At 57.8% G+C, this 49,189-nt stretch carries 50 protein-coding genes, 1 tRNA gene and 1 rRNA gene; 14 read left to right on the top strand and 38 right to left on the bottom strand.

Features of this window, described 5'->3' with window-relative positions:
• On the top strand, nucleotides 1-224 hold a 224-nt coding region (locus tag BMZ79_RS34910; RefSeq protein ID WP_218154857.1), incomplete at its 5' end, for a hypothetical protein.
• A gap of 330 nt (nucleotides 225-554) precedes the next feature.
• Here the strand turns inward: BMZ79_RS34910 and BMZ79_RS32600 are convergent.
• The 5 genes from BMZ79_RS32600 to BMZ79_RS32620 all read right to left on the bottom strand — a co-directional run bounded on the left by BMZ79_RS32600 (nucleotide 555) and on the right by BMZ79_RS32620 (nucleotide 4,206).
• Nucleotides 555-1,391: a CPBP family intramembrane glutamic endopeptidase gene (locus BMZ79_RS32600; protein WP_218154858.1), complete on the bottom strand. Its 837-nt coding sequence runs from the start codon at nucleotides 1,389-1,391 to the stop codon at nucleotides 555-557.
• A 94-nt stretch (nucleotides 1,392-1,485) separates the two neighbouring features.
• Nucleotides 1,486-1,758: a WYL domain-containing protein gene (locus tag BMZ79_RS32605; protein WP_090649189.1), complete on the bottom strand. Its 273-nt coding sequence runs from the start codon at nucleotides 1,756-1,758 to the stop codon at nucleotides 1,486-1,488.
• Between the two features lie 229 nt (nucleotides 1,759-1,987).
• On the bottom strand, nucleotides 1,988-2,467 hold the full coding sequence (rlmH, locus tag BMZ79_RS32610; RefSeq protein ID WP_090649192.1) for a 23S rRNA (pseudouridine(1915)-N(3))-methyltransferase RlmH: 480 nt from the start codon (nucleotides 2,465-2,467) through the stop codon (nucleotides 1,988-1,990).
• Nucleotides 2,468-2,470: 3 nt separating this feature from the next.
• Nucleotides 2,471-2,644 carry a CxxH/CxxC protein gene (locus BMZ79_RS32615; RefSeq protein WP_090649194.1) on the bottom strand — a complete coding sequence of 58 codons (174 nt, stop codon included), beginning with the start codon at nucleotides 2,642-2,644 and terminating at the stop codon, nucleotides 2,471-2,473.
• Nucleotides 2,645-2,778: 134 nt separating this feature from the next.
• Entirely contained in the window at nucleotides 2,779-4,206 is a 1,428-nt protein-coding gene (locus tag BMZ79_RS32620) for a S1C family serine protease (RefSeq protein ID WP_090649197.1), read from the bottom strand.
• A gap of 143 nt (nucleotides 4,207-4,349) precedes the next feature.
• Here BMZ79_RS32620 and BMZ79_RS32625 point away from each other — a divergent pair, with 143 nt between their 5' ends.
• A complete protein-coding gene (locus tag BMZ79_RS32625; RefSeq protein WP_090649200.1) occupies nucleotides 4,350-4,571 on the top strand; it encodes a hypothetical protein in 222 nt (73 codons plus the stop codon).
• Here the strand turns inward: BMZ79_RS32625 and BMZ79_RS32630 are convergent.
• The 14 genes from BMZ79_RS32630 to BMZ79_RS32695 all read right to left on the bottom strand — a co-directional run bounded on the left by BMZ79_RS32630 (nucleotide 4,540) and on the right by BMZ79_RS32695 (nucleotide 21,208).
• A complete protein-coding gene (locus tag BMZ79_RS32630; protein ID WP_090649203.1) occupies nucleotides 4,540-5,346 on the bottom strand; it encodes an MBL fold metallo-hydrolase in 807 nt (268 codons plus the stop codon). The two genes, BMZ79_RS32625 and BMZ79_RS32630, sit on opposite strands and share 32 nt — an antisense overlap.
• A 117-nt stretch (nucleotides 5,347-5,463) precedes the next feature.
• Nucleotides 5,464-6,180 (bottom strand): two-component system regulatory protein YycI, encoded by a 717-nt coding sequence (yycI, locus tag BMZ79_RS32635; RefSeq protein WP_090649206.1) that lies wholly within the window; start codon nucleotides 6,178-6,180, stop codon nucleotides 5,464-5,466.
• A gap of 99 nt (nucleotides 6,181-6,279) precedes the next feature.
• On the bottom strand, nucleotides 6,280-7,743 hold the full coding sequence (locus BMZ79_RS32640) for a YycH family regulatory protein (RefSeq protein WP_090649209.1): 1,464 nt from the start codon (nucleotides 7,741-7,743) through the stop codon (nucleotides 6,280-6,282).
• Complete coding sequence (gene walK / locus BMZ79_RS32645; protein WP_090649212.1) at nucleotides 7,740-9,578, bottom strand: cell wall metabolism sensor histidine kinase WalK; 1,839 nt, start codon at nucleotides 9,576-9,578, stop codon at nucleotides 7,740-7,742. Before walK ends, BMZ79_RS32640 begins: the two co-directional genes overlap by 4 nt.
• On the bottom strand, nucleotides 9,575-10,336 hold the full coding sequence (gene yycF / locus BMZ79_RS32650) for a response regulator YycF (RefSeq protein WP_090649215.1): 762 nt from the start codon (nucleotides 10,334-10,336) through the stop codon (nucleotides 9,575-9,577). The genes walK and yycF overlap by 4 nt, the downstream gene beginning before the upstream one ends.
• Before the next feature lie 203 nt (nucleotides 10,337-10,539).
• On the bottom strand, nucleotides 10,540-11,934 hold the full coding sequence (locus BMZ79_RS32655) for a peptidoglycan DD-metalloendopeptidase family protein (protein WP_256253306.1): 1,395 nt from the start codon (nucleotides 11,932-11,934) through the stop codon (nucleotides 10,540-10,542).
• Nucleotides 11,935-12,193: 259 nt separating this feature from the next.
• Complete coding sequence (locus BMZ79_RS32660; protein ID WP_090649221.1) at nucleotides 12,194-12,973, bottom strand: hypothetical protein; 780 nt, start codon at nucleotides 12,971-12,973, stop codon at nucleotides 12,194-12,196.
• A 162-nt stretch (nucleotides 12,974-13,135) separates the two neighbouring features.
• A complete protein-coding gene (locus BMZ79_RS32665) occupies nucleotides 13,136-14,422 on the bottom strand; it encodes an adenylosuccinate synthase (RefSeq protein ID WP_090649225.1) in 1,287 nt (428 codons plus the stop codon).
• A 220-nt stretch (nucleotides 14,423-14,642) separates the two neighbouring features.
• Nucleotides 14,643-16,001, bottom strand: a complete 1,359-nt coding sequence (gene dnaB / locus BMZ79_RS32670; RefSeq protein ID WP_090649228.1) for a replicative DNA helicase — start codon at nucleotides 15,999-16,001, stop codon at nucleotides 14,643-14,645.
• A gap of 22 nt (nucleotides 16,002-16,023) precedes the next feature.
• Nucleotides 16,024-16,467 carry a 50S ribosomal protein L9 gene (gene rplI, locus BMZ79_RS32675; protein WP_090649231.1) on the bottom strand — a complete coding sequence of 148 codons (444 nt, stop codon included), beginning with the start codon at nucleotides 16,465-16,467 and terminating at the stop codon, nucleotides 16,024-16,026.
• Nucleotides 16,464-18,425, bottom strand: a complete 1,962-nt coding sequence (locus tag BMZ79_RS32680) for a DHH family phosphoesterase (protein ID WP_090649233.1) — start codon at nucleotides 18,423-18,425, stop codon at nucleotides 16,464-16,466. Before BMZ79_RS32680 ends, rplI begins: the two co-directional genes overlap by 4 nt.
• Nucleotides 18,426-18,444: 19 nt before the next feature.
• On the bottom strand, nucleotides 18,445-19,347 hold the full coding sequence (locus tag BMZ79_RS32685) for a DUF2232 domain-containing protein (protein ID WP_090649236.1): 903 nt from the start codon (nucleotides 19,345-19,347) through the stop codon (nucleotides 18,445-18,447).
• Nucleotides 19,348-19,607: 260 nt separating this feature from the next.
• Complete coding sequence (locus BMZ79_RS32690; RefSeq protein ID WP_090649239.1) at nucleotides 19,608-20,045, bottom strand: CBS domain-containing protein; 438 nt, start codon at nucleotides 20,043-20,045, stop codon at nucleotides 19,608-19,610.
• Nucleotides 20,046-20,116: 71 nt separating this feature from the next.
• Entirely contained in the window at nucleotides 20,117-21,208 is a 1,092-nt protein-coding gene (locus tag BMZ79_RS32695; protein WP_090649241.1) for an LCP family protein, read from the bottom strand.
• Nucleotides 21,209-21,411: 203 nt separating this feature from the next.
• Between BMZ79_RS32695 and BMZ79_RS32700 the strand changes: the two genes are divergently transcribed.
• Nucleotides 21,412-21,765 (top strand): DUF4870 domain-containing protein, encoded by a 354-nt coding sequence (locus tag BMZ79_RS32700; RefSeq protein ID WP_090649244.1) that lies wholly within the window; start codon nucleotides 21,412-21,414, stop codon nucleotides 21,763-21,765.
• A gap of 220 nt (nucleotides 21,766-21,985) precedes the next feature.
• On the opposite strand, the gene rpsR is transcribed toward BMZ79_RS32700, so the two are convergent.
• The 3 genes from rpsR to rpsF are packed head-to-tail and all read right to left on the bottom strand — an operon-like array spanning nucleotide 21,986 to nucleotide 23,171.
• Nucleotides 21,986-22,264: a 30S ribosomal protein S18 gene (gene rpsR / locus BMZ79_RS32705; RefSeq protein WP_090649321.1), complete on the bottom strand. Its 279-nt coding sequence runs from the start codon at nucleotides 22,262-22,264 to the stop codon at nucleotides 21,986-21,988.
• An 18-nt stretch (nucleotides 22,265-22,282) separates the two neighbouring features.
• Nucleotides 22,283-22,843 (bottom strand): single-stranded DNA-binding protein, encoded by a 561-nt coding sequence (locus tag BMZ79_RS32710; protein ID WP_090649247.1) that lies wholly within the window; start codon nucleotides 22,841-22,843, stop codon nucleotides 22,283-22,285.
• Nucleotides 22,844-22,886: 43 nt separating this feature from the next.
• The gene (gene rpsF, locus BMZ79_RS32715; protein WP_090649250.1) at nucleotides 22,887-23,171 is read right to left on the bottom strand and encodes a 30S ribosomal protein S6; all 285 of its coding nucleotides are present in this window, start codon (nucleotides 23,169-23,171) and stop codon (nucleotides 22,887-22,889) included.
• A gap of 235 nt (nucleotides 23,172-23,406) precedes the next feature.
• On the opposite strand from rpsF, the gene BMZ79_RS32720 reads away from it, so the two are divergent.
• Nucleotides 23,407-23,592 (top strand): YjzC family protein, encoded by a 186-nt coding sequence (locus BMZ79_RS32720; RefSeq protein ID WP_090649253.1) that lies wholly within the window; start codon nucleotides 23,407-23,409, stop codon nucleotides 23,590-23,592.
• A gap of 928 nt (nucleotides 23,593-24,520) precedes the next feature.
• Here BMZ79_RS32720 and BMZ79_RS32725 read toward each other — a convergent pair.
• The 3 genes from BMZ79_RS32725 to BMZ79_RS32735 all read right to left on the bottom strand — a co-directional run bounded on the left by BMZ79_RS32725 (nucleotide 24,521) and on the right by BMZ79_RS32735 (nucleotide 25,200).
• Nucleotides 24,521-24,611 (bottom strand) — tRNA-Ser (locus BMZ79_RS32725).
• 63 nt (nucleotides 24,612-24,674) lie between these two features.
• Complete coding sequence (locus BMZ79_RS32730) at nucleotides 24,675-24,911, bottom strand: DUF951 domain-containing protein (protein ID WP_090649256.1); 237 nt, start codon at nucleotides 24,909-24,911, stop codon at nucleotides 24,675-24,677.
• Nucleotides 24,912-24,960: 49 nt separating this feature from the next.
• Nucleotides 24,961-25,200, bottom strand: a complete 240-nt coding sequence (locus tag BMZ79_RS32735; protein WP_090649258.1) for a putative Se/S carrier protein — start codon at nucleotides 25,198-25,200, stop codon at nucleotides 24,961-24,963.
• Between the two features lie 175 nt (nucleotides 25,201-25,375).
• Here BMZ79_RS32735 and yyaC point away from each other — a divergent pair, with 175 nt between their 5' ends.
• A complete protein-coding gene (gene yyaC, locus BMZ79_RS32740; RefSeq protein ID WP_090649260.1) occupies nucleotides 25,376-25,969 on the top strand; it encodes a spore protease YyaC in 594 nt (197 codons plus the stop codon).
• Here yyaC and BMZ79_RS32745 read toward each other — a convergent pair.
• The 12 genes from BMZ79_RS32745 to rpmH all read right to left on the bottom strand — a co-directional run bounded on the left by BMZ79_RS32745 (nucleotide 25,941) and on the right by rpmH (nucleotide 36,810).
• A complete protein-coding gene (locus BMZ79_RS32745) occupies nucleotides 25,941-26,447 on the bottom strand; it encodes a DUF4446 family protein (RefSeq protein WP_090649263.1) in 507 nt (168 codons plus the stop codon). The genes yyaC and BMZ79_RS32745 overlap by 29 nt on opposite strands.
• Before the next feature lie 29 nt (nucleotides 26,448-26,476).
• Nucleotides 26,477-27,631 (bottom strand): aminotransferase class V-fold PLP-dependent enzyme, encoded by a 1,155-nt coding sequence (locus tag BMZ79_RS32750; protein WP_090649323.1) that lies wholly within the window; start codon nucleotides 27,629-27,631, stop codon nucleotides 26,477-26,479.
• A 124-nt stretch (nucleotides 27,632-27,755) separates the two neighbouring features.
• Nucleotides 27,756-28,610 carry a ParB/RepB/Spo0J family partition protein gene (locus tag BMZ79_RS32755; protein ID WP_090649266.1) on the bottom strand — a complete coding sequence of 285 codons (855 nt, stop codon included), beginning with the start codon at nucleotides 28,608-28,610 and terminating at the stop codon, nucleotides 27,756-27,758.
• On the bottom strand, nucleotides 28,591-29,364 hold the full coding sequence (locus tag BMZ79_RS32760; protein ID WP_090649270.1) for a ParA family protein: 774 nt from the start codon (nucleotides 29,362-29,364) through the stop codon (nucleotides 28,591-28,593). Before BMZ79_RS32760 ends, BMZ79_RS32755 begins: the two co-directional genes overlap by 20 nt.
• Nucleotides 29,365-29,512: 148 nt before the next feature.
• Entirely contained in the window at nucleotides 29,513-30,340 is an 828-nt protein-coding gene (gene noc, locus BMZ79_RS32765) for a nucleoid occlusion protein (RefSeq protein ID WP_090649272.1), read from the bottom strand.
• A gap of 150 nt (nucleotides 30,341-30,490) precedes the next feature.
• On the bottom strand, nucleotides 30,491-31,213 hold the full coding sequence (gene rsmG, locus BMZ79_RS32770) for a 16S rRNA (guanine(527)-N(7))-methyltransferase RsmG (protein WP_090649274.1): 723 nt from the start codon (nucleotides 31,211-31,213) through the stop codon (nucleotides 30,491-30,493).
• A 2-nt stretch (nucleotides 31,214-31,215) separates the two neighbouring features.
• Complete coding sequence (mnmG, locus tag BMZ79_RS32775) at nucleotides 31,216-33,105, bottom strand: tRNA uridine-5-carboxymethylaminomethyl(34) synthesis enzyme MnmG (protein WP_090649277.1); 1,890 nt, start codon at nucleotides 33,103-33,105, stop codon at nucleotides 31,216-31,218.
• A 36-nt stretch (nucleotides 33,106-33,141) separates the two neighbouring features.
• Nucleotides 33,142-34,521, bottom strand: a complete 1,380-nt coding sequence (gene mnmE, locus BMZ79_RS32780; RefSeq protein ID WP_090649280.1) for a tRNA uridine-5-carboxymethylaminomethyl(34) synthesis GTPase MnmE — start codon at nucleotides 34,519-34,521, stop codon at nucleotides 33,142-33,144.
• A 92-nt stretch (nucleotides 34,522-34,613) separates the two neighbouring features.
• On the bottom strand, nucleotides 34,614-35,339 hold the full coding sequence (gene jag / locus BMZ79_RS32785; RefSeq protein ID WP_090649283.1) for an RNA-binding cell elongation regulator Jag/EloR: 726 nt from the start codon (nucleotides 35,337-35,339) through the stop codon (nucleotides 34,614-34,616).
• Nucleotides 35,336-36,112 (bottom strand): YidC/Oxa1 family membrane protein insertase, encoded by a 777-nt coding sequence (locus BMZ79_RS32790; protein ID WP_090649286.1) that lies wholly within the window; start codon nucleotides 36,110-36,112, stop codon nucleotides 35,336-35,338. Before BMZ79_RS32790 ends, jag begins: the two co-directional genes overlap by 4 nt.
• A gap of 136 nt (nucleotides 36,113-36,248) precedes the next feature.
• The gene (gene rnpA / locus BMZ79_RS32795) at nucleotides 36,249-36,596 is read right to left on the bottom strand and encodes a ribonuclease P protein component (RefSeq protein WP_090649289.1); all 348 of its coding nucleotides are present in this window, start codon (nucleotides 36,594-36,596) and stop codon (nucleotides 36,249-36,251) included.
• A gap of 79 nt (nucleotides 36,597-36,675) precedes the next feature.
• Nucleotides 36,676-36,810: a 50S ribosomal protein L34 gene (gene rpmH, locus BMZ79_RS32800; protein WP_090649292.1), complete on the bottom strand. Its 135-nt coding sequence runs from the start codon at nucleotides 36,808-36,810 to the stop codon at nucleotides 36,676-36,678.
• A 669-nt stretch (nucleotides 36,811-37,479) separates the two neighbouring features.
• Here rpmH and dnaA point away from each other — a divergent pair.
• The 6 genes from dnaA to gyrB all read left to right on the top strand — a co-directional run bounded on the left by dnaA (nucleotide 37,480) and on the right by gyrB (nucleotide 43,890).
• Complete coding sequence (gene dnaA / locus BMZ79_RS32805) at nucleotides 37,480-38,811, top strand: chromosomal replication initiator protein DnaA (RefSeq protein WP_177222463.1); 1,332 nt, start codon at nucleotides 37,480-37,482, stop codon at nucleotides 38,809-38,811.
• A gap of 253 nt (nucleotides 38,812-39,064) precedes the next feature.
• On the top strand, nucleotides 39,065-40,207 hold the full coding sequence (gene dnaN / locus BMZ79_RS32810) for a DNA polymerase III subunit beta (protein ID WP_090649298.1): 1,143 nt from the start codon (nucleotides 39,065-39,067) through the stop codon (nucleotides 40,205-40,207).
• Between the two features lie 16 nt (nucleotides 40,208-40,223).
• Nucleotides 40,224-40,439 carry a S4 domain-containing protein YaaA gene (gene yaaA / locus BMZ79_RS32815; RefSeq protein ID WP_090649301.1) on the top strand — a complete coding sequence of 72 codons (216 nt, stop codon included), beginning with the start codon at nucleotides 40,224-40,226 and terminating at the stop codon, nucleotides 40,437-40,439.
• 46 nt (nucleotides 40,440-40,485) lie between these two features.
• On the top strand, nucleotides 40,486-41,595 hold the full coding sequence (gene recF / locus BMZ79_RS32820; RefSeq protein WP_090649303.1) for a DNA replication/repair protein RecF: 1,110 nt from the start codon (nucleotides 40,486-40,488) through the stop codon (nucleotides 41,593-41,595).
• A 31-nt stretch (nucleotides 41,596-41,626) separates the two neighbouring features.
• Nucleotides 41,627-41,875: an extracellular matrix regulator RemB gene (gene remB, locus BMZ79_RS32825; RefSeq protein WP_090649306.1), complete on the top strand. Its 249-nt coding sequence runs from the start codon at nucleotides 41,627-41,629 to the stop codon at nucleotides 41,873-41,875.
• Between the two features lie 104 nt (nucleotides 41,876-41,979).
• Nucleotides 41,980-43,890, top strand: coding sequence for a DNA topoisomerase (ATP-hydrolyzing) subunit B (gene gyrB, locus BMZ79_RS32830; protein WP_090649309.1), 1,911 nt, complete (start codon nucleotides 41,980-41,982; stop codon nucleotides 43,888-43,890).
• A gap of 53 nt (nucleotides 43,891-43,943) precedes the next feature.
• Here gyrB and BMZ79_RS32835 read toward each other — a convergent pair whose 3' ends face one another.
• A complete protein-coding gene (locus BMZ79_RS32835; RefSeq protein ID WP_090649312.1) occupies nucleotides 43,944-44,696 on the bottom strand; it encodes a YheC/YheD family protein in 753 nt (250 codons plus the stop codon).
• Nucleotides 44,697-45,080: 384 nt separating this feature from the next.
• Here BMZ79_RS32835 and gyrA point away from each other — a divergent pair, with 384 nt between their 5' ends.
• From gyrA to BMZ79_RS32850, 3 genes are all read left to right on the top strand, one after another.
• The gene (gene gyrA / locus BMZ79_RS32840; RefSeq protein ID WP_090649315.1) at nucleotides 45,081-47,567 is read left to right on the top strand and encodes a DNA gyrase subunit A; all 2,487 of its coding nucleotides are present in this window, start codon (nucleotides 45,081-45,083) and stop codon (nucleotides 47,565-47,567) included.
• A 44-nt stretch (nucleotides 47,568-47,611) separates the two neighbouring features.
• Nucleotides 47,612-48,697 (top strand): HD-GYP domain-containing protein, encoded by a 1,086-nt coding sequence (locus BMZ79_RS32845; RefSeq protein WP_090649318.1) that lies wholly within the window; start codon nucleotides 47,612-47,614, stop codon nucleotides 48,695-48,697.
• A gap of 284 nt (nucleotides 48,698-48,981) precedes the next feature.
• Nucleotides 48,982-49,189: ribosomal RNA gene (locus BMZ79_RS32850) — 16S ribosomal RNA — on the top strand; the annotation flags it as partial.

The following is a 49,189-nucleotide window of genomic DNA, read 5'->3' on the forward strand; positions in this document are numbered from 1 at the left end:
CCTTCGTCAAGCTCACAAGCTATTGGAGAGCAATAAGACGATTGGTAAGGTTGTTCTTGAAGGTTTTGTTTAAATATCCGCTCGCATTGGAAAATACAAGAAGCCGACTGCTAATTACAGTCGGCTTCGGACATTTCCATCTCTCCTCTGGCGATATTCTTCTTCATTCAACTTATTGGGGATTATTCTTCCAATATCTTCTCATGCCTGCCGCACATTCATAACACCCCAAGAACCGGCAACTTGTCTTGTAACATAAACGCCTTGTCAGTTAAAGTTTGCGGTTCTTCGGACGCGATGCCCACGAGACGATCGTCAGGGCTGCAAAACCAATGGTGGTGAGCATATGGTAGCATACGCCCCACAGTCCTCCGCGAATGCATGCGATGCGGTAGCGCCAGTCATTTCAAAGAAAATACCGGCGTATGCCCATTCTTTAATCACGGTCAGAAAGTACGACGAATACCCCAATATCTCCTCCGTCTCGAGCGTCCCCTACCCGATTCCTCCGCTCCCTGCCACAAAGGTCTTAGTTACCCTCAGTTGATTCATGGTTATCTCGCCGATTTAGTCTGTAGATGGACGGCGCTGGTCCCGGCCCGCTTCCCGCGTCTGATCGCCATAACGATGACGGCGGCGATCGCGCATGCCGTGGCCAATGTACCCATCGCCAAGCGGCTACCGTCCTCCTCGTTGAACCAGAGGAGCAACCCTAGGTTAAACAGGGCATGGCACGAAGTGGCCAGCAAGAGCCTCCCACCTCTAGCATCGCTTAACAGTTCGCCGAGTATGACAGAGAGGGCGACGGCGAATAGAATGAAGAGCGATGCATAAACCCAACCTTCGGCGAAAACGCCGATATGCCAGACGCCCCACACAATGCCAACGACGATGGAGGCCGGGAAGGTGCCGATTCGGCTCTGTAGCGTCGGTTGCAGGAAGCAGCGCCAACCCACCTCTTCGCCCGCCGCTCCTATGAATTGGGCGACCACAATGATCCAGAACGGATGCGATAAGGAAGCAGGAGAGGTATAGGCGACCGAATGGCCGGTGACTGCGTACCAAAGCCAAGCAGCGGCAAACGTGCCTGCGATTAGCACGGCCAATGAGATTAGCTTCCGCGGCTTAAGCGGCCAGTACCGAAAGTCGAGGTTAATCATCTGTTGCCTCTCCCTCGGCCAGAGGAGCAGAATGGATAGCACTCCCAGCGCGGGACCAAATTGAGTCAATTGAATGACAACCTCGGGTACGCCAAGCGCGGGCTGAACAAAGCCCAACAGCAGCGCTCCGATTGAGGTAACGAGGTAATAGACGAGAATAATGAGCCCCAAACTCGTTTTGCGGTTCTTGATAGATCTCATGCGGTCAAATCCTTCCTTGTTAACAATCATAAGGAAAGGATATACCAGGGAATGCCAAACCGGAATGACCTGAAGACCAGGCCTCGAACCCGGCTGCAGTCTAGTATCCTACCGGGAGTTCTTTTCATTGGTCGAAGCCGAATTCATCGCATACCCGGGTTTTCATCTCCGGTTGAAATCTTAATACCGCTTGCACCTTCTTAAAATCGGCTTGTTCATGAATTGTCGTTCGACATCTTGCAGCGAAAAATCCCGCCTCACAAAAGATCTTCAATTCTCCTATCCGGGACACGCGGAATACGCGGAAATCCTTCAGGGTAAGACAGTAGCCGTATGCATACCAGACATATCCTTTGAGGAAAAGACCCATCGATTCCAGTTTACGTTCGGTTTCCATACCTTTATGATATGAAAGCTTCTAATTGCCTGGTGCAATGCGCTCATATGCGCTTTGTCGTTTGGTGCCGGCTTGAAATCAAGATTCACGTAATTCTGATCACTAGCTGTGTTCGGCTCCGGCATTAACACGCCAATCCGTTCATTTAAAATAGATCTCTTCTAAAATTTCCACTAATTGCCTACCAATGAACTGTATCTCCACTCTTGTTTTATGATAAATTTCGCCGTCACTTATGGTACGGCTCCCCCCGGTTAATCTTCACCGCTCGGTACACCTGCTCCAGCAGCACCAGCCGCATGAGCTGGTGCGGCAAGGTCATGCGCCCGAAGCTCAGCTTCTGCCGGGCGCGCTTCAAGACGGCGGGCGCGAGCCCGGTGCTCCCGCCAATGACAAAAGCCACGTGGCTCCGCCCGTACGTGGCTAACGAATCGAGCTGGCCGGCGAGGTCCTCGCTCGACCAGAGCTCCCCGTCCAGCGCCAGCGCGATCACATGGGCGTCCGGCTTCAGCTGCGCGAGCAGCCGCTCGCCCTCGCGCTCGCGGACCTGCGCTTCCTCGGCGGCGCTCATCGTCTCGGGCGCCCGCTCGTCCGGCACCTCCGTGAGCGTCAGCTTCGCGTAGGGGCCAAGCCGCTTCGCATACTCGGCGATGCCGAGCGCGAGGTACTTCTCCTTCAACTTGCCGACGGCGGCGATTTGAATATGCATCCGTTACACCACCAAGTATTCCGCGATATGTTCGCACCGCGGCATCTCGCACGTCGCCGGCGCTTCCCATTCCGCGAACTTCGTCTTCACGAGGTCCACGATGTCCGGCGCGTCCTCATACTCGTCCACGAATTTGTCGATCGCCAGCTCCACGTGCTCTTTGCATACACAATACATACAGGCTTGTCCTCCAACTCTCATCTAGTCCGTTACATCCATTGTACGCAATCGGCGCAAAAAAATCAGCCCGTGAGGCCAGGTCCCGCTTCCGGGCGCTGCCACGAACTGATTCGCCTTTGCGATGGTATCGCTTAGTCTTCCGTTTTTTCCTCGAGCTTAAACGTCGCCGCCGCCTTCTGGCCGTCGCGGTAGTAGGTGACCGCGATGTCGTCGCCGATCTTCTTCTTCCCGTACAGGTACTTCCGCAGCTGCAGCGTGCTGGCGATCGGCTGGTTATCCAGCTTCACGATGATGTCGTTGAGCTGAAGGCCTGCCTCCTGCGCCGGCCCGACCGCTTGCAGGACGACGACGCCGTCCTTCACGCCGTCCGGCAGCTTGAGCTCGCTGCGCGGCACCGTGATCGTGCCGTCGTCGCCGCCCGCGCCCGGCGGCGCGCCTTCCTCGCCGCCCGTGCCCGGCTCGAGGCCGCCCGCCGAACCGCCGTCGTCGTCGCCGCCGCCGCTCTTGCCGTCGCCCGGGCTGCTGCCCACGCTATCGTCCGCGGCCGCCGATTGCGCCAAATACTGCGCGAGGTCCATCGTGTACACGCCCAGATACGGCCGCTTCACCTTGCCGTACTTCAGCAGGCTGTCCACGATCGGCTGCGCCTGGTGCGACGGGATCGCGAAGCCGACGCCTTCGACGCCGTAATCGGCGATCTTCATGCTGTTGATGCCGACGACGTTGCCGTCGAGGTCGATCAGCGGGCCGCCGCTGTTGCCCTGGTTGATCGACGCGTCGATCTGGATGACTTCCTGCTCCCAGTCGTAGTTGCCGTCTTGGCTGAGCGAGACGGGTATGATCCGCTTCGTCTTGCTCACGATGCCCATGGAGAGCGAATCGCTTAAGCCCAGCGGATTGCCGATCGCCATCACCCACTGACCGGCGCGCAGGTCGTCCGACTCCCCGAACTTCGCCACCGCGTCGATGCCGCTCGCGTCCATCTCCAGCACGGCGAGGTCCGTGATGTCGTCCTTGCCGATGATCTTCGCTTCGCGCGTGTCGCCATTGCTCAGCACGGCCTTCACGGCCGCGGCGTCGGCGATGACGTGGTTGTTCGTCAGGATATGTGCCTTGCCTTTCACGATTTCGAAAATAAACCCGGACCCGAGCGCCGCCTGCTGCAGCCCGGCATCGTCGCCCCCGGCACCGGAGCCGCCCGAGCCGCCGCCCGCCGCGCCGGCCGGCACCGCCTGCTCGTTAATGATGCTCACGACCGCCGGCCGGACCTTCGCCGCGGCCGTGATCGTCTTCTCGAGCGGATCCCCGCTCTCGTTCATGCCGACTTTCGTGACCCCGGCGACGGCGCTCACCACATGATCCCCGCGGTCGAAGCCGGCGAAGAGCCCGAACAAGAGCACGGCCGCGGCCGCGCCGGCGACCGACGAGGCGACGACGAGCTTCGCGGGCGTCCACCGAAGGCGGCGGCGCCTGAACGGCGCCTCCTTCCTGGCCAGAAACGACGCCCGCGCTCTCCGCGAGACGCGCGTCGAATAGAAATCATCATCGAATAAGCTCATGTCTAATCGCTCCTCCCGACGCCCGGGGACATCAAGATCATTATTTTGCGAATCTAGGAATGTTATCGGTAGATTGGACTACACTAGTAGTAGAAGAAGACGCATCGCTATACAATCTCTCGCCCCCGAAGGAGGAACCGCCCATGCCGCGCAAAGCATCCGACGCGCTCGAGCAGCTCAACCTCGCCGCCAAGCTGGCCGATCTCAAGGAAGACCATTACCGCGCCCTGCTCACGATCGGCGCCCTGACGGAGCTGCTGGTCGACAAAGGCATTCTCGCCCCGGACGAGCTGGAGCTCAAGATGCGCTCGCTCGACGCCGAGCTGGACGAGCTTATTTCCGCCTCACTTCATCCCATGCCGTAGGCCGGTCATGATACGTCTCGCGCAGCGGATGCTCGTCCTTCTTGAAGAAATGCCCGTTGTTCTCTAACACTTCATTCACCGTCATCCGGGCCAAATCAATCAAATTGTGGTCGAGGCTCAGATGCGCCAGGTACACCCGCTTCGTCCGGTCCGTCATCAGCTGGCACAGCGCTTCCCCCGCCGCTTCGTTGGACAGATGCCCGACGTCGCTCAGGATCCGCCGCTTGATGTTCCACGGATACCGCCCCATCCGCAGCATGTTCACGTCATGGTTCGACTCCAGCACGAGCACGTCGGAATCCTCGATCATCCGGCTTACCTTGTCGCTGACGTAGCCCAGATCGGTGGCGAGGCTCAGCTTGAGCCCGTCCTCCTCGAACACGTAGCCGACCGGCTCCGCCGCGTCGTGCGAGATCGCGTAGGAGGTCGCCCGCAGCGCGCCGAAATTGACGCATTCGCCCGTCTCGACGACGACGCGCTGCTCGTTTCCGATCTGCCCGACATGCCGCTCCAGCGCGCCCCAGGTCGCCTCGTTGGCGTAGATCGGCACGTTGAACTTGCGCGCGAACGCGCCGAGCCCTTTTATATGGTCGGAATGCTCGTGCGTCACCACGACCGCGTCGATCTCATGGCCGGCCACGCCCTGCTCCCGCATCAATTCCTCGAGCCGCTTCAGGCTCAGCCCGGCGTCGACCAGCACGGTGGCGTCCTGCCCCCGCACGATCGTCGCGTTTCCCGTCGAACCGCTTCCCAATACCGTAAATCGTAGTCCCATAGGTTCCCCAAACCTGTCCTTTCCCCGCTCCGGCCCGCCGGTCCCATGTCCGGCCGAGCTGCATGCCCTCTGTCATTCCTCTTGCTGATCGAAGCCGCTCCCCGAGCCGTTCGTCCGTTATTCCGTCACGACCTCGCCGCTGATGGCGTTCATGTAGAACTGGCCGCCGTCCTCCAGCAGCACCCGCCACGTCGGCGCCGACACCTGCACGTCCGAGTTGAAAATCTGCCCGTGGTAGCCCAGCTTGATCTCCTTGATGACCGCGCCGTCGTGCAGCTGCTTCTCGATGAGCGTCGCCAGCGCCTTGGTCGCCGGCAGCACCGCCTGCGCCGTCGATTTCTCGGACGGCAGCACCTCGATGACGTCCTGCTTGTACGCGGTGATTTTCAAGTTGCTGTAGAACAGCTCCAGCTTCACGTCGAACATCGGCCGGCCCTCGACCGTCCGGTAGAACACGAACTCGCTGTCCAGGTTCTCGCCGAACGCGTATTTATTCAAATCCGGGATGACGCCGCCCAGGCTCGCGAGCAGCTCCTTCTCGTTGAACACCGCCTTGCTGTCCACGGGCGTCTGCAGCTCGCGGCGCTCGCCGCCGCCGAGCTTCGTCTTCGCGCGGAAGGTCAGATCCTTCAGCTCGGGCGTCTCCGACGGGATGCTCGTGTCGAGCTTGATGCCCTTCTCCTTCATGAGCGCTTGCGTCTCCGGGCGCAAATCGTTCACGTCCGTGCTGGCGTCCCGGCCCTCCCGGATGTTGGACCAGAGCTGGTATCCAAGCACGAGATTGAGCAGCAAAAACGCGACGATCAGCACACTCTTCGCCCTGCCCCAGTCCATACCGACATCCCCTTCGATTGACCGTTTCTCTATGTGAAAAGCTGGCCGCCCATGCCATATGCATCGCTGCCTGCGCGCTTGCCGGCCCGCGGCGCCCGCCTACCGCGCCGCCGTCAGACGCTGCGGCAGCCCGCCCATGGCGATGCCGACGCTGCCATGGGCGCTGCTGCCATGGGCGCCGCTATCGCTCGAGCTCGTATTCGTGCCGCCGCCCGCGCCCGGCTGTCCGAGCGGCGCGCCGCCCGGCTCGCCCGGCAGCGGCTTGTAGCCGCCCGGGATCGCTTCGAGCAGCACCTCCTGCGTATCGTCGCCCAGGCGCACCGCCCAAACCGGATCGAGCGTAAGCGTCTTGTCGTCCGTCGGATGGGCGAGCAGCGCCGGGTAGAGCGCGACGACGTCCGCCTTGCGGGCGTAGCCCGTGAGCGCGCTCGCGAGCATGTCCCCGCCCGGCAGCCAGCGCACGCTGCGCTTGTCCGGCTTCCTCTTGAGCGTGAGCATCGACCGCTCGTATTCCGAGACGACGCCCTCCTGCAGGCGCAGCTTCATGCTGCCGAACAGGAACGGCTCCATCGGAATGACCGGGAACGAACCGTAATACTGCTGGAAGCGCAGCACATGGCCGCCCCCGAGGTCGCCGGCGTGCACGAAGCGGTGCATCCCGTCCCACCCGCCGTGCTGGTTGACGAACTGCACGGCGGAGTAGACATTCTGGCTCTCGTTGTCGCCTTGCCCCTGCACCGCGACCGGGTCGGTATAGCTGAGCCAGCGGCCGTTCTGCTCGATCTGCAGCCCGCGCTTGCCGTCCGTGTAGATTTGCGAGCCGTTGCGGTCGCTGATGGTCCGCGTCACGCCGGGGTCGATGAACAGGTAGCTCTGCATCTGCTCGGGCGTATAGCTGTCGTAGCCGACCACGGAGACGCTCGCCTCCACCGGCCCTTCCGGCAGGTACAGGTCCTGGCCGATCCGCTTGTAATTCACCTGATACTCTCCGTACCCGACGTACATCTGCACGTCCTGCGCGGTCAAGTCGGCCTTCACCGACTCGTAGACGGTCATATTGTCGGCGCTGAAGAAGTACGTCCGCACCTCCTCGCCGTCGCTGCCGGCGTAGATCCAGATCCGGTCGACGACGTCGTTCATGAACGGCGCGTCGCCTTCGAGCTTGAGCACCTTGCTCAGCAGCTCCATCGGCACGCCGCGCCCGAAGCGCAGCTCGATCCCCTGGTCGCCGTCCCGAACCTCGTTCCAATCGACGGTGGAGACGGCGGCGCGCTGGAAGCCCTTGAATTCGCGGCTCTTGATTTTCTCAAAGATCAAATTATAGAAATTCGACGCCGGATACAGCACCGTGTGCTTGGCCTTGCCCAGGTGCAGCACCATGTCTTCGGGGAAGATCACGTTCTCCACTTGTTCCTCTTTGCCCATCGCCTCCGCGGGCACGTACCCCTGCTGCGGCGACGCCGTGACGCCGAGCCCCGGCATGCTGTACGCGAGCAGGTAGCTCTGGATGAGGCTAACGACGACGAGCACGGTCAGAATCGCGGTCTTCGCGCGGTCGATCATGCCGTCTCACCTCCGCTCATCAAGGGCAGCACGACCGTCACGGTCGTCCCCTCGTTCAGCTCGGAGTCGAGCGAGATGGAGCCGCCGTGCGCCTTGACGATTTCCCGGGCAATGGACAGCCCGAGCCCGGTGCCGCCCATGCTCCGCGAGCGGGCCTTGTCGACGCGGTAGAACCGGTCGAAGATGCGCCCGAGATCCCGCTTCGGAATGCCGATGCCCGTGTCCTTCACGCTGATCGCGATCGCCGATGTCTCCTGCTTCCGGGCCGAAATCTCGATGCGCCCGCCGTCCAGGGTGTACTTGATCGCGTTGGACACGAGATTGTCGAGCACCTGGTCGATCTGATCGCGGTCGAGCCAAACCGTCTTGATGCCGTCCTCGACCCGGACGTTCGCGCGGATCGCCTTCTTCCGCATCTGGAACGAGAAGCGGTCCGCCACTTCCTCGAGCATCTCGGGCACGTTCGTCTGCTGCCTGCGCAGCGGCGCCTGGTTGGAGTCGAGCCGCGACAGGTGCAGCAGGTCGGTGACGAGCCGGATCATCCGCTCGGTCTCGTTGCGGATGACGCCGACGAAGCGCTGTCCGAGCTCCCGCTCCTCCATCGCGCCTTCGTCGAGCGCCTCCGCGTAGCTCTTGATCGTCGTGAGCGGCGTGCGCAGCTCGTGGGACACGTTCGCCACGAACTCCCGCCGCGACTGCTCGAGCCGCTCCTGCTCCGTAATGTCCTGCAGCACCGCGATGGTGCCGGAGATCCCGTGCTCCCGGCGGTGGATCGGCGTCAGCGTCACGCGCAGCAGCTCGTCCTCTTCTTCGCCCTCGGCCTGCATATGATAGATGACCTGCGGCTGGTCGCTCCCGTCCGGCAGCGCCTTGAGCTGCGATTCCTCGAGCCCGAACAGCTCGTTCAGGCGCACGCCCTCGCAGTTCTCCCGGCGCAGCATCTCCTGCGCCCGGCGGTTGCTGATGATCACGTAGCCGCGCTCGTCCGCCGCCACGACGCCGTCGCTCATGTTCGCGAGGATCGAAGCGAGCTTCTCCTTCTCCTCCTCGTTCGCCGAGAGCGCGTCCCGCAGCCGCATCGTCATGTTGTTGAACACTTCCGATAGCCGGCCGATCTCGTCGTCCCCGAGCACCGGTACCTGCTGGTCGAACCTCCCTTCGGCGACGCCCGCCGCCTGCCGCGTGAGCGCCTTGATCGGATTCGTGATGGTCGTCGCGAGCAGGATGCCGAGCACGCCCGTCAATCCGAGCGCGAACAGCATGCCGGACATGAAGATCCGGTTGATCCGGTCGACCGTCCGGTACAGGTCCTTCATCGACGCGACCAGGTAGACCGCGCCGACGATTTTATCGCTATAGACGACGGGCTTCGCAATGACCTTCTTGCGCAGCCCGTCTTCGTCGATGATTTCCTCTTCGTTGTCGCGGATGCCCTGCAGCGCGCGGCTGACGGCAAGCGACGTGTTTTTCTTCCCGATGTACGACTGATGGGATTGCGACGACGTCGCGAGCACCTTCCCGCTCGCGTCCATCACCTGAATCTCCGCCTCGTTGATGCTGAACAGGTTGCTGACCAGCACCGCCAGGTACTCCTCGCGCGTCTGGTCGTCGGAGCTGCCCGGCTTCTCCGGCTGATTGGACAGCGTCTGCGCCGCGATCTCGGAGAGCAGGTTCGCCTGCTCGTTCATGTTGTTCGTGAACGTCGACGTCAGCGACGTCTTCATCGTGCTGATGAAGTAGACGCCGATCAGCTGCATCGCGATCAGAATGAGCAGCACGTAGATGATGATCAGCTTGACCTGAATGGTGCGGAAGAACCGTATGCCCCCGCTCATCCGAAGCCGTACCCTCCGGATTTCGGATTGCGCATGAGATACCCCAGTCCGCGCCGCGTCAAAATATATTCCGGCCGGCTCGGATCGTCCTCGATCTTCTCGCGGAGCCGTCGGATCGTCACGTCCACGGTGCGCACGTCGCCGAAGTATTCGAAGCCCCAGACCGCCTGCAGCAGATGCTCGCGCGTCATGACCTTGCCGCTGTTGCGGGCCAGGTAATACACGAGCTCGTACTCGCGGTGGGTCAGATCGAGCGGCTCGTTGTCCTTATACACGACGTACATGTCGGTATCGATGAACAGGTTGAAAATCGCCAGCCCTTGCTTGTCCGACCGCGCGGATCCCTCCGCCCCCGAGACGCTGCTTGCCGCAGCGGGCGCCGCTGCCGGCTCGCTCTTGGTCCGGCGCAGATGCGCCTTCACGCGGGCCAGCAGCTCGCGCGTGCCGAACGGCTTCGTCACGTAATCGTCCGCCCCGAGCTCGAGCCCGAGCACCTTGTCGAGCTCCGTGTCCTTGGCCGTCAGCATGATGATCGGCGTCTGCAGCCGGGTGCGCACCTCGCGGCAGACGTCCATGCCGTCCTTCACGGGCAGCATCAGATCAAGCAAAATCAGGTCCGGCAGCTCTTCGAACGCCAGCCGGACCGCCTCGCCCCCGTCGAAGGCGCAGATGACTTGATAGCCTTCCTTCTCCAGGTTGAATTTTATAATATCCGCAATCGGTTGTTCGTCGTCGACCACTAAGATTTTACCGTGCATCGCTACACCGCCATTCGATAAGCAATCTCCCTTTATTCTACCATAGCGGCATGTCCGTTCCCAATGAAAGTTCGCTCATATCAGGGGAGATTTGGGCGAAAAACGGCGAATACGCTTAATTTCGGCCAAACGAGCGAGTCCTAAGCGCAAAACACCGCCTCGGCCGATGGGCCGGGCGGTGTTTCAAGCTTCCAAATTTCGGATTATAGATATTTGAGCGGGTTTTGCAGCTCGCCGTTCTTGTGCACCTCGAAATGCAGATGCGTGCCGAAGGAGTGTCCGGTATTGCCCATGACGCCGATGCTCGAGCCTTGGTTGACCGTCTGACCCTTCTTCACGAGGATTTTGCTCAGGTGGCCGTACCAGGTCTCGTAGCCGTTCTTATGGTCGATGATGATGCAGTTGCCAAGACCCGGACGCGTGCCGACGAAAGTTACGACGCCGTTGTCCGCCGCCATGATGTTGTGGTTGCCGACCATGTCGACGCCGCGATGCAGCGCGCCCCAGCGCATGCCGAAATAGCTCGTCAGGCGGTGGCCGGTGACCGGCCAAGCGAACTGCCCGGTGCCTTCGCCCACGTCCTTGGTGCCCTTCATGATGATCGCCGGCACGGACGGTTCGAGCACGACTTCGCTGATCAGCTCTTCGCTCATCAGATAGCCGTTCTGCTTCACGAGCCGGTATACGAGCTGCTTCTTGCCGCTCTGCCCCTGGCGGACGACCTTCTGCTCGCCCTTCTTCAAGCTGCTGTTCTTCTGGTAGACCGTCTTCGGCTCGATCGATTCCGTCTCCGTGACGTTCTCGACCGTCTGCACGGTCATTTCCGGCTGCAGAACGGTCAAGTCGAGCACGTCGCCGACCTTGATCACGTCGTCCTTGATCCACTTGTTCCGCTCGTAGATGACCTGCGGCGAGATATCGAACTTCTGCGCGATGCAGCCCACGCAGTCGCCGTCCTGCACCGTGTAGGATTTCGGCTTCACCGTGCCCTTGATGAGCTGCAGGTACAGCTGCTCGGGATCGGCGATGTCGGCCGGCTGCACGTCCTTCTCGCTGGTCGCGACCTTCTCCAGCACCTTCACGGACTTAAGTGCCGTCTTCGACTTCACGCTGCCGTCGGCCGCGTACGCGAGCGCCGTCACTTCCGTCTTGGCCGACTTCGCCTTCGGCGCGTACTTGTCCTGGACCCGCTGCAGCAGCGCGTCCGCGGTCGCCTTGTCCTTCACGACGCCGATCTGCTTGCCGTCGATCATAAGCGCCACCCCCGTGGCGTGGGACGCGAACAAGCCGCCAAGCTTCTGCAGCGTGTCGGCCGTATCCGGCTCCGCTTTGTAAGCGCTTTTATGCCCGTATGTGATCTCGCCCGTCTCCAGTACCATATGTATGCCGCCGTTGCCGGCATCCAGCCTCGCCTGCGTCTCTTCGATGAAATCCGCGACCTGATCCTTCGAGGCGACCTCGCCGATCAAGCTGCCGTTTTGATACACTTCCACGAAATCCACGGTGTGCGCCTTCACGTAATGCGCCCCGCTGAAGCCGGCGATCGTCAGCACGACGACCGCGCTTCCCGCGAGCACTAGCGGTTTCTTCCGCAGCATGCGCCGCGTCGAGCCGCTTTCTATGTCAGTCAACCGATTGTCCTGTCGAGGGCCTACGCGCCGAAAAGATGCCCGGAACGAGTTCCATGCCTTTCGGAATCGACCCTTGTCCGTAAAAAAGGTCATGATCGTCTCCTTTTCGCGTTATGCTGCCAAGTTTAGAGCGGATCCGACAAGGTAAATTCTACATCGTCGGTCACGTTCCTTACTGTATCATAACGCTCCATGGGGGTTCAACCGGACGACCCTTTACGGGAGATTAATATTTGCTCAGAATCGACGACATTTCATCGTACTCCGTGCGGTCCAAATACTGCGCCATCAGCTGCTTGACCTTCGTCATTTCTTCGGCCGTCAGCCCGTTCTCCATGTAGGTCGAAATCTGCTGCCACGCCTCCTGCGGGAGCTTATTCATCACGCCGAACAGCTTCTCCTTGTCGGCGTCGCTGATCTGCGATTTCGTGGCATTGATCTCGTCCGTCGACATCGCCACGCCGTCCTTCGCCGCGTCGCCCGCCGCATCCCCGGAGCTCGCGCTATCCTGGCCGGAAGCCGCGCCGCTGTTGCCTTTCGGGCCCGTGCCGCCGCCGATGTCGCTCAGCTCGCCCTGCGGCAGGTCGCCGAACGCGTCGACCGATCCGTCATCGCTGCCGCTGCCGGCGTCCGATGCGCCCGTCTTGTCCGTGCCGCCGGATGTGCCGCCGGCGTCCGATGCGTCCCCGCTGCCCGCCTTCGACGTCCCGTCGTCCGTGCTCGCGTCGCCGCTGCCCGCCGCCGGATCGCCGGTCTCCTTCGCGCGATCGGCCGCGTTCGATTTCGCGCCATCCTTCAGCCCGGGATCGGCGCCCCACATCTCGCCCCACAGCCCGCTGAGCGCGAACGGCTGCTGCTCGAGCGGAATATGGAACTGCTTCAGCAGCGTCTCCACGTAGCTGTTCACGACGTACCCCGTCGTCCAGATCGACAGGAAGCTGATCAGCAGCGCCGCCGCCGCCAGCTTCCCGACCGCCGCCGCGACTTTCCCCGTAATCTTCCACATGTCTATCACCCTTTGCTATGCCGCCTGCCAACCCGCGGCTGTGATGGTCCTGGCCTATCGCCTCTACTTCCCAGTATGGGCACGGGACGGACGGGCCATTCAGCTCTCGCAAAAAAGAAAGAGGGCCGCGATCGCTCGCAGCCCTCTTGCTAGTGGGGTGATTTAGATATAAATCGGCATGACCGGATTCGTCTGCTCGCGGTTGCGGCCGACGGAGAAAATCGCGATCGGAATGCCCGTCAGCTCGGAGACGCGCTCGACGTAGCGGCGCGTGTTCGCCGGCAGGTCCTCCAGCGTCTTCGCGTTCGAGATGTCCTCGCTCCAGCCCGGCAGCTCCTCGTAGACCGCTTCGCACTCGGAGATCAGCTTCAGGCTGGCCGGGTAATGCTCGATGATCTCGCCGCGCAGCTTGTAGCCCGTGCAGATCTTGACCGTCTCGAGGCCCGACAGCACGTCGAGCGAGTTCAGGGACAGGCCCGTGATGCCGCTGACGCGGCGCGCGTGCCGGACGACGACGGTGTCGAACCAGCCGACGCGGCGCGGACGGCCGGTCACGGTCCCGTACTCGTGGCCTTTCTCGCGGATCAGGTCGCCGATCGCGTCGTTCAGCTCCGTCGGGAACGGACCGTCGCCGACGCGCGTCGTGTAAGCCTTCGCCACGCCGATGACCTGCTGGATCTTCGACGGGCCGACGCCGGAGCCGATGCAGACGCCGCCCGCCGTCGGGTTCGACGACGTCACGTACGGGTACGTGCCTTGGTCGATGTCGAGCATGACGCCCTGCGCGCCTTCGAACAGCACCTTCTTGTTGTCGTCGATCGCGTCGTTCAGCACGACGGACGTGTCCGCGACGTACGGACGCAGCGTCTCCGCGTAGCCGAGGTACTGGCCGAGGATCTCGTCCGCGTCCAGCTTCTCGCCGCCGTACATCTGCTCGATCACTTGGTTCTTCTCCGCGACGAGGCGGCGGAGCTTCGTTTCGAATTCTTCGGCGTCCATCAGATCGGCGACGCGGATGCCGTTGCGGGCCGCCTTGTCCATATAGCACGGGCCGATGCCCTTGCGGGTGGTGCCGATTTTATTATCGCCCTTGCGCTCTTCCTCCAGGCAGTCCAGCACGAGGTGGTACGGCATGATCAGATGCGCGCGGTCGCTGATTTTCAAGTTTTCGGTGGAGAAGCCATTGTCATGAATATAGTTGATTTCGTCGATGAGGGCGGACGGATTGATGACCATGCCGTTGCCGATGACGCATACTTTGTTTTCGTTGAAAATGCCGGACGGAATCATGGTGAGCTTATATTTCTTATTGCCGATCATGATGGTGTGACCCGCGTTGTTGCCCCCTTGGTACCGGGCTACGACATCGGCGCCGTCCGCCAGAAAATCGGTGATTTTTCCTTTGCCTTCGTCGCCCCACTGGGTTCCGACTACAACTACCGTTGACATGGATATACCCCCAATTACATTACAAGTTATTCGCTCGCGTACACAGATACTGTCGGCCGCCTCTTGAAAGCAGCATGTTTAGTGTACCGTTTTAGTCCGCTAAAGTCAACGAAAAAGCGAACAATTGCAGGGTCGCCCCTACAATTGTTCGGAAATTGAAATATAAGTGCCGCCCTGCCCATCCGACGTTCGCCATTCCCGCAGCCGCGCGGGTTCCCGGTCAGGAAGCCGACTCCTGGTGGGTGCGGTCGAGCCCGACGAATTTGTTGAAGTTCTTCAGAAACGCCAGCTCGACGGTGCCGACCGGGCCGTTCCGCTGCTTGGCGATGATGATCTCGATGATGTTCTTCTTTTCCGATTCCTTGTCGTAGTAATCGTCCCGGTACAGGAACGCGACGATGTCGGCGTCCTGCTCGATGGAACCGGATTCCCGGAGGTCGGACATCATCGGCCGCTTGTCCTGCCGCTGCTCGACGCCCCGGCTGAGCTGCGACAGCGCGATGACCGGCACTTCGAGCTCCCGCGCGATCTGCTTCAGCGTCCGCGAGATCTCGGAGACTTCCTGCTGCCGGTTCTCGCCGGCCTTGCCGCGGCCTTGAATGAGCTGCAGGTAGTCGATCAGGATCATCCCGAGGCCCCGCTCCTTCTTGAGCCGCCGGCACTTGGCGCGAATGTCCGCGACCGTGATGCCCGGCGTATCGTCGATGTAGATCTGGGCTTCCGAGAGCGAGCCGATCGCCATCGTTAGCTTTTCCCAATCGTCGCCTTCCAAATACCCGGTCCGCATCCGGCCGGCGTCGACGTTCGATTCCGCGCAGATCATCCGCTGCACCAGTTGGGCCGCGGACATCTCGAGGCTAAAGATCGCGACCGTCTCGCGGGAGCGGACGCCGACGTTCTGGGCGATGTTCAGGGCGAACGCCGTCTTGCCGACGGAAGGACGCGCCGCCACGATGATCAAGTCGTTGCGCTGAAAGCCGGACGTCATTTTATCCAGGTCGGTGAACCCGGAAGGAATGCCCGTCGAACCGCCTTTATTGGAATACAGGTGCTCGACCCGTTCGAAGACTTCCATCAGCACGTCGCGGATAGAGATGAAGCCGCTGCTGGAGCGGCGGTTCGACAGCTCCATGATGCGCGCTTCCGCGTCGCTCAGCATCAGCCCGACGTCGTCCGCGGCCGCGTAGCCGTCCGAGACGATGTTCGTCGCCGTACGAATGAGGCGGCGAAGCATGGACTTCTCTTCTACGATTTGCGCGTAGTAGTCCACGTTCGCCGCCGTCGGCACCGCGTTGCCGAGCTTCGCCAGGTAGCTGACGCCGCCGATTTCCTCCAGCTGCTGCCGGTCCTGCAGATAGGCCGTCAGGGTCACCAGGTCGATGGGCTGATTGTTCTCGCCGAGATCGACCATCGCCTCATAGATCAGCTGGTGCGACGGCAGGTAGAAATCCTCGCTCCGCAACCGCTCCATCGCCGTGATGAGCGCTTCGGTCTGCAGCAGAACGGCCCCCAGAACCGCCTGCTCCGCCTCCATGTTCTGGGGCGGCACGCGATCGAACATCGTCAGCCCGTCATCCATGGCGTCCCTGGCTCCTTCGTTATTATTCTTCCGCGGCATGTACGCTCAGCTTCGCTTTCACGTCGGGATGCAGCTTGACGAAGACTTGCGTCACGCCGAGCGTGCGAATCGGTTCGTCCAGCTCGATCTTCCGTTTGTCGAGCTTCACGCCCTGCGCTTCCAGCGCTTCGGCGATCTGCTTGCTCGTGATGGCGCCGAACAGGCGGCCGCCCTCGCCGGCCTTCGTCTTCACGACGACCTTCATCTCTTCCAGGCGCTTGGCCAGCTCCTGCGCGTCCGTCTTCTCCTGCTCCTTCTTCCGCTTCTCGGCGGCGTTCTGCGCGTCCAGCGTCTTCAGGTTGCCGTCCGATGCCGGCTTCGCGAGATTCTTCGGAAACAGGAAATTGCGCACGTACCCTTCCGACAGCTCCTTGACTTCGCCCTTCTTGCCTTGCCCTTTCACGTCCTGCAAAAAAATGACTTTCATTCGAATAACCCCTCTTCCTGTTCGATTTCTTGCAGCACCTGCTTCAGGCGCTGCGCGACTTCCGCCACGGTGCCTTCCAGCTGGGCGGCCGCGTTCGTCAGATGCCCGCCGCCGCCCATGCGCTCCATGACCACCTGCACGTTCATATGGCCGAGCGAGCGGGCGCTGATGCCGATCAGCCCGTCCGGCCGCTCCCCGATGACGAAGGACGCCAGCACGTCGGTCATGTTCAGCAGCGTATCCGCCGTCTGGGCGATGAGCAGCTGCGAATACTTGCGCCCCTGCTCCGTCGCCGCGATCGCGATATGATCGTAGACGATCTCCGCCTGCCGGATCATTTCGGCCTTCTTGAGGTACTCTCCCAAGTCTTCCTTCAGCATGCGCTGGACGAGCGAGGAGTCCGCGCCGTTGCGGCGCAGGAACGACGCCGCCTCGAACGTCCGCGAGCCCGTACGGAGCGAGAAGCTCTTCGTGTCGACGGTAATGCCCGCGAGCAGCGCCGTCGCTTCCTTCACGTCCAGCAGCACGCGGTCGTGAATGTACTGCAGCAGCTCCGTGACCAGCTCGCAGGTCGAGGACGCGTAAGGCTCCATATAGACCAGAATCGCGTTCGAGATGAATTCCTCGCCGCGGCGGTGATGGTCGACCACGACGATCTTGTCCGTCAAGGTCAAGAGGCGCGGCTCCTTCACCATCGACGCCTTATGCGTGTCGACGACGACGGCGAGCGTCTTGCCGTCCACGATGCCGAGCGCCTGGTCCGGCGTAATGAACCGCTTGGCGATGCGCTCGTCTTCCCGCAGCATCTCCGTCATGCGCTGAATGGCGGGATTGACGCCCTCCAGCACGATGTACGCTTCCTTGTTGAACAGCAGCGCCGCCTTGAGCACCCCGATGGCCGCGCCGAGCGAGTCCATGTCCGGCATCTTGTGCCCCATGATGACGACGCGGTCGCTGTCGCGCATCAGGTCGCGCAGCGCGTGCGCCACGACGCGGGCCCGCACGCGCGTCCGCTTCTCGACGGCGTTGGACTTGCCGCCGTAGAACGACTGGCGCTGCCCGACTTTGACGGCCGCTTGGTCGCCGCCGCGCCCGAGCGCGTAGTCGAGGCTCGTCTGCGCCCATTGGCCGAGCTCCACGATGCTCTCCGCGCCGGCCGCGAAGCCGATGCTGAGCGTCATCGGGATCTTGTTCTCCGCGATGATCTCGCGGACCTCGTCGAGCAGCACGAAGCGCGACAGCTCCAGCTGCTTCAGCGTGCGCTGGTCGGTGATGACGAGGTAGCGGTCCGACGTCAGCCGCTTCAGGTAGACGTGGAACTTGTTCGCCCACTCCGTAATCTCCGCCGTCGCCCGGGACATGAGCGCGCTGCGCTGCTGGTCGTCCATTCCTTGGGTGACCTCTTCAAGGTTATCCATGAGCACGATGCCGATCGCGAGCTTCTCTTCCTCGTACCGTCTCGCCAGCTGCCATTGCTTCGTGATGTCGCGGACGTAGAGCAGCCGCTCGTCGAACCGGAACATCAGCTCGTAGATGGCGCTGCCGATGGACGCTTCGACCGTGCCCTCGCGCTCCTTGGCCTGCGACAGCGTCGGGAACAGATCGTTCAGCGACTCGCCGACGATGGAATCCCGTCCCATCATGTTCGTGATGAAGGCGTTGTGCCATTCGATCGTCTTGTCCTCGTTATAGAGGATGATCCCGAACGGCAGATCGCTGATGACCTCGCGGTTCGCCTTCTTCACGCGATAGGACAGCGTGCCGAGGTACATTTTCAAATCCCGGCGGAACGCCCGCTCCGCCAGGACGGAATAGACGCCGATGGCGCCGGACAGCACTAGGCCCAGCACCCCCAGCTTCCAATCGTACGTCGCGAGCGCGATCGACATCAACAGCATCAGCACGAACGCCCATAAATGGTGCAAGCCGTGCCATCGTTTTATCAGAAACTTCGGCATGTTCGTTTCCGCCCCTGTGTCACGATTTCTTGAACGCTTTACGGATCGGAATCGCCGCGTCCAGCACCCCGATCAGGCTAAACGGCGGAAAAATCGCGACAATCACGGCGAGAAGCACCGGGATCGCCTTGTTCCATCTCCGTTCATGCGCAATAAAGAAGAAGAAGCCCATCGCCTGAATGGAGAACGTCAATTTCATCAGCGGCGCCAGGTTATGCAGCACGACCGTCATGAACGAGGTCCCGTCGCTCGGCACCGCCATGTCCGCGATAAGAACGATCAAGTAGTACAGGACGAAAATCCGCGGCAGCATCCATTTCCGGATCGGCTGCAGCTTCGGCACGGCCAGCCCCCCGGCGCGCAGCGCGGACCCGGCGATGGCGTGCGTCGCGACCGCGAGCACGAACGAGGCGACGATAAGCGCCATCGGAATGGAATGAATCAAATTCTGGATGTACGATTCCGTCATTTCCGCGGTCCACGTGCCCGGCATGATGCCTTCGCGGTTCAAGCCGTCCACCGTGTCCCCGATCATGACGCGAATCTCATGGATGAGCGAGAACCCGAACCACAGATCGGCCAGCAGGAGCTCCAGCAGCGACAAGCCCAGCAGCGTCAGCGTGGCGGAGGTCAGCACCTGACGGGCGGGAATGCCCTTGCGGTACAGATGGCCCATCACGACGGACGGGATCAGGAAGAATAGCCCGACGATCAAAGCGGCCGGTCCGAGCACAATGGTCCCGACCGCGTAGACGACGGCCATATGCAAGGCGAACCAGGGCCGCGGCAGCGTCGCGTACAGCACGACGGCCGGCACCATCATCACGGCGAACACGAGCGCATTCACGAGCGGTACGGCGATGGCGAGCAGCAGCAGCAAGGCCGCAACGCTCCACAAAATCGATTTTGCACCGGTTTTCAAACCGTTCACCTCTTGCTCCAGTTACTAGTGCGCAGCCTAAGCTTTACTCCCCATTATAGCATAAAACGAATCGCGAAAGCACAGAAGGCCTCGCCCAGCGGGCGGCAGCCGGCTGTCGGCGAAGCGCTGGCGACGAGGCGCGAAACCTCCCGCCCGGCGCGATGGAAACCCTCTGCCGAGGCCGACGGACGGCTCCTTTCCCTTCGTCCGGACGCAAGACGCCGCCCTCGTTGGAGGGCGGCGTCCGATTGGCCCGCGCGTTAGCCGGCGGCCATTTCTTTCTTGGAATTATTCGCATTCACGATGAGTGCTTCGCAGTAATCGATTATATCGCTGCGGCGTACGATGCCGATGAACCGGTTCATGTCGTCGATGACCGGCACGAAGTTCTGCACCTTCGCCAAGGATAAGAGATCTTCCATGTTGGCGTCGATTTGGACCGCCTTGTTGCTCAGCCGCATCTGCACGTCCGACAGCTTCACTTTGTTCGTCTGTTCGAAGGTGAGCTGCGGGTTGTTCTTCATGTGCCAGAGCAGGTCGCCCTCGGTCAGCGTTCCGGCGTAGCCGCCGTCGTTGTCGAGGATCGGCACGGCCGTGTAGCGGTGATGCTCCATCTTCTCGAGCGTCTGCCGAAGCGTCGCGTCCATCGTCAGCCAGACCACTTCTTGCTTCGGTAATAGAAAAAATGCGATATTCATGCGTGTGTTGCCCACCTTCCTTCTTCTTCTTCCGCTTGCTTGCAGAAAGAGCAGGGGCAATTCGCCTGCTGTTAATTCTTCGCGGTCCCCTTCGCCGGCTTGGCCGAAAGCGGCTTCGCTTTCGCCGCGTTGGGATCGTTGTGCCGATATTCCTCCGGAAGCGGCAGCTGCGCCTTCGGGTTGGCCGGATCCAGCCAAGCTTCGATGAGCGCCTGCGTCTTCGCCAAGTCCGCTTCGTCCGCAAAATAGTACCATGCGCCTCCCGCGACCTTGCGACGCCCCTCTCCTTTCAGCGTATGGCCGTAAATCGTGCGATCGGTGTCCTTCAGCATGCTCTTCGCAAGATCGATCATGTGCTCGGGCGTCAGGTCCGTGCTGAAGTTGTCGCCCATAATGTCCATCAAGTGCGGGATTTTCGTCCATTGCCCGACTTTGGACGCCTTGTTCATGATCGCGTTCAAAAACACCTGATGGCGCTGCGCGCGGCTGGTGTCGCCCCCGGCGTCTTCCCGGTAGCGCACGTAGTTCAGCGCCTCCGTGCCGTTGTAGACGGGCTTGCCCGCCTTAACGACGAATTTCTCGTGATCGGGGTCGTCGTTCACGAGGTCCTTCGTGATGGGAAGCGAAATGCCGCCCATCGCGTCGATGACGTCGCGAAAGCCCTTGAAGTTTATTGTAGCATAATGATCGACCCGAGCGCCAAAGAACTTCTCGACCGTTTCCACCGACATCTTCGCCCCGCCGAACGCATAAGCGTGCGTGATTTTGTCCTGCCACCGCCTGCCGGATTTGGTCGTCTTGCCGACGATGTCGACATACGTGTCGCGCGGGATCGAGAGCATGAGGATCGCCTCGTCCTTCGGCCGGACGACCGCATAGATCATCGTATCGGAGCGCCCGATCTCCTTGTTCCGCTGGTCGATGCCGAGCAGCAGCAGCGAGAACGGCTCCTCCTTCTCGTACGTCGTCGGTACCGGCATGCGGCCCTCGAGCGGCTTGTAAGAGTTCTCCAGCTTATCCTTCACTTTGCCGGACAGGAAGGTATCGAACCCCCACAGCGCCAATGCGGTGCGGTTATAATAGGCCAGCGCGCCTCCGAGCGCGAGGACGGCGAACACGGCGGCCGCCCATCTATAGCCACGATTTCTTCTCGGTTTGGTCATGATGATACACAGGCTCCTGTCTATAGCGAGTCATGATGAGTCCATCCTTATCGTAAACGATCCGGCGTCCGCGAAGGTTACGGTTCGTTAACGGCAAGCTGCTGGAAAAGCTGGCTCCGCTTGGGCGGACAAAATATCGCGGACGGCGCATAGTTCTTCCTTCGGGCGAATAAATACCTACAAGAGGAAGGGGTGGCTGAAGGATGCAAGCACCGCATTTTGTGCCGGACCGGTCGTCGACCGGCATCGATTCGAAGGTTGTCGGGCTGCTCTGTTACCTGGGCGTTTTCGTGACGGGTCTGCTCTTTCTCGCGATCGAGAAACGGAGCACGTACGTGAAATTTCACGCCATGCAGTCCGTGGTGCTGTTCGCGGGGTTGTTCGTCCTTAATATTGTGCTCGGCTTCATTCCGTTTATCGGCTGGTTTCTCGGCCTATTGCTGACTCCGCTGTCATTTGTTTTATGGATTGCCTTAATGCTCCTCGCGCTGCAGGGCAGATGGTTCAAGCTGCCGATCATCGGCGACTTCGCCGAGGAACAAGCATCCAAGCTCTAACCGGGAGCAGCGTTCTTCCCGCGCTGCATGCTGCGTGTCCCCACGGGGTCCTAGGTGCGGTTAGATCGCTCTTGATCGGTCTTGACCGGTCTTGAAATCGGCGTTGTTTCTCGGTACGGATTTCTTCGCTTTTATTGTGCGCATCCTTCCCGGATCCCGCATTTCCTATCCGCAAACGCAAAAAAGGCAGCCATCTCGGCTGCCTTCTTGGTCGTACGATCTATTCCGTCGTGTATGGCAACAGCGCTACTTGACGCGAACGCTTGATCGCGATCGTCAGCAGGCGTTGGTACTTCGCGCTTGTTCCCGTTACACGGCGAGGCAGGATTTTGCCGCGCTCGCTGATAAATTTACGGAGCAGATCCGTATCTTTATAGTCGATGTGTGTAATTTTGTTAGCGGTGAAGAAACATACTTTACGGCGCTTGTTACGGCCTTTGCGGCCGCCGAATTTGCGTTCTGGACGCTCGTCGCCACCGTCTCTTTGCTTAAAGCTCATGTTCATCCGTCCTTTCGTTTAGAATGGCAAATCATCTTCCGATATATCGATCGGGCGCCCGTCATCCGAGAACGGATCACGGCCGTTGTTGTTCCGAGTGCCTCCCGAACGTCCGCCGCCTTGCGAACCGCCGCCGCCCCCTTGACCTTGGCCTCCGCCGCCGTAGCCGCCTTGACCTCCGCCATAGTTGCCGCCGCCTCCGCTTCCGCCGTTATAGCCGCCTTCCTCGCGCGGACCGTTGTCGCGATTCGGGGATTCCAAGAAACGCACGTTGTCGGCAATGACTTCCGTCACGTAGACGCGCTTGCCTTCGTTGTTCTCGTAGTTCCGAACCTGCATGCGGCCTTCGACCGCAGCCAAACGTCCTTTGCGCAAGTAGTTGGCGCACGTCTCGGCCAGCTGGCGCCACGTGACGATCGGAATGAAATCCGCTTCACGTTCGCGTTCGCCGCCTTGTCCGCCGCTCGAAAACGGGCGATCCACCGCAAGCGTAAATTGCGTTACCGCAACGCCTGCCGGCGTATAGCGCATTTCGGGATCCCTTGTTAATCTGCCGATGAGAATAACGCGGTTCAACATCGTTTATCGCCTCCAATCAAAACATCGCTTGCGTTCGATGAGACTAAGCTACATCTTTCGTGATCAGGACACGGATAACTTCATCCGTGATTTTCATGACGCGGTCAAGTTCATTCACAACTTCAGCCGTTGCGGTGAAATTAACCAGCACGTAAATGCCGTCACGAATTTTGTTGATCTCGTACGCAAGACGGCGCTTGCCGATCACGTCATGCTTCGTGATCTCTCCGCCGTTCGTGATGATTGCTTGGAACTTTTCCGTCAGCGCTTGAACCGCTTCCTGTTCCACATCCGGACGAATGATGTACATCACTTCGTAGTTGCGCATTTGATTCACCTCCTCTTGGACTATGCGGCCCCCTTAAGGGAGCAAGGAGCGAGCTAGAATTATTCTTTCTCGCATACCTGAATACTATATCAAATTTGGTATCCGCTTGACAAGTGCGGAATGATTGCATGTCCTCCCGCATTCTTCCGTTCATGTCCCGCATCCGATCGAAGCAAGCTAAGGTTCGGGGTTTTCTTCCCCCTCTATAGAAGCCATCAGCTGGAGGTGCAGGACAATGGGCGAATGGACGGAATTCCGGCCGGGCGATCACGCGCCGAACGACGGCACGTACATCGAGATCGGCGAGGCTTCGTTCCATATGGGCGTGAACGACCCGCAGAAGGTGCATCTGAAGAAGGGCGATCGGTTTCCGATGACGTCCAATAAAGACCGCAAGTGGAAGCGAATGAACCATCGTTAAAGAAATTCGAAAATCGGGGTGCATAAAGCCCTCGGTTCCGGAGCATTATAATTCATGACGGTGAACAAGTGAGAGGTGTGGTTCCATTGAACGTCAATGTGCTTGTGCCTCAAGGAGATTCTGTCCACTCAGCATAGAAGCGGAGGGTCGTGCCAAAGACACTTGTCTGTAACACACAGCACCGTATACCGGTGAACCGAGGTTTCGACGAAAGCTTTGTGATGACTGTTATTTCTACAAAACGAACGCACCGTCGGGAAAAGGGCTCGCAAGAGCCCTTTTTTCCTGTTCTCCGGAGGAACTCGCAAGTGACGCGGTTCGCGCGCTTCATAACGGCGGCTTCACCCGATGGAACCCCACACAACCGTTCGACTATGTCTGGCTGTACTGGCCATTGGCTTATTCATCGACTGTTTGTCTGCTCAAAACGTATTTATCTAGCCTGGCTCGCTGCCGTACTCGGATCTCAGGTATAGGGTTTACCCTTACCTTCGCCTTCACCGTTCAACGATCCCTCATCATTCTCTACGTGGCGTTTTCGTGCCTCTCCCTCGTTGGGACGTACTTCCTTCCAACCACCATCTAACGAGCTCCATCCTGAGGCCCACAGAGGCCCACAGCTCCCCCGAATCTGTTCCGGGCTCTTCTTACTCCAACGATCGGCCGACGCCTTTCATACGCCTTAGAACGCTTCTACATTCACCTTCTGCTCATCCTTTCATCAGGCAGAACGCGAACGACCATTCCTTATCAAACGGCATAGGGTATACGTGACGGCACCCTCCCTTCATTGTTTCAAAAGTGGCAGCCATCCTACTGCTCATCGAGCTCTTTCTTACTGGACCTCACGAAGGGAAAACGGGCCACCTTCGCCGAAACATCAAAAAAAGCGATCCGGATCGGATCGCTTCGTCTTTGTAAGGGCTAATGGCGGAGAGGGTGGGATTCGAACCCACGCACGCTGTGACACGCCTAGCTGATTTCGAGTCAGCCCCCTTGGGCCTCTTGGGTACCTCTCCATGTGTCTTGTCAGTCAGCAAGGATTATCTTAACACGCGGCTTGTCCGATTGCAAGCCTTTTTTCACTCGGCCGTCAAATTATTTTGTCCCTCGTCCTGCTGCCGTTCCGCCGCGGAACGAAGCACCTTTTTAAGGTTCTTTTCGAACTTCGCGCGCGGAATAAGTACGCTGTGCTTGCAGCCCGTGCATTTGATGCGGATGTCCATTCCCATGCGGATGATTTCCATTTCGTTCGTGCCGCACGGGTGCTGTTTCTTCATCTGCACGATATCGCCAAGCTCAAACTGTTTCCTCTCCATCTCCATCCGCTCCTCCTCTGTATCTATTCCCCGCGTGACGAGGCCGTCCTTACATGGCGACCGCTTCGTATCGATCCTCCACCTGCTTGTAAATGCCTCGGATCTCCACCTTTTCCTGCTCGATGACGTCCTGGACCACTAGTAAATCCGCTTCCGGAAATCGAATCGATAGCGCGCAGCCGGCCGTAATTTGCTTCGGCGTGGGGCATATGTCTATTTCAATGTCGGCATATTCTAATAGCATCTCGGCCCGCAGTGCCTGCTGGGTCGAGTCGAACGCGATCAGCACCCCGCTCGCCTCCTTACCGGATCGTTATTGAACTTTTCTGCCCGCGGGCAAGTATAAAATGGTTGTCCCTTCCATATACTAGTAACCAAGCGTGAGCCCGGCAGTTCTATCAAATCGATCACGAACGCCGCTGCATTTCGCCGATTATTCATAGAGTTTTGCGGGAGGGGAATCTATGAAACTGCCAGGAATGAAAGAAACGCCGCTGAAGGTGCTCTACACGGAACCCAACATTACCGGTCTTCTCATCAATCGCATGACCTATCTCTTGGACACCGTGTCCCCCGATCGCCGCATCGTCGTCGTGTGCGTGGGCACCGACCGTTCCACGGGCGATTCGCTCGGCCCGCTTGTCGGCACCTCCCTAGGCAAGTACAGAAGTCCGTTCTTCGACCTGTACGGCACTTTGGAAGAGCCGGTTCACGCCATGAATCTGGATGACACGTTGATCGAGATCAACAAGCGCGTGCGCAAGCCGTTCATCGTCGGCATCGACGCTTGTCTCGGCCAAGCCGCGAGCGTCGGCTGCATCCAAGTCGGCACGGGTCCGGTTCGACCCGGCGCGGGCGTCAACAAAGATCTTCCCCCCGTCGGCGACATTCATATCACCGGCATCGTCAACGTTGGCGGTTTCATGGAATATTTCGTCCTGCAGAACACCCGCCTGCACCTCGTCATGCGCATGGCGGACATCATCGCTCATAGCTTATTTTCGTCCATCATGAAGTGTACCCGTACCGCTACTTATCCTGCCGCAACGCCAGATTGATCGCTTCGAGCTCTTCGGGGGTCAGCGCATAAGCGGACTGTCCCTCTTTGACCGGCTTCGCGTACACGAACGTATTTTCTCGGCCATGGAGTCCGCTCAGGACCATGCCGTCCTTGTCGTCATTAACGAACGCGACGGAGAAGCTGAAGTCACTGCCGCGTTCCGCGAATGCATTGTAGCGATGAATGCCGATATTGCCCCGTTTTTTTCGCACGGCTTCCATCAGGCCATCGACCGACTGCTTCAAGCTTCGCTGCTGCTCTTCCTGATCGTCCAGCTGCTGTTTCAAATCAATGATGACGGATTCCAAATTCTCGACGCTCGACCCGTTCATGAACTGCGTGTAGCTCTTCCTCAGCTTCTTCAACTTACTGCCCAGCACGAAATTTCGGATAAGCAGCAGCAATACGATTACGATCAGTCCGGCAAGCATTCCGGCCATCGCCCAGTCGAACGGCCGTTCAATCCATTGATCCATGTTTCGTTTCTCTCCCCATTCGGTGCTCTTTAGCTGTAATGTCGGCCTATTTCGTTCACGGCCTCAACGAAGGCTTCCACTTCTTCCGACGTCGTAAAGCACCCCACGCTCGCGCGTATCGCTCCCGTATCCAACGTTCCTGCCGTCCCATGCGCCAGCGGCGTGCAATGAAACCCCGTCCGCACGGCGATATTGTAATGCTGGTCCAAAATAAACCCGATTTCCGAAGGATCCGCTCCCTCCAGAACGAATGACACGATACCCGTTCTCGGCTTGCCAAGCCCCGGTCCGAGTACGCGCACGCCGCCGACGGCAAGCAGTCCTTCCATCATTTGTTGCGCGAGCGTCATTTCTTTAGTATGGATGTTTTGGACGGTCTCATGCAGTACATGGCGTACCCCTGCCCGCAGCCCGGCGATGCCGGCCGTGTTCTGGGTGCCGGCTTCGTAGCGGTCCGGACGCACCGCCGGTTGTTCGATCGACTCCGACTGACTACCCGTCCCTCCATGCATCATGGGCTCCAAGTCGAGCTCCGGATGAATGTACAGCCCGCCGGTACCCTGCGGTCCCAACAGTCCTTTATGCCCTGGAAACGCCAGCATATCGATCCCCATCGCTTCGACGTCGATCTCCAGCAGACCGGCCGTCTGCGCCGCATCGACGAGCAGCCTCGCGCCTCGCCTCCGGGTGATCGTCCCAATGTCGCCCACCGGCATGATCGAACCGAGCAAATTGGAGCTGTGGTTCACGACGGCAAGACGCGTATTCGGCCGAAAAGCGTGCTCCACCTCTTTGGCATCCAACAGTCCTTCAGCGTTTGACTCCACATAGGTCACTTCGATAATGCCCAGCTTCTTCAAATATTCGAGCGGTCTCCGGACGGAGTTATGTTCCACGGCGGTGGCGATGACGTGATCGCCTGGTTTCAAAAACCCCTTGATTGCCGTGTTGAGCGCCATCGTCGTGTTCAGCGCGAACGCGATATCGTTTGGATTCTTCACCGCGAATAGCTTGGCAAGCGCCTTGCGGGCATCGAACAGGACCCGGCTTGCGCGGACCGCCATGGCATGACTGCCCCGCCCCGGATTGGCGCTGTCCCGTTCCATAGCTTCCTTCACGGCTTCAATCACAGCAGGAGGCTTCGGCCATGATGTGGCGGCATGGTCCAAATATACGTACGGCATGTTCTTCTTCTGTTCCTCCACTGTCCCGCCTCCCCTCGCTCAATGTTAACAATAGCATACCGGATTGGCGGCCCTGCATCAAAACACGCCAATCAAGTATGCTATCTATGGGTAATTATTGAATTTATGACAGCTGTTGAAGCAGTTCGAGCAGCCGTTCCAGATCCTGTTTGTTATAGTACATCAGTTCGATTCGGCCCTTGTCCTTTGCCTGCTTGATTCGGACCGTCGTCTTGAACCGTTCCCGAAGCGACTCTTCCACCTCGTTAATGTACGGATCTCTCTTCTTATTGGATACCGCCTCTTTCGCTTTCGGCGGATCTGGCTGATCCAGATTCTTAATTGCTTCCTCCAGCTGCCGGACGCTCCATTCGTTGGCGATCGTCAGCTCTGCCAATTCTTTCTTCCGCGCATCTTCCTTCACGCCCACGATTGCTCTCGCATGACCCATGGACAATGTTCCACGTGAAACATTTTCCTTGATCTGTTCAGGCAATGTCAGCAGTCTCAGAAAGTTGGCGATATGCGATCTGGACTTACCAACCTTCATCGATAATTCTTCCTGCGTCAGATTGAATTTATCCATCAGTGCCTGATACGCCTGCGAAAGCTCGATCGCGTTCAAATCCTCGCGCTGCAGGTTCTCGATGAGCGCGATTTCCATTACTTGCAGATCAGAGAAGTTCCGGACAACGGCCGGAATCGTCGTGTTGCCGCACAGCTGCGAAGCACGGAAACGCCGCTCGCCCGCAATGATCTCATACCCCTTCAACACCGTACGAACGATGATCGGCTGAATGACGCCATGCTGTTTGATGGACTCGGCTAATTCCTTGATCGCTTCGTCGTCAAACGTTTTGCGGGGCTGATACGGATTCGGTCTCAGTTGCGCAAGCGAAACTTCGATGACCTTATCTTCTTCGCTGACGGAAAGCGATGGAATAAGCGCATCCAGCCCTCTACCTAGCCGCTTGCTCATACATGATCACTTCCTTCGCGAGTTCAAGATAAACCTCCGCTCCCTTGGATCGAGGATCGTACGTAATAATGGACTGCCCGTGCGATGGTGCTTCGCTTAAGCGTACATTACGCGGGATGATGGTTTGGTACACCTTTTGCTGAAAATACTTTTTCACTTCTTCAATGACTTGAATACCAAGATTTGTCCGCGCATCGAACATCGTCAGCAATACGCCTTCAATCTGAAGGGACGTATTCAGATGCTTCTGCACGAGACGAACTGTATTTAAGAGCTGGCTCAAGCCTTCCAGCGCGTAATATTCGCATTGAATCGGAATGATGACGGAATCCGAAGCCGTCAACGAATTGATGGTCAGAATGCCAAGCGAAGGCGGGCAATCGATCAGAATATAATCATACTGATTCTTTACCATGGCAAGCGACTTCTTAAGCCGCTGCTCGCGGGAAATCGTCGGCACAAGCTCGATCTCCGCTCCTGCCAATTGAATGGTCGCGGGGATGATGTTCAAGCCGTCGATATTGGTCGAACAGGTAGCATCGTTCGGATGCACATCGTTAATAAGCACATCGTATATGCAATGCGCGACGTCTGCTTTGTTGATTCCGATCCCGCTCGTCGTATTCCCTTGCGGATCGATATCGACCAGCAGTACTTTCTTGCCCAACGAAGCCAGACATGCGCCCAGGTTGACGGACGTCGTCGTTTTTCCGACACCGCCCTTCTGGTTCGTTATTGCGATCGTTTTAGACAAACCGTTCACCTCTATGCTGAAAACTTATTGAAGCCGAATGAAACGTGTCTCTATTCTACCAATCTCCGCTAGAAAGTCAGGTTGTAATTCCAATAGATAAAAATGACGATGCCGTCCCTGTATTCCGGACGGCCGTCGGCGAAGCATATTAACGTTTTGGAATTTTAATGACGATTTCGTAATGGTCCTCGTAGTCCTGCTCGTTTGTTTTGATCTGTAAGCCAGACCCCGAAACCATATCGATCGATTGGCGAATGGTATTTAACGCAAGCCGGACATCCTTCGTGAATGAAACCCGTTTTGCTTTTTTGGCAGCCGTCTGAACCGCTTCCTTATAAAAGGCGACCCTGGCCTCCGTCTGTTTCACGTTAAGCTCTTTAGTAATAATATCGTCTAGCACTTTCAGTTGCAACTCTTCCGAGTCGAGCGACAGCAGCGCCCTGGCATGTCGTTCCGTTATCTTCCGTTCCATCAAGGCGCCCTTGACAGTGTCGCCGAGACTGAGCAGCCGGATCTTATTCGCGATGGTCGATTGGCTTTTACCAAGCCGCTGAGCCAGACTCTCCTGCGTCAAGTTATGTAGTTCGATCAGCTTCTGATAAGCCACGGCTTCTTCAATGGAAGTAAGACCTTCCCGCTGAAGGTTCTCGATCAACGCGATGGAGGCTGCTTGGGAATCGTTGAATTCTCGAATAATGGCTGGTATCGTTTCGAGCCCTAGCTTCTTTACGGCGCGGAAACGGCGTTCGCCTGCGATGATTTCGTATCTGCCGTTGCGTACCCGCACGACGATCGGCTGGATGATGCCATGCGTCCGAATCGTTTGGCTGAGCTCGTCAATCCGGTCATCGTCAAACACGGTTCGCGGCTGATACGGACTCGTATCTACTTCAACGACCGGAATCTGCTTCACTTCATCTTGGTTTGTAGTCTTCTGATCGCCCAAACCGAATAAACGTGAGAATTGTTCTTTCATAGCGTCAACATACCACCCGATTTCAAAATGCCGAGTTTGTCGTTTCTATATCATTCGTCGGCTGAAAGATGATTTCCTGCTTGACAGCGCGATAAACTGAACAAATATCCGGTGACAAATTTGTTCCACGTGAAACATTTTCCGTTTCAGTTAGAGGATCGGCTGCTTCAACGGTAAGCCCGCTTTTCGAGGATATTTGGATGGCGTTTCCGCAAGCTTGCGGATGATGATGATGTGACGATCGGCCTGCTCGAACGGAAGCTTAAGATGATGGGTTTCCACATACTCGCTCTTTAATTCGCGCAAGCTTCGTTTGGCTTCTTGCGTCTCTTCCGCGGGATCTGAGCCTTTCATTGCCGCAAACGTTCCGCCCTTCTTGGCGAAGGGCAAGCACAATTCATTGAGTCCGCTTAACCGCGCAACCGCACGCGCCGTTACCATGTCATACGCGTCGCGATGCTCCGACATCCGCCCGATATCCTCCGCTCTTCCATGAACGCAGCTCACGTTCTCCAGTTCGAGCGTCTCGACGACATGACGAAGAAACTGAATCCGTTTGTTCAGCGAATCGACGATCGTCACTTTCAGATGCGGAAAGCAGATTTTAAGCGGCAGGCTGGGAAATCCCGCCCCGGATCCGATATCCGCGATCGAAGCAAACTCATCCATCCGCATAAAGAAAGAAAGGGTTACGGAGTCAAAGAAATGCTTCTCATAAACCGCTTCCCTTTCCGTGATACCCGTCAAATTCATTTTTTCGTTCCACTCGACGAGCAGTTCAAAGTACGTATGAAACTGCTGTAGCTGGAGCGGCGATAACGCCACCCCCCGCTCCTTCAGCAGCTCCGCAAACCAAGACTCGGTCGGTTTCATGATTACCCCCGTGCTGCGATGACCTTATTATAGTGTTCCAAGTAGACGAGCAGGATGGAGATATCCGCAGGCGTCACCCCGCCGATCCGGGAAGCTTGGCCGATCGAGAGCGGCCGAATCGTAGACAGATTCGCTTTCGCTTCCTTGGACAGGTTCGTCACGACGCTATAGTCGATATCATCCGGAATCCGCTTCTTTTCCATCTTCGCCAGCCGCTCCACCTGAATCTGCTGTTTCTCGATATAGCCGGCGTACTTGATTTGAATTTCCACTTGCTCCTTCATATCCTCCGTCAGCGCCTCCGGTGACTGCGACAACCGTTCGACATGCTCGTACATGAACTCCGGGCGGCGAAGCAGCGACAGCGCGTCCGTCGATTGCTGAATCGGTGCCGTGCCGATTTCCTCCAACAGCTGCAGAACGTCCTCATCCGGACGCACCTTCACCGTTTTCAAACGATCGATCTCCTGCTCCACCATAGCTTTCTTGGATGTGAATTTGGCATACCGCTCTTCCGAGATCAAGCCGATCTCGTATCCGGTCGGCGTCAGCCGCAGATCCGCGTTGTCATGGCGCAGCAGCAAGCGATATTCGGCACGCGAGGTCAACAGCCGGTAAGGCTCCGTCGTTCCCTTCGTGACCAGGTCGTCGATCATGACGCCGATATAGCCTTGCGAACGGTCGATGATGACCGGCGTCTTCCCCAGTACTTTGCGCCCGGCATTAATGCCGGCCATAATCCCCTGTCCGGCCGCTTCTTCGTAGCCGGACGTGCCGTTGATCTGCCCGGCCGTGAAGAGGCCCGGAACGACCTTCGTCTCCAGCGTCGGCCACAGCTGCGTCGGCACGACCGCGTCGTATTCGATCGCATAGCCGGTGCGCATCATTTCAACATTTTCCAGACCTGGAATAGAACGGAGAATTCGCAGCTGTACGTCCTCCGGCATGCTCGTGGACAGCCCTTGGACGTAATATTCGGACGTGTTTTTGCCTTCCGGCTCCAAGAAGATCTGATGCTTCGGCTTATCCGCGAAACGAACGATCTTATCCTCGATGGACGGGCAATACTTAGGTCCCGTCCCTTCGATCGCGCCCGAGAACATCGGCGCCCGGTGCAGATTGTCGCTGATGATCCGGTGCGTCTCTTCGGACGTATAGGTCAGCCAGCACGGCAGCTGTTCGTTATCGGAGTATTCCGTCTCGTACGAGAAGAACTTCGGCTTCTCGTCGCCCGGCTGAATCTCGGTCTTCGAGAAGTCGATCGTATCCCCATGCACCCGCGGCGGGGTGCCGGTCTTGAACCGTACGAGCTGCAGACCCAGATTGCGCAGGCTCTCCGACAGCTTGATCGATGGCTGCTGATTGTTCGGGCCGCTCTCGTACATGAGCTCGCCCATGATCACTTTGCCGCGCAGATACGTTCCCGTCGTGACGACGACCGCCTTCGCGCGGTATTCCGCGCCGGTCTTCGTCACGATGCCGACGCATGCGCCGTCCTCAATAATCAAATCCTCCGCCATCCCCTGCCGCAGCGTCAGATGCTCGGTCTCCTCGATCGTCTTCTTCATGAAATGCTGGTACAAGAATTTATCGGCTTGCGCCCGCAGCGCGTGAACCGCCGGCCCCTTCCCCGTATTCAGCATCCGCATTTGAATGAATGTCTTGTCGATGTTTCGGCCCATTTCGCCGCCGAGCGCATCGATCTCCCGCACCACATGGCCTTTCGCCGGTCCGCCGATCGACGGATTGCACGGCATGAACGCCACCATATCCAGATTAATCGTCAGCAGCAGCGTCTCCGCGCCCATCCGCGCGGACGCCAGCGCCGCTTCGCAGCCCGCATGGCCCGCACCGACGACGATAACGTCGAAATTTCCCGCTTGATAACCCATTTCTCTACCCCTCCTTGCCTCTCGGACACCAATTAATTATTTACCTAAACAGAACTGCGAGAAAATTTGGTCGATGAGCGACTCGGCTACCGAGTCTCCTATCATTTCGCCTAATTGCTCCCAAGCCGTTCGCACGTCAATTTGCACGATATCAATCGGAATGCCGCTCTCCGTCGCTTCGATCGCGTCGACCAGCGACTGGCGCGCTTGGTTAAGCAGCGCGATGTGCCGAACATTGCTGACATAGGTCAAATCCGCGGATTCCAGCTCGCCGCCGAAGAACATCCGTTTGATGACCCCTTCCAGCTCGTCAAGCCCCTGCTCGTTCAGCACGGACATCCGCACGACCGCATCCGCCGGAAATCGCGTCTCGACTTCCGACGCGTCCAACTTCGCCGGCAAATCCGTCTTGTTCAGCAGCACCACGACCGGCCGGCCGCTCAGCTGCTCCATCAGCTCGCGGTCGCCCGGCTGGAGCGGTTCGCTCGCGTTCAGCACGAGCAGGATCAAATCCGCCTCCTCGAGCGCCGTGCGCGATCGTTCCACGCCGATGCGCTCGACTACGTCGGCGGTCTCGCGAATACCCGCCGTATCCAGCAGCCGCAGCGGAATGCCGCCGAGCGTCATATATTCTTCGATTACGTCCCGGGTCGTGCCCGGAATATCCGTGACGATCGCTTTGTTTTCCTGGACGAGCGCATTGAGCAGCGACGACTTCCCGACGTTCGGGCGTCCGACGATCGCCGTGACGATCCCTTCTCGTAATATCTTGCCTTCGGCGGCCGTTTTTAACAACCGGTCGATTTCCGCGCACGCGCCGCCGCAGCGTTCCCGGATATAGGCGTTGGTCATCGACTCCACGTCATGCTCCGGATAATCGATGTTCACCTCGATATGGGCCAGCAGTTCGATCAGCCCATGCCGGAGGGCTTTGACTTTCTTCGACAGCGTTCCCTCCGATTGCTTGAGCGCCACGGAGAAAGCGCGGTCCGACTTCGAACGGATCAAGTCGATAACGGCTTCCGCCTGCGTAAGGTCGATTCGTCCGTTCAAGAACGCGCGCTTCGTGAACTCGCCCGGCTCCGCCAGCCGTATCTCGCCGGCGCGCAGCAGCAGCTCCAGCACGCGCTTGACGGCTACCACGCCGCCGTGGGTGCTCAGCTCGACGACATCTTCCGCGGTGAATGACCGCGGCCCGCGCATGACCGTGAGCAGGATCTCCTCCACCGTTTCGCCGGAACGCGGATCCACGATATGGCCATAATGCACCGTATGCGAATCGGCTTCGGCAATATTCGATTTCGAGCGGAAATACCGGGCGCACGCGTCGACGGCGTCAGGCCCGCTGACCCGAATAACGGCAATGCCGCCCTCTCCGACGGCTGTCGAAATGGCGGCAATCGTGTCTTGTATCATTATCATGACAACGTCCCTCTTAACTTCGATCAAATAAAAAACGAGCAATGACCGGTGAGAGCCATTGCTTGGAATGAACGGTATACGACAACCTAACCATGCCTCAGCGTAATGACGACCCGCCGGTTCGGCTCTTCGCCTTTGCTGAACGTCTTGACCTTGCCGTGATTCTGGAGCTGCGAATGAATAATCTTGCGCTCGTGGGGCGCCATCGGCTCGAGCACGACTTCCTTTCGAGTCCGTATGACCTGCCCCGCCAAGCGGTCTGACAATTCTTCGAGCGTCCTGCGCCGCCGCTCGCGAAAATCTTCCGCATCGAGCACGATCCGCAGATGGCTGTTGGAGTAACGGTTGGCCACGATATTGACCAGATATTGCAAAGCATCGAGCGTCTGCCCCCGGCGGCCGATCAGCATGCCGAGATCGCCGGTACCGGACAGCGCCAGAACCAATCCTTCTTTCGAATCGTTACGGGCAATCGTAATGTCAAGTCCCATCGTTCTTGCCACTTCAATAATGAATCGTTCCGTTTCGAGGATGGCGTCTGCCGAAGCCGACGGCGCAGCGGGCTTGTCCGCCGCGGGAATCACCGGTACCGGCGCGACGGCCGGCGCGGACTCGGACTTGGCCGTCTCGACGGCGTCCTGCAGCAGCGCGAGCTCCACCTTCGCGGCGCGGACGCCGATCAGGCCGAACAAGCCTTTGCTCGGTTTTTCCACTACGGTGACGTTTACGCGCTCCGCGGATACTTGCAATTCCGTTAAACCATTTCGTACAGCATCTTCGATCGTTTTGCCCGATGCTATAATTTTCTTCATTTCGCGGGGACACCCTCCTTATCTTTCGGTGAGGTGCGGACATAAAGGAAATAATTTTGCACAATGGTGTACGTGTTGCTGAAAATCCAGTAAAGCGGAAGCGCGGACGGGAACGAAATCGCCATCACGAAAATCAATACCGGGAAGATGAGCATGATGCCCTGCATCGCCGGCATCGTTTTTTGCTGGGACGACATCATTTTGGATTGCACGAACGTCGTAATCGCGGCCAGGATCGGCAGCACGTACGTATGGTCCTTCTCGCCAAGCTGCAGCCAGAGGAATGTATGCTCACGAATGTTCTCGTTCATATAAATCGAGTTGTAAAGCGCGATGAAAACCGGCATCTGCACGATCAGCGGCAAACAGCCGGCGAGCGGATTTACTTTATGCTGCTGAAACAGCTTCATCGTTTCTTCCTGCTGCTTCTGCGGGTTGTCCTTGTGTTTCTCTTTCAGCTTCGCGAGCTCGGGCTGCAGCGCCTGCATCGCTTTGGAGCTGCGATACTGCTTGATCGTAAGCGGAAGGATCAGCGTCCGGACGATGACCACCATCAACAGGATCGCGATGCCGTACTCGCCGTTGAACCACTTCGCGAACTCCTCCAAAGCCAGAGAGAAGTAGTAGACGACGTTGCGCTGCCAGAAGTTGCCGTGCGAAAGGTCATCCATTGAAACCGGGTGAGTGGCCGACGAACAGCCGCTCAGGAAAAACATCACGGCAATAAGCGCGAATGCCGTAAACCATGTTCGTTTCGAGATACGGGACAACATGTAAATCTCCTCTCTGCATACCTTAAGCGCAGACCTCGTAGAAGGCGTAGGCGCCGCATAATCATTCAGCTAAACTATATCACATATCAGGGCACAAAGAAACAAGCCCGCCCCGGCGGTAAAGCGATTACAAGGCTCAGCGGTTCTGCTTTAATAGCCCTGCGCGCTTCAATACGTGGAGCATGCTTTTTTCGAGTTCCTTCATGCTAAGACCGACGGCCGGCTTCCGGACGATCACGATGAAATCGAGCTGCTCGACGATCCGCTCCCCTTGCTGGCGGACGATCTCCTTCACGAGCCTTCTCATCCGGTTCCGCACGACGGCGTTTCCGATCTTCTTGCTGGCCGACACGCCGAGCCGGAACGGATCCGCTTTATGCTGCCGGGACCAGTACACGACGAACTGGCTGTTGGCGAACGATTTCCCGTTGCGGTATATCCGGCTGAAATCTTCGCGGTTACGCAATCGCAGCTTTCTTTGCACGTCGCATCCTCACCGAACCTTTATAGCTATAGTATGACCCATATAAATGAAAAAAAGACCACGTAAAGTGGTCTTAAAGTTACGCGCTCAGTACTTTTCTTCCCTTTTGGCGACGGGCGCTCAGCACTTTGCGTCCATTAGCGGAAGCCATACGCTTACGGAAACCATGAACTTTTTTACGCTTGCTCACATTCGGTTTAAATGTAGGTCTCATTGATCCTTGCACCTCCTATCCTTACTCAATCCAGACTGCATGCTATCTTCTGATCGTCTTCACGATTCGCGATCGTTCATTTCCCTCGTCGAGGATGCTGCAAGGGCCGATAAGAAAAATCGAACGATGAGCATTCTCCGTAAAAAACGCCTTTTTCAATTAAACCACGCGCATGGGCAAAAGTCAACCTTCCCCCGGCTGCGGGATGCGCGGACGCGACTGCCAAATTCAAACTGTGGATAAGCTTAGAATCGGCAGGGGTTCGCGCCGAAATTAATAACATGTGGATGAATTTATCGCACTTTCCCGGATTATGTCGAAATGGTAACAAGATATTAACAATATCTAGTGTTGTCGATAAGTTTTGTACACAACCTATTGAATTTGTGGATAAAAAGGCCGGAATCGTTGAATATCAAGGGTTATTTTGCTATGATGAATATGTTTTCCGTGTGGATGACTCCAAGTACCCCTCGATATTATTAACAGTCTGTGGATAACAATGTGAACAACATTCATCCCCTATTGATAACGATGGTTTGACATCCCTCAACATGTGGATTCACGCTATATCGAAATGCCCCCGAATTCGACATTTTCAGCTTGATTGCGCCCCTCGCGGCGATTTTGATAAGGAGTGACCCATTTGTGGATAGCCATACGCACGAAATGTGGCAACAGGTGCTGTCTATCATACAAACCAAGCTAAGCAAGCCCAGCTTCGACACTTGGTTCAAAGCGACGAAAGCTTCTTTCAGCGGAGATTCCGTTGTCGTCGTGACGGCGCCGACGACTTTCGCGGCCGAATGGCTCGAAAGCCGGTATACCAAGCTTGTGCGCACAACGCTGCAGGAATTCCTGGGGCGTCAATTCGACATTAAATTCGTCATCGAAGAGAACAAGCCGCCCGAGCCGGCCGAGATCCAGCCCGTCGTGCTGCCGCAAGTCCCGGTCGGCCCCGAAGAGACGTTCTCGCATATGCTCAACCCCAAGTACATGTTCGATACGTTCGTCATCGGCGCCAACAACCGGTTCGCCCATGCGGCGTCGCTCGCCGTCGCCGAAGCGCCGGCCAAGGCGTACAACCCGCTTTTTCTGTACGGCGGCGTCGGCCTGGGCAAGACGCATCTCATGCATGCGATCGGGCATTATATTTTAGAGCATAACCCCAATACCCGGGTGCTTTACCTGTCTTCGGAGAAGTTCACCAACGAATTCATTAACGCGATCCGGGACAACAAGGGCGAGAGCTTCCGCAACAAATACCGGAACATCGACGTGCTGCTGATCGACGACATTCAGTTTTTGGCGGGAAAAGAGCAGACGCAGGAGGAGTTTTTCCATACTTTTAACGCGCTGCACGAGGAACGGAAGCAGATCGTCATCTCCAGCGACCGTCCGCCGAAGGAAATTCCGACCCTGGAGGAACGGCTGCGTTCCCGCTTCGAATGGGGGCTCATCACGGATATCCAGCCGCCGGATCTGGAGACGCGGATCGCGATTTTGCGCAAGAAGGCGAAAGCGGAGAATCTCGACATTCCGAACGAAGCGATGGTATACATCGCAAGCCAGATCGACACGAACATCCGCGAGCTGGAGGGCGCGCTCATCCGCGTCGTGGCGTATTCGTCCCTGATCAACGAGGACATCTCGTCGCATCTGGCCGCGGAAGCGCTCAAAGACATCATTCCGTCCAGCAGGCCGAAAATGATCACGATGCAGGACATTCAGCAGAAGGTCGGCGAGCTGTACGGGCTGAAGCTGGAGGAGTTCAAGGCGCGCAAACGCACGAAGGCTGTCGCTTTTCCGAGGCAAATCGCCATGTATCTCTCCCGCGAGCTGACCGATTATTCGCTCCCGAAGATCGGCGAGGCGTTCGGAGGACGCGACCATACGACCGTCATCCATGCCCACGAGAAGATCACGCAGCAGCTGAAGGCCGATTCGGAGCTGTTCAAAATCATTCAAACGTTGACGGAGAAAATCAAGAACCATACCTGAACCTGATATCGGAAGCGCATGTTCATAACGGGCTTCAACGTTATGCACGTCTTCAACATTTCACCGGCAAGCCTATGCACACGCTGTACACATGTGGATAGGCTTGCTTTATCCGTGTTGTCGGCACTTATCCACATATTCAGCGCCCCTACTACGACTTCTACTACTTATTATTAAAAGAACATCATCAAATAAAGGTGAAACGCCGCGCATTCCGCTGCCGCGAATCCCGTTCCTTTAGGAGTGACTTTTCATGAAATTAACGATCCGCAGAGATCAACTGAACGACGCCATTCAACAAGTGTCGAAAGCTTCGTCGTCGCGTCCCGCCATTCCGATTCTGGGCGGCATCAAAATCGACGTTAACCACCAAGGCGTCACCTTGACCGCCAGCGACACGGACATTTCGATCCAAAGCTTCATTCCCGTCGAAAACGGCGAATTCGTCATCGCCAAAATCGAAAAACCGGGAAGCGTCGTGCTGCCCGCGAAGTTTTTCGTCGAAATCGTCAAAAAACTGCCGTCGGACGAGCTAGAAATCGAAGTAAAGGACCAGTTCCAAACGATGATTCGCTCCGGTTCGACGGATATCCAGATGGTCGGTTTGGATCCAGAGGAATTTCCGATTTTGCCGACGGTCGAGCAAAGCGAATCCCTCGCGGTGCCGGGGGACCTGCTGAAATCGATGATTCGCCAAACCGTTTTCGCCGCGTCGACGAGCGAACAGACGCCGATTTTGACGGGCACGCTCTGGAATCTGGCGGAAGGCCAGCTCAAATTCGTCGCTACGGATCGGCACCGCCTGGCCAGCCGGACCGCATCGGTCGAGGCGCCGGAAGGCTACCGGTTCTCCAACGTCGTCATCTCCGGCAAAACGCTGAACGAGCTGTCCAAAATCGTTCCGGACGATCATACACATGTGGATATCGTCGTCGCCGACAATCAAGTGCTGTTCAAAGTCGGTCATGTGCTGTTCTATTCCCGAATTCTGGACGGCACGTACCCGGACACTTCTAAAATTATTCCGCAGCATTTCAAAACAGAACTCGTCCTGCCGACAAAAAAATTGACCGACGCGATCGACCGCGCATATCTGATGTCGCGGGAAGAGAAGACGAACATCGTCCGTCTCGTCACCCAGGAAGACGGCACGATCGAGATTTCGTCCAGCTCCACGGAGCTCGGCCGCGTCACGGAGCAGGTCGAAGCGAAAGAAATGACCGGCGAGCAGCTGCGCATCGCCTTCAACTCCAAATACATGCTCGATTCGCTGAAAGTCATCGACAGCGAATATTTATTCATCGGCTTTACCGGCGCCATGAGCCCGATTATCATCAAGCCGACGGACCATCCGCACAGCCTGCACCTCATCCTGCCTTATCGGACGACGGGCTGACCAAGGAGGAACGATGATGAAAGAGATTGGCATTTCGACGGAATACATCGCGCTCGGCCAGTTTTTGAAGCTGTCGGAATGCATCGACACGGGCGGAGCCGCGAAATTCTTTTTACAGGAGCACGAGGTCGTCATCAACGGGGAGCCGGACAACCGGCGCGGCCGCAAGCTGTATGCCGGCGATAAGATCGAGATCAAGGGATACGGCGCGTTTACGATCGTGAGACGGTAATGCGGCAGTCCGCTGCCGGCGCCGGCGATGACCGGGAGGCTTTACATTGCGATTAAAATCCATCCACCTGCAGCATTACCGCAATTACGAAGAGATCCAGCTGGCGACCGACGGCCAGGTCAATCTGTTCATCGGGCGCAACGCGCAGGGCAAGACGAATTTGCTGGAAGCGATCCTTGTGCTCGCGCTGACGAAGTCCCACCGCACGAGCAAGGATAAGGAGCTGATCGGCTGGCAGACCGAAGAGGCGCGCATACGGGGAGAGGTCGAGAAGCGTTACGGCACCGTAACGCTTGATCTTGCGTTGTCCCAGCAGGGGAAGAAAGCCAGGATCAACGGGCTGGAGCAGCGCAAGCTGAGCGATTTCGTCGGCTCGCTCAACGTGGTCATGTTCGCGCCGGAAGATCTCGAAATCGTCAAGGGGACGCCGGGCGTGCGCCGCCGGTTCCTCGACATGGAGATCGGCCAAGTGCAGCCCGGTTATTTGCATGCGCTCGGCCAGTACCACAAGGTGCTGCAGCAGCGCAACAACTACCTCAAATCCACCTTGCCCGGCAACGCCAACGCGGCCATGTTGGACGTCTGGAACATGCAGCTTGCCGAGTATGGTGTTAAAATTGTGAAAAAAAGGCAAAACTTCATAGAGAAGCTTCAAAAGTGGGCGCAGACGATCCATGCCGGCATTACCGCCGGTTCCGAAGAGCTGTCCATCCTGTACCGGCCCTCCTTCGAAAGCGACGCCAAGGAAGAAGAATCTATATTATTTGAGCAATTTATGATAAAGTTAACACAAGTCAAGGATCAGGAGCTTCGTCGCGGAATGACGCTCGTTGGTCCTCATCGCGATGACATCGCCTTCTTTATCAACGGCAAGGAAGCGTCGGTGTACGGCTCCCAAGGACAGCAGCGCACGACCGCGCTTTCGCTGAAATTAGCCGAGATCGAGCTGATTCACGAAGAAATCGGCGAATACCCGCTGCTGCTGCTCGACGACGTGCTGTCGGAACTCGACCAGCACCGGCAGACGCAGTTGATCGAAACGTTTCAAACCAAGGTTCAGACGTTCATTACGACGACGGGCCTGGAGAGCGTAGACATCGGGAAGCTGCACGATACCCGGATCTATCACGTCCAGGACGGGCGCGTGGCGCCGTGATTGCAAGACGAACGAAGCGGAGGGCGGGAGCATGTACATTCATTTAGGCGGGGAAAAAATCATTCGTGCCGCGGAGCTCGTGGCGATTTTCGACATCTCGATCGAGCAGTCCTCCAAGCTGTCCAAGCAATTCGTCGCGCAAGCCCGCAAGCGGAAGGACGTCGAAATCATAGGCGAGGAAGAAGCCAAATCCATCGTCGTAACGGAACACAAGATCTACTATTCGCCCATCTCATCCTCAACGCTGAAGAAACGATCGCACCATTTTGCGACTAGTTAGAGGGTTGTCAGGCAGTCAGGATGCAAAGTGGCAAGTAGGTTGCAGGCCCGAGCAGCGAACGAAAATCGCGACCAGGGTAGTTGAGAGGAGCAGTGAAACCTAGCATGTCGTCGAATCAGCACACGTACGATGAAAGCCAGATTCAAGTCCTTGAAGGGCTGGAAGCCGTTCGCAAACGCCCGGGGATGTATATCGGTTCCACAAGCAGCAAAGGGCTTCACCACCTCGTATGGGAAGTCGTTGACAATAGCATTGACGAAGCGCTGGCGGGCTTCTGCACGCGCATCGAAGTAATCATCCACGAGGATAACAGCATTACCGTGATCGACAACGGCCGCGGGATTCCCGTCGGGGAGAACGCGAAGCTGAAGAAATCGACGCTCGAGGTCGTCATGACCGTGCTTCACGCCGGCGGCAAGTTCGGCGGCGAAGGGTACAAAGTATCCGGCGGTTTGCATGGCGTCGGCATTTCCGTCGTGAACGCCTTGTCGGAATGGGTCCAAGTGACGGTTAAGCGGGAAGGCAAGGTCCACCGCCAGGAATATCGCCGGGGCATCCCGCAATACGAGCTGCAAGTGATCGGCGATACGGAGACCACCGGTACGACGACCACGTTCAAGCCGGACGGCGACATTTTCAACGAAACGCTCGTGTACGAATACGAAATCCTCCAGTCGCGGATCCGCGAGCTGGCGTTTTTGAATAAAGGCATCGAAATCGCGCTCTCCGACGAGCGTACGGGTGCATCGCACATGTACAAATACGACGGCGGCATCATCGAGTTCGTCAAGTATTTGAACCGCAGCCGCGAAGCCCTGCACGAAGAACCGATCTATGTCGAAGGCGCGAAGGACAACATTCAAGTCGAAGTGGCGCTGCAGTACAACGACAGCTATACCGAGAACATTTACTCGTTCGCCAATAATATCAACACGCACGAGGGCGGCACGCACGAATCCGGCTTCAAAAGCGCGCTGACGCGGATTATCAACGAATACGCGCGCAAGATGAACGCGATCAAGGACAGCGACTCCAACCTGTCCGGCGACGACGTGCGCGAAGGCTTGACGGCGATCATTTCCGTCAAGATTCCGGAGCCGCAGTTCGAAGGCCAGACGAAGACCAAGCTCGGCAACAGCGAGGTCCGCGGCATCGTGGAATCGTTCTTCGCCGAGAAGTTCCAGGAGTTCCTGGACGAGAACCCGGCCGTGTCGAAGAAGATCGTCGAGAAGGGGCTGCAGGCTTCCCGGGCCCGCGAAGCCGCGCGCAAGGCGCGCGAGCTGACGCGCCGCAAGAGCGCTCTCGAGGTAAGCGCGCTGCCGGGCAAGCTCGCCGACTGTTCGTCCCGCGACGCGTCGATCAGCGAGATTTACATCGTCGAAGGCGACTCCGCGGGCGGCTCGGCCAAGCAAGGCCGCGATCGTCATTTCCAGGCGATCCTGCCGCTCCGGGGCAAAATCCTGAACGTCGAGCGCGCCCGTCTGGACCGCATTCTCTCCAACACGGAGATCCGCGCAATCATCACGGCGCTCGGCACGAGCATCGCGGATGACTTCGACCTTTCCAAGGCACGTTATCATAAGGTCATCATCATGACGGACGCCGACGTCGACGGCGCGCATATCCGCACGCTGTTGCTGACGTTCTTCTTCCGCTACATGCGCAAGATCATCGAAGCCGGCTACGTCTATATCGCGCAGCCGCCGCTCTTTAAGATCGAGCGCAACAAGGTGGTCCGTTACGCGCAGACCGAGAAGGAACGCGACGCGATCATCGCCGAATTCGGCGAAGGCGCCAAAGTCAACGTGCAGCGGTACAAAGGCCTCGGCGAGATGAACGCCGCCCAGCTGTGGGAGACGACCATGGATCCCGAGAGCCGCACGATGCTGCAGGTGACGATCGAGGATGCGATCGAAGCCGACAATATTTTCGAAACGCTAATGGGGGACAACGTCGAACCGCGGCGCGAATTCATTCAGGAATTCGCCAAATCGGTCAAGAATCTCGACATCTGATCCCTTCGCGTAAACAGCGCAGCAAGCCGTCCCAACGTTCGGGCGGCTTGTTTTTATTTCACGCGGCGGCGATAGGCGCGGCAGTACCGGCGAATGCGGCGGAACATCGATTTATCGTTCAGCTTGCGAAAAATGTAAGGATCCGGCAGCGTATTGACCTCGAGGATCCAAGGCCGCAACGATTCATCGATCGCGATGTCGATGCCGATCTCCTTCAGCCGCGGATAACGGGTTTGCAGCTGGCGGGCGACGGAGGTGCCGATGTCGGCGAGCCACATCTTGTAGCTGTCGATTTGCTCCTTCGTCAGGTGGGAGGACATCAGCTTGTCGACAGCCATCGGAACACCGCCGCTGTGGTAATTCGTGACGATTTTATCGGGATGGCTCAGCCGGCCGATGATGCCTGTCGTTTCCCAGATGCGGCGGGGATTATGCTGCACCATGACGCGGATGTCGAAGCGCAGCCCGGTATGGGTGAGCAGATGAATTCCTTGCTGGATGAGATACGAACGGCTTCCGATGCGGGCCTTAAGCGAATCGGCCATCTCCCCGAACGAGCCGAACCGCTGCTGGACGGTTCCGGATTGAAAGGCGTAGACGTTATCGGGCAGCTTCTCGACCCGAACGACGCCCAATCCGAAAGTTCCTTGGTCGGGCTTGACGTACACCATGCCGTGTTCCTCCAGCATGGCCGAGAGCGCCGCGGCGCTCCAACGTTTCGTGACCGGAATCCGTTCGCGCAGCGGCTCCGAGAGCAGCAGCACCTTCGTCTTCGCCCATTTGCTTTTTACGCGTTGGATTGCCAACGATGCTCCACCTTTCATGGTTAGGGTCAAGTCCGAGAATCCCGTGCCTGAAGGAGACAGGGTTGAAATTCAATGTTATAATAGAGATAATGCCTATTTTTTGGTTCTTCCGTCATATGACAGTAACCGACCGCAATTCGTGTTAGTTTATGGCGGATAATCAGGTTTGGAGCGTGTATACGCCCAAAACGAAGGAAGTTTTGGGAACGGAACGCGCGCACGGCAAGTTTCATGTTTGCAAACGTTTAAGGATGGCCGGAAGTAGCCGAAACTATAATCATTCTAGTAGGGATTCGCCGATTATTTCCGCTCGTCTACGGTGCCGTCATTCACGTTTTCGGCCGTCGCGAAGCTTAAACATATGCAAACTCTAGGAGGTTTACGATGGCAGAAGAGAACAACCTGCAAGTAAGGGATCGCGATATCGGAACCGAGATGCGCGAATCCTTTATGGATTATGCAATGAGTATCATCGTCAGCCGCGCGCTGCCGGACGTTCGGGACGGCTTGAAGCCCGTGCATCGCCGCATTCTGTTCGCGATGTCGGAGCTCGGCATGTCGCCGGACAAGCCGTACAAGAAATCCGCCCGGATCGTCGGCGAAGTCATCGGCAAGTACCATCCGCACGGCGATTCCGCGGTATACGAGACGATGGTACGGATGGCCCAGGACTTCTCGCTCCGTTATATGCTCGTCGACGGTCACGGCAACTTCGGTTCCATCGACGGCGACATGGCGGCGGCAATGCGTTATACGGAGGCGCGTCTCTCCAAGATCGCCATGGAAATGCTGCGCGATATCAATAAAGAAACGATCGATTTCGCCCCGAACTACGACGGCGAGGAGCACGAGCCGACCGTACTGCCGGCGCGCTTCCCGAACCTGTTGGTTAACGGGCTGACGGGGATCGCCGTCGGGATGGCGACCAATATTCCGCCGCATAACCTGACGGAGGTCATCAACGGGGTGCAGGCGATGATCCGCCAGCCGGATATCACGCCGATCGAATTGATGGATTATATTAAAGGCCCGGACTTCCCTACGGCCGGCTTCGTGATGGGCCGGGAAGGCATGCGCCAAGCGTATACGACCGGCCGCGGGTCCGTGACCATGCGCGCCCGCGCGACGATCGAGGAGAACGGCGGCAAAGCGCGCATCATCGTGCACGAATTGCCATACCAGGTCGTCAAGGCGCGTCTCGTCGAGAAGATCGCCGAGCTCGTGCGCGAGAAGAAGATCGAAGGCATTACGGACCTTCGGGACGAATCCGACCGCAACGGCATGCGGGTCGTCATCGAACTTCGCCGCGACGTGACGCCGACGGTCGTGCTGAACAACCTGTTCAAGCATACGCAGATGCAAATGAACTTCGGCTTCAACATGCTGGCGCTCGTGAAGGGGGAACCGCGCACGCTCAATCTGCGCGAGATCTTGTACTACTACCTCGAGCACCAAGTGGAAGTCATCCGCCGCCGCACCGAGTTCGACCTGAAGAAGGCGGAGGCCCGCGCCCATATCCTGGAGGGCTTGCGCATCGCGCTGGATAACCTGGACGAGGTCATCCGGCTGATCCGCGCTTCGCAGACGACGGAAGAAGCACGCGACGGCCTGATTTCGCGCTTCGGCCTCAGCTTCGACCAGGCGCAAGCGATTCTCGATATGCGCCTGCAGCGCCTGACGGGATTGGAACGCGACAAGATCGAGGCCGAGTATGCGGAGCTGCTACGCAAGATTGCGGAATACAAAGCCATTCTGGCCGACGAGCAGCTTGTGCTCCAAATCATCCACGATGAGCTGGAAGAAGTGAAAGAGAAGTTCGGCGACGAGCGCCGTACGGAACTGATGACCAGCGAAGACGAGATTCTCGACGAGGATCTGATCCCGCGCGAGGACGTCGTCATCTCGGTCACGCATTCCGGCTACGTGAAGCGCCTGCCGGTCACGACGTACCGCAGCCAGAAGCGCGGCGGCAAAGGCGTCATCGGCATGGATACGAAGGATACCGACTTCGTCGAGCATCTGTTCGTTTCCAATACGCATCACTTCTTGCTCTTCTTTACGAACAAGGGCAAAGTGTACCGGTTGAAAGCCTACGAGATTCCGGATCTCAGCCGCACGGCACGGGGCACGCCGATCATCAACCTGCTCCAGATCGAGCAAGGCGAAACGGTCAACGCCGTTATTCCGGTAGAGTCGTTCGAACCGGACCGTTACCTGTTCTTCGCGACCAAGAACGGCATCGTCAAGAAGACGCCGCTCGACGATTACGCGAACATCCGCAAGGTTGGACTGATCGCCATCAACCTCCGCGAAGACGACGATTTGATCGGCGTCAAGCTGACGGACGGCAAGCAGGAAATCATTATGGGCACGAGCCAAGGGATGTCCATTCGCTTCCCGGAACAAGACGTGCGTCCGATGGGACGTTCGGCGACGGGCGTGAAGGGCATCAGTTCCGACGACGAGGACGAAGTCATCGGCATGGATGTCGTCTTGCCGGGCTGCGATATTCTGATCGTGACCGCCAACGGCTACGGCAAACGCACGCCTGAGGCCGAATACCGTTCCCAGAGCCGTGGCGGCAAGGGGATCAAGACGCTCAACGTGCAGGAGAAGAAGGGCTTGATCGTCAGCCTGCGCGTCGTACAGAACGACGAGGATCTGATGATCATGACGTCCTCCGGCACGCTGATTCGCATGAGCATGGGGGATATCTCCACCATGGGTCGGAATACGCAAGGGGTCAGATTGATCAATATCCGCGAAGACGATTCCGTGGCTACGGTAACCCGGGTCGCGCGAAGCGAAGAGCCGGAGGGCGGAGAAGAGATGGAAGCCGACGGCGATAACGACGAGTCGACCGAATCGTAATTCCGCAAGGCGAAGTTGAGGCAAGCAAGGTGAGGGAGAGACCTATGGGCACGGTAACGGTTTCGCAAGTCAAGCTGGGAGACAAAATTACGCAGGATGTTTTGACGCCGCTCGGAAACGTGCTTTTCCACAAGGGGAAGGTCGTTACGCCGCGCGAGCTGGAGCTCCTGCAGGCCTTTCTCGTGCCACAGGTCGTCGTCGACGGGCCGCCGGAGAAGAAAGAGGCGGCGGAAGCGAACAGCGATAAAAATCAAGAGCAGCCGAAAGAAACGCTCGTAAAGACGTCGCTGATGATGGAGTACGACCGTACGGTCGTACTGCTCAAGCGCGTGTTTAACCAAATGATGAGCGGGCAATCGCTGCCGATTCTCGATATTCGCAATCAGCTTGAACTGCTGCTTCAAGAAAGCCAAGAATATAAAATCTTGACGTTCTCTCCGCAGAACGTTCCGGACGAGGATTATCTATTTCACAAGAGCGCCATGTCCGCCTTATGCTGCTATATGCTGGCGCAGTGGAACGGATTGCCTAAGAAGGACTGGATGCAGTCGGCCTTGGCCGGGTTGCTGCATGATATCGGCAACGCGAGGATCGACCGCGATATCTTGAACAAACCCACCAAGCTGACGCCGGACGAGACGGAAGAGATGAAGCGGCACACCGTGCTGGGCTACCAGCTGCTGAAGAACGTCGCCGCCGTGAACGAAGGCGTCAAATTGGCCGCGCTGCAGCATCACGAACGCTTCGACGGCAGCGGCTATCCGCTCGGCATCGGTTCCGAGAAGATTCATCCCTATGCCAAATTCGTGGCGATTTCGGACATTTTCAATGCCATGACGATGAAGCGGGCTTATCGTAAGGCCGCTTCTCCTTATCTCGTCTTGGAACAACTGCATCAAGACTCGTTCGGGAAGCTGGATCCGGCGTACGTGCGGATCTTCATCGAGAAGGCGACCCAGTTCCATAACGGGACGGTCGTTCGCCTGAGCGACGATCGGTTGGGGGAAATCGTGTTTTCGGATCGTAACCATCCGACGCGCCCATGGGTTTCGGTTAACGGCACAATCGTGAATTTGGCGATCGAGAGACAGCTATATATCGAAGAAGTCATCACCCGAACAAAAGCTTAAACTTGTTGCTAAATAGCTTGACCCCAGTAGACTAGCTGTGGTATATTACTCCTTGCCCCTTTTGAGGCGCGGTAATGTATCACAGTTTTTTGTTAAAACAAAAAATAATGCTTGCAATGAACTAGGCATCTGTGATATATTAATCAAGTCGCCGCTGAGACATGGGCGAACGAGAGAAACATTTGTTCCTTGAAAACTGAACAATGAGCGACCTGTCAAAAGGTTTGAACAAGCAAGTCAGCGATGAGCTAACAAGCTTATTCTATACAATGGCTTCGGCCACTTTTATGGAGAGTTTGATCCTGGCTCAGGACGAACGCTGGCGGCGTGCCTAATACATGCAAGTCGAGCGGACTTTCCCTTCGGGGAAGGTTAGCGGCGGACGGGTGAGTAACACGTAGGCAACCTGCCTGCAAGACCGGGATAACATTCGGAAACGAATGCTAATACCGGATACGCAGTTTCCTCGCATGGGGAGACTGGGAAAGACGG

Origin of the sequence: Paenibacillus sp. UNC496MF (genome assembly GCF_900113915.1) — a bacterium.
Lineage (GTDB): Bacteria > Bacillota > Bacilli > Paenibacillales > Paenibacillaceae > Paenibacillus_Z > Paenibacillus_Z artemisiicola.

Coding starts and splice junctions, on each gene's coding strand:
- BMZ79_RS32600 (WP_218154858.1), bottom strand. CDS start 1,391: ATGATTGTTAACAAGGAAGGATTTGACCGCATGAGATCTATCAAGAAC.
- BMZ79_RS32605 (WP_090649189.1), bottom strand. CDS start 1,758: ATGGAAACCGAACGTAAACTGGAATCGATGGGTCTTTTCCTCAAAGGA.
- rlmH (WP_090649192.1), bottom strand. CDS start 2,467: ATGCATATTCAAATCGCCGCCGTCGGCAAGTTGAAGGAGAAGTACCTC.
- BMZ79_RS32615 (WP_090649194.1), bottom strand. CDS start 2,644: ATGTATTGTGTATGCAAAGAGCACGTGGAGCTGGCGATCGACAAATTC.
- BMZ79_RS32620 (WP_090649197.1), bottom strand. CDS start 4,206: ATGAGCTTATTCGATGATGATTTCTATTCGACGCGCGTCTCGCGGAGA.
- BMZ79_RS32625 (WP_090649200.1), top strand. CDS start 4,350: ATGCCGCGCAAAGCATCCGACGCGCTCGAGCAGCTCAACCTCGCCGCC.
- BMZ79_RS32630 (WP_090649203.1), bottom strand. CDS start 5,346: ATGGGACTACGATTTACGGTATTGGGAAGCGGTTCGACGGGAAACGCG.
- yycI (WP_090649206.1), bottom strand. CDS start 6,180: ATGGACTGGGGCAGGGCGAAGAGTGTGCTGATCGTCGCGTTTTTGCTG.
- BMZ79_RS32640 (WP_090649209.1), bottom strand. CDS start 7,743: ATGATCGACCGCGCGAAGACCGCGATTCTGACCGTGCTCGTCGTCGTT.
- walK (WP_090649212.1), bottom strand. CDS start 9,578: ATGAGCGGGGGCATACGGTTCTTCCGCACCATTCAGGTCAAGCTGATC.
- yycF (WP_090649215.1), bottom strand. CDS start 10,336: ATGCACGGTAAAATCTTAGTGGTCGACGACGAACAACCGATTGCGGAT.
- BMZ79_RS32655 (WP_256253306.1), bottom strand. CDS start 11,934: ATGCTGCGGAAGAAACCGCTAGTGCTCGCGGGAAGCGCGGTCGTCGTG.
- BMZ79_RS32660 (WP_090649221.1), bottom strand. CDS start 12,973: ATGTGGAAGATTACGGGGAAAGTCGCGGCGGCGGTCGGGAAGCTGGCG.
- BMZ79_RS32665 (WP_090649225.1), bottom strand. CDS start 14,422: ATGTCAACGGTAGTTGTAGTCGGAACCCAGTGGGGCGACGAAGGCAAA.
- dnaB (WP_090649228.1), bottom strand. CDS start 16,001: ATGGATGACGGGCTGACGATGTTCGATCGCGTGCCGCCCCAGAACATG.
- rplI (WP_090649231.1), bottom strand. CDS start 16,467: ATGAAAGTCATTTTTTTGCAGGACGTGAAAGGGCAAGGCAAGAAGGGC.
- BMZ79_RS32680 (WP_090649233.1), bottom strand. CDS start 18,425: ATGCCGAAGTTTCTGATAAAACGATGGCACGGCTTGCACCATTTATGG.
- BMZ79_RS32690 (WP_090649239.1), bottom strand. CDS start 20,045: ATGAATATCGCATTTTTTCTATTACCGAAGCAAGAAGTGGTCTGGCTG.
- BMZ79_RS32695 (WP_090649241.1), bottom strand. CDS start 21,208: ATGACCAAACCGAGAAGAAATCGTGGCTATAGATGGGCGGCCGCCGTG.
- BMZ79_RS32700 (WP_090649244.1), top strand. CDS start 21,412: ATGCAAGCACCGCATTTTGTGCCGGACCGGTCGTCGACCGGCATCGAT.
- rpsR (WP_090649321.1), bottom strand. CDS start 22,264: ATGAGCTTTAAGCAAAGAGACGGTGGCGACGAGCGTCCAGAACGCAAA.
- BMZ79_RS32710 (WP_090649247.1), bottom strand. CDS start 22,843: ATGTTGAACCGCGTTATTCTCATCGGCAGATTAACAAGGGATCCCGAA.
- rpsF (WP_090649250.1), bottom strand. CDS start 23,171: ATGCGCAACTACGAAGTGATGTACATCATTCGTCCGGATGTGGAACAG.
- BMZ79_RS32720 (WP_090649253.1), top strand. CDS start 23,407: ATGGGCGAATGGACGGAATTCCGGCCGGGCGATCACGCGCCGAACGAC.
- BMZ79_RS32730 (WP_090649256.1), bottom strand. CDS start 24,911: ATGGAGAGGAAACAGTTTGAGCTTGGCGATATCGTGCAGATGAAGAAA.
- yyaC (WP_090649260.1), top strand. CDS start 25,376: ATGAAACTGCCAGGAATGAAAGAAACGCCGCTGAAGGTGCTCTACACG.
- BMZ79_RS32745 (WP_090649263.1), bottom strand. CDS start 26,447: ATGGATCAATGGATTGAACGGCCGTTCGACTGGGCGATGGCCGGAATG.
- BMZ79_RS32750 (WP_090649323.1), bottom strand. CDS start 27,631: ATGCCGTACGTATATTTGGACCATGCCGCCACATCATGGCCGAAGCCT.
- BMZ79_RS32755 (WP_090649266.1), bottom strand. CDS start 28,610: ATGAGCAAGCGGCTAGGTAGAGGGCTGGATGCGCTTATTCCATCGCTT.
- noc (WP_090649272.1), bottom strand. CDS start 30,340: ATGAAAGAACAATTCTCACGTTTATTCGGTTTGGGCGATCAGAAGACT.
- rsmG (WP_090649274.1), bottom strand. CDS start 31,213: ATGAAACCGACCGAGTCTTGGTTTGCGGAGCTGCTGAAGGAGCGGGGG.
- mnmG (WP_090649277.1), bottom strand. CDS start 33,105: ATGGGTTATCAAGCGGGAAATTTCGACGTTATCGTCGTCGGTGCGGGC.
- mnmE (WP_090649280.1), bottom strand. CDS start 34,521: ATGATACAAGACACGATTGCCGCCATTTCGACAGCCGTCGGAGAGGGC.
- jag (WP_090649283.1), bottom strand. CDS start 35,339: ATGAAGAAAATTATAGCATCGGGCAAAACGATCGAAGATGCTGTACGA.
- BMZ79_RS32790 (WP_090649286.1), bottom strand. CDS start 36,112: ATGTTGTCCCGTATCTCGAAACGAACATGGTTTACGGCATTCGCGCTT.
- rpmH (WP_090649292.1), bottom strand. CDS start 36,810: ATGAGACCTACATTTAAACCGAATGTGAGCAAGCGTAAAAAAGTTCAT.
- dnaA (WP_177222463.1), top strand. CDS start 37,480: ATGTGGCAACAGGTGCTGTCTATCATACAAACCAAGCTAAGCAAGCCC.
- dnaN (WP_090649298.1), top strand. CDS start 39,065: ATGAAATTAACGATCCGCAGAGATCAACTGAACGACGCCATTCAACAA.
- yaaA (WP_090649301.1), top strand. CDS start 40,224: ATGAAAGAGATTGGCATTTCGACGGAATACATCGCGCTCGGCCAGTTT.
- remB (WP_090649306.1), top strand. CDS start 41,627: ATGTACATTCATTTAGGCGGGGAAAAAATCATTCGTGCCGCGGAGCTC.
- gyrB (WP_090649309.1), top strand. CDS start 41,980: ATGTCGTCGAATCAGCACACGTACGATGAAAGCCAGATTCAAGTCCTT.
- gyrA (WP_090649315.1), top strand. CDS start 45,081: ATGGCAGAAGAGAACAACCTGCAAGTAAGGGATCGCGATATCGGAACC.
- BMZ79_RS32845 (WP_090649318.1), top strand. CDS start 47,612: ATGGGCACGGTAACGGTTTCGCAAGTCAAGCTGGGAGACAAAATTACG.